The organism is Kribbella sp. NPDC054772 (assembly GCF_053611945.1).
This window is the reverse complement of the sequence record NZ_JBSHBJ010000029.1, coordinates 64,022-109,744: the sequence shown is the minus strand read 5'-3', so window position 1 is coordinate 109,744 and position 45,723 is coordinate 64,022. Positions and strand designations below refer to the sequence as shown.

43 protein-coding genes are annotated in these 45,723 nt (G+C 68.8%); 21 read left to right on the top strand and 22 right to left on the bottom strand.

What is annotated here, in order from left to right; all coding sequences use genetic code 11:
* Positions 1-103: 103 nt before the first annotated feature.
* A complete protein-coding gene (locus tag ACWGID_RS32510; protein ID WP_452203132.1) occupies positions 104-844 on the bottom strand; it encodes a hypothetical protein in 741 nt (246 codons plus the stop codon).
* Between the two features lie 96 nt (positions 845-940).
* Here ACWGID_RS32510 and truA point away from each other — a divergent pair, with 96 nt between their 5' ends.
* A complete protein-coding gene (truA, locus tag ACWGID_RS32505) occupies positions 941-1,753 on the top strand; it encodes a tRNA pseudouridine(38-40) synthase TruA (protein ID WP_452203130.1) in 813 nt (270 codons plus the stop codon).
* A complete protein-coding gene (locus ACWGID_RS32500) occupies positions 1,746-2,342 on the top strand; it encodes a class I SAM-dependent methyltransferase (RefSeq protein ID WP_452203128.1) in 597 nt (198 codons plus the stop codon). The genes truA and ACWGID_RS32500 overlap by 8 nt, the downstream gene beginning before the upstream one ends.
* 13 nt (positions 2,343-2,355) lie before the next feature.
* On the opposite strand, the gene ACWGID_RS32495 is transcribed toward ACWGID_RS32500, so the two are convergent.
* Positions 2,356-4,176 (bottom strand): hypothetical protein, encoded by a 1,821-nt coding sequence (locus tag ACWGID_RS32495; RefSeq protein ID WP_452203126.1) that lies wholly within the window; start codon positions 4,174-4,176, stop codon positions 2,356-2,358.
* Between the two features lie 119 nt (positions 4,177-4,295).
* Here ACWGID_RS32495 and ACWGID_RS32490 point away from each other — a divergent pair, with 119 nt between their 5' ends.
* Positions 4,296-4,847 (top strand): SigE family RNA polymerase sigma factor, encoded by a 552-nt coding sequence (locus tag ACWGID_RS32490; protein ID WP_452203124.1) that lies wholly within the window; start codon positions 4,296-4,298, stop codon positions 4,845-4,847.
* Positions 4,840-5,610, top strand: coding sequence for a hypothetical protein (locus ACWGID_RS32485; RefSeq protein ID WP_452203122.1), 771 nt, complete (start codon positions 4,840-4,842; stop codon positions 5,608-5,610). Before ACWGID_RS32490 ends, ACWGID_RS32485 begins: the two co-directional genes overlap by 8 nt.
* 144 nt (positions 5,611-5,754) lie before the next feature.
* Here ACWGID_RS32485 and ACWGID_RS32480 read toward each other — a convergent pair whose 3' ends face one another.
* Entirely contained in the window at positions 5,755-6,477 is a 723-nt protein-coding gene (locus ACWGID_RS32480; protein WP_452203120.1) for a hypothetical protein, read from the bottom strand.
* Between the two features lie 53 nt (positions 6,478-6,530).
* Between ACWGID_RS32480 and ACWGID_RS32475 the strand changes: the two genes are divergently transcribed.
* The 3 genes from ACWGID_RS32475 to ACWGID_RS32465 are packed head-to-tail and all read left to right on the top strand — an operon-like array spanning position 6,531 to position 9,624.
* Entirely contained in the window at positions 6,531-8,213 is a 1,683-nt protein-coding gene (locus ACWGID_RS32475) for an ABC-F family ATP-binding cassette domain-containing protein (RefSeq protein ID WP_452203118.1), read from the top strand.
* Between the two features lie 38 nt (positions 8,214-8,251).
* Positions 8,252-8,878, top strand: a complete 627-nt coding sequence (locus ACWGID_RS32470; protein WP_452203116.1) for a hypothetical protein — start codon at positions 8,252-8,254, stop codon at positions 8,876-8,878.
* Positions 8,800-9,624, top strand: a complete 825-nt coding sequence (locus ACWGID_RS32465) for a hypothetical protein (protein ID WP_452203114.1) — start codon at positions 8,800-8,802, stop codon at positions 9,622-9,624. Before ACWGID_RS32470 ends, ACWGID_RS32465 begins: the two co-directional genes overlap by 79 nt.
* Here ACWGID_RS32465 and ACWGID_RS32460 read toward each other — a convergent pair.
* Positions 9,621-10,598, bottom strand: a complete 978-nt coding sequence (locus ACWGID_RS32460) for a hypothetical protein (RefSeq protein WP_452203112.1) — start codon at positions 10,596-10,598, stop codon at positions 9,621-9,623. The two genes, ACWGID_RS32465 and ACWGID_RS32460, sit on opposite strands and share 4 nt — an antisense overlap.
* Positions 10,595-11,143, bottom strand: coding sequence for a TetR/AcrR family transcriptional regulator (locus tag ACWGID_RS32455; protein ID WP_452203110.1), 549 nt, complete (start codon positions 11,141-11,143; stop codon positions 10,595-10,597). The genes ACWGID_RS32460 and ACWGID_RS32455 overlap by 4 nt, the downstream gene beginning before the upstream one ends.
* Positions 11,144-11,268: 125 nt before the next feature.
* Between ACWGID_RS32455 and ACWGID_RS32450 the strand changes: the two genes are divergently transcribed.
* On the top strand, positions 11,269-11,724 hold the full coding sequence (locus ACWGID_RS32450; RefSeq protein ID WP_452203108.1) for a nuclear transport factor 2 family protein: 456 nt from the start codon (positions 11,269-11,271) through the stop codon (positions 11,722-11,724).
* 66 nt (positions 11,725-11,790) lie between these two features.
* On the opposite strand, the gene ACWGID_RS32445 is transcribed toward ACWGID_RS32450, so the two are convergent.
* Both ACWGID_RS32445 and ACWGID_RS32440 read right to left on the bottom strand, forming a co-directional pair.
* Positions 11,791-13,062, bottom strand: coding sequence for a phospholipase D-like domain-containing protein (locus ACWGID_RS32445; RefSeq protein ID WP_452203107.1), 1,272 nt, complete (start codon positions 13,060-13,062; stop codon positions 11,791-11,793).
* Positions 13,063-13,182: 120 nt separating this feature from the next.
* On the bottom strand, positions 13,183-14,496 hold the full coding sequence (locus tag ACWGID_RS32440) for a citrate synthase (RefSeq protein WP_452203105.1): 1,314 nt from the start codon (positions 14,494-14,496) through the stop codon (positions 13,183-13,185).
* A gap of 248 nt (positions 14,497-14,744) precedes the next feature.
* Between ACWGID_RS32440 and rplM the strand changes: the two genes are divergently transcribed.
* Genes rplM through glmM form a run of 3 tightly spaced genes read left to right on the top strand, consistent with a single transcriptional unit; the run spans position 14,745 to position 17,099 of the window.
* Positions 14,745-15,188 (top strand): 50S ribosomal protein L13, encoded by a 444-nt coding sequence (gene rplM / locus ACWGID_RS32435; protein WP_131286311.1) that lies wholly within the window; start codon positions 14,745-14,747, stop codon positions 15,186-15,188.
* A gap of 35 nt (positions 15,189-15,223) precedes the next feature.
* On the top strand, positions 15,224-15,745 hold the full coding sequence (rpsI, locus tag ACWGID_RS32430; RefSeq protein ID WP_452203103.1) for a 30S ribosomal protein S9: 522 nt from the start codon (positions 15,224-15,226) through the stop codon (positions 15,743-15,745).
* A 7-nt stretch (positions 15,746-15,752) separates the two neighbouring features.
* Complete coding sequence (gene glmM / locus ACWGID_RS32425) at positions 15,753-17,099, top strand: phosphoglucosamine mutase (RefSeq protein ID WP_452203101.1); 1,347 nt, start codon at positions 15,753-15,755, stop codon at positions 17,097-17,099.
* A gap of 51 nt (positions 17,100-17,150) precedes the next feature.
* Here the strand turns inward: glmM and ACWGID_RS32420 are convergent, their stop codons facing one another.
* The 6 genes from ACWGID_RS32420 to ACWGID_RS32395 form a co-directional block, all read right to left on the bottom strand.
* A complete protein-coding gene (locus ACWGID_RS32420; RefSeq protein WP_452203099.1) occupies positions 17,151-17,951 on the bottom strand; it encodes an ABC transporter ATP-binding protein in 801 nt (266 codons plus the stop codon).
* Positions 17,948-18,832, bottom strand: a complete 885-nt coding sequence (locus ACWGID_RS32415; RefSeq protein WP_452203097.1) for an ABC transporter ATP-binding protein — start codon at positions 18,830-18,832, stop codon at positions 17,948-17,950. The genes ACWGID_RS32420 and ACWGID_RS32415 overlap by 4 nt, the downstream gene beginning before the upstream one ends.
* Positions 18,829-19,761, bottom strand: coding sequence for an ABC transporter permease (locus ACWGID_RS32410; RefSeq protein WP_452203095.1), 933 nt, complete (start codon positions 19,759-19,761; stop codon positions 18,829-18,831). Before ACWGID_RS32410 ends, ACWGID_RS32415 begins: the two co-directional genes overlap by 4 nt.
* Before the next feature lie 15 nt (positions 19,762-19,776).
* Positions 19,777-20,766, bottom strand: a complete 990-nt coding sequence (locus ACWGID_RS32405; protein ID WP_452203093.1) for an ABC transporter permease — start codon at positions 20,764-20,766, stop codon at positions 19,777-19,779.
* 13 nt (positions 20,767-20,779) lie between these two features.
* Positions 20,780-22,447, bottom strand: a complete 1,668-nt coding sequence (locus tag ACWGID_RS32400; RefSeq protein ID WP_452203091.1) for an ABC transporter substrate-binding protein — start codon at positions 22,445-22,447, stop codon at positions 20,780-20,782.
* A gap of 197 nt (positions 22,448-22,644) precedes the next feature.
* Positions 22,645-23,853: an ROK family transcriptional regulator gene (locus tag ACWGID_RS32395; RefSeq protein ID WP_452203089.1), complete on the bottom strand. Its 1,209-nt coding sequence runs from the start codon at positions 23,851-23,853 to the stop codon at positions 22,645-22,647.
* A gap of 73 nt (positions 23,854-23,926) precedes the next feature.
* On the opposite strand from ACWGID_RS32395, the gene ACWGID_RS32390 reads away from it, so the two are divergent.
* A complete protein-coding gene (locus ACWGID_RS32390) occupies positions 23,927-24,778 on the top strand; it encodes a LacI family DNA-binding transcriptional regulator (protein ID WP_452203088.1) in 852 nt (283 codons plus the stop codon).
* Positions 24,779-24,786: 8 nt separating this feature from the next.
* A complete protein-coding gene (gene ilvY, locus ACWGID_RS32385; RefSeq protein WP_452203086.1) occupies positions 24,787-25,635 on the top strand; it encodes an HTH-type transcriptional activator IlvY in 849 nt (282 codons plus the stop codon).
* On the opposite strand, the gene ACWGID_RS32380 is transcribed toward ilvY, so the two are convergent.
* Positions 25,547-26,623 (bottom strand): LacI family DNA-binding transcriptional regulator, encoded by a 1,077-nt coding sequence (locus ACWGID_RS32380; protein ID WP_452203084.1) that lies wholly within the window; start codon positions 26,621-26,623, stop codon positions 25,547-25,549. The genes ilvY and ACWGID_RS32380 overlap by 89 nt on opposite strands.
* A gap of 159 nt (positions 26,624-26,782) precedes the next feature.
* Here ACWGID_RS32380 and ACWGID_RS32375 point away from each other — a divergent pair, with 159 nt between their 5' ends.
* Positions 26,783-28,015, top strand: coding sequence for a sugar ABC transporter substrate-binding protein (locus tag ACWGID_RS32375; protein WP_452203082.1), 1,233 nt, complete (start codon positions 26,783-26,785; stop codon positions 28,013-28,015).
* Between the two features lie 5 nt (positions 28,016-28,020).
* Positions 28,021-28,959 (top strand): carbohydrate ABC transporter permease, encoded by a 939-nt coding sequence (locus ACWGID_RS32370; RefSeq protein WP_452203081.1) that lies wholly within the window; start codon positions 28,021-28,023, stop codon positions 28,957-28,959.
* A gap of 46 nt (positions 28,960-29,005) precedes the next feature.
* On the opposite strand, the gene ACWGID_RS32365 is transcribed toward ACWGID_RS32370, so the two are convergent.
* The gene (locus ACWGID_RS32365; protein ID WP_452203079.1) at positions 29,006-29,164 is read right to left on the bottom strand and encodes a hypothetical protein; all 159 of its coding nucleotides are present in this window, start codon (positions 29,162-29,164) and stop codon (positions 29,006-29,008) included.
* Between the two features lie 167 nt (positions 29,165-29,331).
* Between ACWGID_RS32365 and ACWGID_RS32360 the strand changes: the two genes are divergently transcribed.
* The 5 genes from ACWGID_RS32360 to ACWGID_RS32340 all read left to right on the top strand — a co-directional run bounded on the left by ACWGID_RS32360 (position 29,332) and on the right by ACWGID_RS32340 (position 34,840).
* A complete protein-coding gene (locus ACWGID_RS32360; protein ID WP_452203077.1) occupies positions 29,332-30,132 on the top strand; it encodes a carbohydrate ABC transporter permease in 801 nt (266 codons plus the stop codon).
* A gap of 22 nt (positions 30,133-30,154) precedes the next feature.
* Complete coding sequence (locus ACWGID_RS32355; protein ID WP_452203075.1) at positions 30,155-30,928, top strand: ThuA domain-containing protein; 774 nt, start codon at positions 30,155-30,157, stop codon at positions 30,926-30,928.
* The gene (locus ACWGID_RS32350) at positions 30,921-32,012 is read left to right on the top strand and encodes a Gfo/Idh/MocA family protein (RefSeq protein ID WP_452203073.1); all 1,092 of its coding nucleotides are present in this window, start codon (positions 30,921-30,923) and stop codon (positions 32,010-32,012) included. Before ACWGID_RS32355 ends, ACWGID_RS32350 begins: the two co-directional genes overlap by 8 nt.
* 76 nt (positions 32,013-32,088) lie before the next feature.
* On the top strand, positions 32,089-33,540 hold the full coding sequence (locus tag ACWGID_RS32345; RefSeq protein ID WP_452203071.1) for a ketol-acid reductoisomerase: 1,452 nt from the start codon (positions 32,089-32,091) through the stop codon (positions 33,538-33,540).
* 139 nt (positions 33,541-33,679) lie between these two features.
* On the top strand, positions 33,680-34,840 hold the full coding sequence (locus ACWGID_RS32340; RefSeq protein ID WP_452203069.1) for a low temperature requirement protein A: 1,161 nt from the start codon (positions 33,680-33,682) through the stop codon (positions 34,838-34,840).
* Here the strand turns inward: ACWGID_RS32340 and murQ are convergent.
* The 6 genes from murQ to ACWGID_RS32310 form a co-directional block, all read right to left on the bottom strand.
* Entirely contained in the window at positions 34,837-35,727 is an 891-nt protein-coding gene (gene murQ, locus ACWGID_RS32335) for an N-acetylmuramic acid 6-phosphate etherase (RefSeq protein ID WP_452203067.1), read from the bottom strand. The two genes, ACWGID_RS32340 and murQ, sit on opposite strands and share 4 nt — an antisense overlap.
* A gap of 66 nt (positions 35,728-35,793) precedes the next feature.
* A complete protein-coding gene (locus ACWGID_RS32330; protein WP_452203065.1) occupies positions 35,794-36,681 on the bottom strand; it encodes a MurR/RpiR family transcriptional regulator in 888 nt (295 codons plus the stop codon).
* 36 nt (positions 36,682-36,717) lie between these two features.
* Positions 36,718-38,442, bottom strand: a complete 1,725-nt coding sequence (locus ACWGID_RS32325) for a serine hydrolase (protein WP_452203063.1) — start codon at positions 38,440-38,442, stop codon at positions 36,718-36,720.
* Complete coding sequence (locus ACWGID_RS32320) at positions 38,439-39,731, bottom strand: exo-beta-N-acetylmuramidase NamZ family protein (RefSeq protein WP_452203061.1); 1,293 nt, start codon at positions 39,729-39,731, stop codon at positions 38,439-38,441. The genes ACWGID_RS32325 and ACWGID_RS32320 overlap by 4 nt, the downstream gene beginning before the upstream one ends.
* Positions 39,732-39,774: 43 nt before the next feature.
* Positions 39,775-42,357, bottom strand: a complete 2,583-nt coding sequence (locus ACWGID_RS32315) for a glycoside hydrolase family 3 N-terminal domain-containing protein (protein WP_452203059.1) — start codon at positions 42,355-42,357, stop codon at positions 39,775-39,777.
* Between the two features lie 103 nt (positions 42,358-42,460).
* Positions 42,461-42,988 (bottom strand): 4'-phosphopantetheinyl transferase family protein, encoded by a 528-nt coding sequence (locus tag ACWGID_RS32310; RefSeq protein WP_452203058.1) that lies wholly within the window; start codon positions 42,986-42,988, stop codon positions 42,461-42,463.
* Positions 42,989-43,114: 126 nt separating this feature from the next.
* Between ACWGID_RS32310 and ACWGID_RS32305 the strand changes: the two genes are divergently transcribed.
* Positions 43,115-44,275 (top strand): MFS transporter, encoded by a 1,161-nt coding sequence (locus ACWGID_RS32305; RefSeq protein ID WP_452203056.1) that lies wholly within the window; start codon positions 43,115-43,117, stop codon positions 44,273-44,275.
* Between the two features lie 9 nt (positions 44,276-44,284).
* Here the strand turns inward: ACWGID_RS32305 and coaA are convergent, their stop codons facing one another.
* Positions 44,285-45,238: a type I pantothenate kinase gene (gene coaA / locus ACWGID_RS32300; RefSeq protein ID WP_452203054.1), complete on the bottom strand. Its 954-nt coding sequence runs from the start codon at positions 45,236-45,238 to the stop codon at positions 44,285-44,287.
* Positions 45,239-45,723: the final 485 nt, after the last annotated feature.

Here is a 45,723-nt window from a genome sequence, read left to right as displayed (position 1 = left end):
GCGGGGGGGGGTCCCCCCCGGCGGGCCCCGCGCCCCCCGTCTACAAGACACCCCCCCAGGTGGCCGCCCCCAACCCCGGGGGGGGGGGGGGCCTCGCTGCATTTCAGCGCCCGGCCGAGGGCGACTGTTTCCGGTTCTGCGCCGCCGTCGAGTGGGCGCCGTACGTCCGCTCACCGGCGTCGGTCTGGGTGCTCTGGCCGGCCGGACCGGAGACGCCCTGGGCGGTGGCGGTTTCGTCGATCGCCGGTTGCTCGACACCAGGCACGAGAACCAGACCGTCGTCGCCCTGCGCCACCGTGAACTCGAGATCATCGCCGTCACGTTGACGTACGACGATGCTCTGCTCTCCGGGCTGGAACGGTGCCCCGGGGACCTCGACCGAGATCCCGCCCTGGAACTCCGCATGCCAGCGTTCCGCGCCGGCGTTGTCGGTTCCGTGGTACGAGAAAACCCCGCGGTCGTTGGTGGCCACCTTGTCGCCGGAGCGCAGCCGGAACGGCTCCGCGCCGGCGAGGTCGAGCGGCTCCGGCGCCGGCAAGGGCTCCTCGATCCGGAGCTCGCCGGACTCGTCGCGCACGATGGCCCATTCCTTGGCGTCCGGGCCCTCATCGCCATGCTCGAACAGGTACTGCCGGTCGGGCTGCATCCGTTCGGACGGCTCGCCGCCGTGGGCATTCACCCAGGTCAGCACCGGCCCGCCGTCAGTCTCGAACGCGATGGTGTGCTGCCAGGTGCCCGGCCGCTCCTCATCGCGGCCGAACTGCCAGTACTCCGAGTTCTCCCGGATTTCGATCAGATCGCCCGGGCGCGGAACAAAAGCCTCGGGTTCGCCCACTGGGGCCATGCTTGATCTCCTTAATCTTCACGTCCCCCGTGCTTTCCCGACCGTTCTCACCGTAGTCACGGCGGGGTCCACCGGGTTCCTGCGTTAGATTGCCGTGTGCGTTGGCGGATTGATCTCAGGTACGACGGGGCGGGCTTTCACGGCTGGGCCCGGCAGGACGGTCTCCGCACCGTGCAAGGTGAGCTGGAAGAAGCAGTCCGGGTCGTACTGCGGCTCTCGGAGCCCGTCACCGTCACTTGTGCCGGCCGGACCGACACGGGGGTACACGCCCGTGGTCAGGTCACTCACGTGGACGTGGAAGGCGCTGTGGACCCGCTGAGGCTCCTCAGAGGGCTGAACGGCGTGCTGCCCGAGGACGTGGCTGTCACGGCCGTCACGGCGGCTCCAGACGGTTTTGACGCCCGGTTCTCCGCGCTGGCCCGCCGGTACGTGTACCGCCTGTGCGACGACCCCGCCGGCTGGGACCCGCTGACGCGCGGACATGTCCTCCGCGTCGGCCGGCCGATGGATGTGGACCGGATGAACGCCGCAGCGGCCGGACTGCTCGGTGAGCACGACTTCGCGGCGTTCTGCAAGAAGCGGGAAGGCGCCAGCACAGTGCGGGCGCTTCTGGAGTTCTCCTGGCAGCGGACCGGTGTCGGGCGGTTGGAGGGCACTGTGATCGCAGATGCCTTCTGTCACTCGATGGTGCGGGCTCTGGTGGGATCGATGATCCCGGTGGGCGACGGACGGCGTGATGTCGAGTGGCCGACCGCCGTACTGGCTGGGAAGGTGCGGCACTCGGCGGTGTCGGTGCTGCCGGCGCACGGCCTCACACTGGAGGAAGTGCGGTACCCCGCGGACGATGAGCTGGCCGCACGGGCGTTGCAGGCCCGTCAGGTCAGGGGAGAGGTGCACCAGCGTGGCTGACCACTACTTCTCCGCGGAGCCCGGCTCTGCGGACGTACGCCGTACCGTGGAAGCCCGGATCTGGGGACGCGAGTACACGTTCATTACAGCGACCGGCGTCTTCTCCCGAGACCGCCTGGACATCGGTACGGCGGTGTTCCTGCGCTCGATCGACCCGCCCAAGAGCTCCGGGACCTTCCTCGACCTGGGCACCGGCTACGGCCCGATCGCGTGTGCGCTGGCCGTCGAGGCACCGGACGCGACCGTCTGGGCGGTCGACGTGAACACGCGGGCGCTGGAGCTCACCGCCGAGAACGCCAAGGCGGCCGGTGTCGCGGACCGCGTGCACCCGGCGCTGCCGGACGACGTACCCGACGATCTGCGGTTCGACGCGATCTGGTCGAACCCGGCCATCCACATCGGCAAACCCGAACTGCACAAGATGCTGCTCCGCTGGCTGCAACGCCTCGCTCCCGATGGCGTGGCCTGGTTCGTCGTCGGCAAGAACCTCGGCGGCGACTCCCTCCAGCGCTGGATGACCGAACAGGGCTACCCCTGCGAACGCGTCGCCAGCGCCAAGGGCTTCCGGGTACTCCGCGCCACCAGGTGAGCTAGCTGTACAGCTAGCCGCGGCCGCCGAGGCCGTTGCGGGAGTTCCCGTTGTCGGGCTGGTGCGTCCGTGCGTCGGTCGAGGTCTGGCCAACGGCCTGGCCTGGCCGCAGTGGCGTCTGGCCCGAGGTTGCCGCGGCGAACTGCCGTCGCGTGACGTCGTCGGCCGCACCCTTTCCGCTGAAGGGTTTCCGGGCCTTGTCGACGCTCGCAACGGTCTTCCCGCTCAGCGATTCCCCGCTCGTCTTCAGGCTCCACGCGTGCAGCTTGCCGGCGCCTTTGGCATCGGCCTCGGCGGCGGTACCGACGATGCCGTGCAGGTCGTCGGCGAGGGCTCGGGTGGCGGTGCCGGTCGGGAGACCGTCGGTGTTGGCGAGCGCGAGGGCGGCCGCCTTGTCGAAGCGCTCGGCGGGCGGTGTGGTCAGCAGCCGGGAGGTGACCTCGTGCGGTTCCAGACCGGCGTGCTGTCCGGCGGTCTGCGTGAGGGTTGCCGTCACCTCCGCTACCGCGGAGTGCTGCGGTTCGCCGCCGAGTTGCGGTTCGGAGAACCCGAGCGCCGCGAACAGTTCGCCTTCGTGCTGTCGTACGAAGTCCTGCCGGAGCTGTTCGTCGAAGGCCCGGTCGGCGGCGTTGTCCGGTACCGAACCGGGCGCCTCCGGGTTGCAGAGCTGAGCGGCGTGGGACGCGACGATCCCGACGGCCTCGCGGACCTCGGGAGTCGGCGGCGCGGTGCGGTCCGCGGTCGCGAGGACGTCGATCACCTTCGCCCGGTCGAAGGTCAGCGAGCGATCCGTCCCGGCGTACCCGACCACACCGGCGGCGGGCGGGGCGGTCGATTCCCGCAGTTCGCCGCTCCAGTAGTCCGTCTTGACCTTGAGTTGGAGTGCCATCGCTCCGGCATCGCGGCCTAGGGACGGCGTGGCCCTGCCCTGCGACAGCCCAGACTGTACGGCGGCGACGAGGTCGGCCACCTCCGCGTACCCACGCTGGTTCGTGTGGATCTCGTCCCGGAACCGGCCGACTTGCTCGAACGCGTTGGCGCACCCCTGAGCGACCAGGTTTTGGCCGGTCTCCCGAGTGTTGCGCCCGTCGTCGAGGCTCGCGACGTCGCACCGGTCGAAGGCCAGCCGGAACTCGTGGGCGAGCTCTGTCTTCAACTGCGCCGTATGGTCGGCCGGAGGCTTGCGCGCCGAACCGTCCGGAAGCCGCCGCTGCAGCGGGTCGTGCTCGATCAGCTGATCGGCCAGTACGTCGAAGCGTTGCGCGGGATCGGTGCGGCGCAGCAGCTTGTCGAGCTCGTCCGGCTTCATCCCGAGCCGTTGGCCGAGTCGGCTCGTCAGCTCGCTCGCAGCGCCCTGGAACAACGGATACGGCTCGGGGTCCACCAGCCGCCCGATGCCTGGGGCCATCTGCTCCATCCGCTGCGGATCGAGGATCCGTTCGGTGCTGACCAGGTTCGCGCGGATGCCTGTGTCCAGAGCTTCCGGGGCGAAGTCCAGCGTCGGGTCGCGCGGCAGCACCTTGTCCACGTACGCGTTGCCGAAGTCGATCACAGCGTTGCGCACGGCCTGCGGGTCCGGCCGGACGATATCGCTGGGGTAGTGGGCGTCGTACTGGTTGCCGCCGAGATGCGACATCAGATCGGCTGTCCGGACGTTCAAGGTGATCGAACCGTCGGCGGACGCCTCGGTCGCGCGGCTCGGGTCGTCCCACCTGTACAGCGGTAGGCCGGAGTACCGCTCCCCGAGGATGCCGTCCAGGGCACGGGCCCAGTCCCCAGCCAGGTTGCCGGCCCGGTCGAACCTGCTGTCGATGACCCTGCGCTCGTTCACCATCTGGTGCCGCCTTCGTCCGGTTAGGAGTCTCGAAGCGGTCAGGCTAGTCATCGGCGGGTCGACTGGCGGTCACCCATAATTGGCCCGGTGTTCCGATTGGCTGCAACGGATCGGATCTGATGGGCGTCCTGAGGGGTATGGAGGCAGCCTTGGCGGCAGCGGAGGCACGGTTGGGGCAGGTGGACTTCGAGGTCTGGGTGACCGAGAAGGCCGATGCCCTGTTGCGGTTCGCCTATGTGCTGACCGGGGACGCCAACCTTGCGGAGGACGCCGTACAGGATGCGTTGACGACGGCGTGTGCACGCTGGTCGCGGGTGAGTCGTGCCGATGATCCCGAGGCCTATGTGAAGCGCATGGTGGTGAACGCGCACATCTCCTGGTGGCGGAGGTTCCGGCGACGCGAGGCGCCGGTGGACGACCCGGTCCGCACGGCGAACGCGGTTGGGGACGGTACGGCGTCCCGCGCCGAGGCCGACGCCATCTGGGCGCTCTGCGCGACGCTGCCGGACAAACAGCGAGCAGCCGTCGTACTGCGCTTCTACGAGGAGCTCTCGTACGCCGAGATCGCGCAGCTGCTGCACTGCGCGGAGGCGACCGCCCGGTCGCACGTGCACCGCGCACTGGCGGCTTTGAAGACCACACTGAGCACGGAAGGAGCCGAGGATGCCTGAGCACGACCCTGAGCAGGAGCTCGGCCCGAAGCTCACGTCAGCCCTTCACAATCAGGCCGACACCCAGACCGGCCTCCAGAAGACCCGACTGGCCAGTGAGGCCCGCCGCCGCGTCCACCGGCGCCGGCAAGCCTGGTCAATGGCCGCAGGGGCTGTGCTGGTGGTTGCAGCTGTCGGTGGCGTCTGGGGTCTGCTCGGCGGCGAGTCGCCGGTCGCGACGAGCAAGAGCGACTCCGCCGGTCAGGGTGAGGGCGTGGCTGGTCCCAACCGATCCACACAAGGCGTTGTGTCGCCGAAGGCCGCGGCCGGTTGCCCGGTCGACCACCCGATCCTCAAGGCCAGCGGGCCGCACGACCTACCGGCCGGCACGGGACTCGACCTGAACACACCAGTGACCGGCCTCCGCGCGTGCCGCTACGGCTTCGCCGAAGGTGGCACGGGTCTGCTCGGCCAGGAGTCGTACGACGCCACCGTCGCGCAGCAGATCGTCGACGCGATCAAGGTGCTCCCGGAGCGGAACTCGGCACTGCCCGTCTTCAAGTGCGCACCGCAGACCGCGAAGCCCTCGGAAGCCATCGTGCTCCGCTTCAGCACCGCCTCCGGCGTCCGCGAGATCTGGGTCGAGTACGACGGCTGTGCGGACTCCGGCTTCTTCTCCGGCACCCACCCGTACGGCCTGTTCGCCGCACCGCTGAAACTGTTCATGACCGGCTCGGTCCGCCCCTCCGGCGGTACCTACCTGAACGCGCTGAAGGGCTGGTAGCTCACTCGACTCCGTGGCGTCCTGCTCGTAGAGCTCACCGATCCGCTGCAGTGTCTGCTCCAGTCGCTGTTCCGGGCCTGACCCGATGCAGTCGACAGCATTGCCTCGGCGTACAGCCGTTGCGCCTCCTTGGCCGAGGGTCGTCTACCGAGCCGCTCCACCGGTGTCGCGCGGCGAGGCCGCACGCCAGGGCTGTGTCGGCTGGGTTGCCGCCGCTCCGGCCCCGGCCCCACCACTCCCTCGCCCGGACTGGGCGCCGGTGTCCAGGAACTGCCGCAGGTGTGCTGTCTCCAGATCGATGGACGGCCTGCCGTAGAACGCCTCGATGCGCTGCACCTGCGCGCGCTGCTGCGCCGACATCGGCATCCGCGGCGGGTTGGCGTACGGCATCTGTACCCCCACGGTGTCGGACCCCGGCACCGCCTTGTCCATGCCGATGTCGCGGATGATCGGGTCGGTGAGCCGGGCGGCGTTGCTGTCCGAGAGCCCTTCCCGCACCGCCACGCACTCCTCGGAGAACCTGCCGACGGCGTCGGGTGCGTCTTCGTCGCCTGCCTCGTGCTGGTGGTGGTCGGTCTCGTGGACCACCACCATGGCGCCGATGTGGGCCGCACCTCTCGTCTGGAGGTCCGGGGGCCCGCTCGCGTCGTACGCCTCCATCACGGGGTCGAGCACCTGGTACCGGCTGATCGTCATCGGGCCGTTGTACTCCGCCGACGCCGCGATGCCCGAGTGCTCGTCGTACGGCCGCCTGTTCCAGGTCGATGCTCTGCCGGTCCGGTGCTCGACCGCGGCCACGACCCTCGCGACCCACTGGTACTCGCGGGTGTCCGGCCTGATCTCGAGTCCTCGCAGGCTGGTCGGCACCGGTTGACGATAACGGTTCGCACGGGTCGGGGGAGTGTTGTCAGACTGGGGGGATGGGTCACGTGGATGTCGCCGGTGTCGGGTTCGAGCTGCCGGACGGGCGGGTGTTGCTGGACGACGTCACGTTCCGGGTCGGTGACGGGGCGAAGGTCGCGCTGGTGGGGGCGAACGGATCCGGCAAGACAACGCTGACCAGGATCATCGCGGGTGACCTGAAGCCGCACAGCGGGAGCATCTCGCGGTCCGGTGGGCTCGGGGTGATGCGGCAGTTCGTCGGCTCCGTGCGGGACTCGTCGACCGTGCGGGACCTGCTGCTGGGGGTGGCGCCGGTGGCGATCCAGGAGGCCGCGGCGAAGCTCGACAAGGCCGAGCTGGCGATGATGGAGGCCGACGACGAGAAGACCCAGCTCAAGTACGCGCAGGCGGTGGCGGACTGGGGCGAGGTCGGTGGGTACGACGCCGAGGTGCTCTGGGACGTCTGTACGACGGCCGCGCTCGGCGTACCGTTCGACCGCTGTCGCTGGCGTGAGGTGAAGACGCTGTCCGGTGGTGAGCAGAAGCGTCTCGTGCTGGAGGCGCTGCTGCGGGGACCGGACGAGGTACTGATGCTGGACGAGCCGGACAACTACCTCGACGTACCGGGGAAGCGGTGGCTCGAGGAGCAGTTGCGCGCCACCGACAAGACCGTGCTGTACATCAGTCACGACCGGGAGTTGCTGGCCAACACCGCGACCCGGATCGTCACCGTCGAGCTGGGTGCCGCGGGTAATACCGCGTGGACGCACGGTGGCGGGTTCGCGACCTACCACGAGGCTCGGCGTGACCGGTTCGAGCGGTTCGAGGAGCTGCGCAAGCGCTGGGACGAGGAGCACGCGAAGCTCCGGGCCCAGATGCTGATGTACAAGCAGAAGGCGGCGTACAACTCCGACATGGCGTCGCGCTACCGGGCCGCGCAGACCCGGCTGCGCAAGTTCGAGGAGGCCGGCCCGCCGCAGGCGATCCCGCGCGAGCAGAAGGTCAAGATGCGGCTCACCGGCGGCCGCACCGGCAAGCGGGCCGTCGTCTGCACGGAGCTCGAGCTGACCGGCCTGATGAAGCCGTTCGACCTGGAGGTCTGGTACGGCGAGCGCGTCGCCGTACTGGGGTCCAACGGGTCCGGGAAGTCGCACTTCCTGCGACTGCTCGCCAACGGTGGCTCGGATCCCGATGTGGAGCATCAGCCCGTCGGTGACGTCCAGATCGCGCCGGTGGCGCACACCGGCAACGTGAAGCTCGGTGCGCGGGTGCGGCCCGGTTGGTTCGCGCAGACGCACGAGCACCCGGAGCTGGTCGGCCGGACGCTGCTCGAAATCCTGCACCGCGGTGACGACCACCGGGAGGGCATGGGGCGCGAGCTGGCGTCGCGGAAGCTGGACCGGTACGAGCTGGCGCATGCGGCCGAGCAGACGTTCGACAGCCTGTCGGGTGGTCAGCAGGCCCGTTTCCAGATCCTCCTGCTGGAGCTGTCCGGTGCGACCCTGCTGCTCCTCGACGAGCCCACTGACAACCTGGACGTCGAGTCGGCGGAGGCGCTGGAGGAGGGGCTCGACTCCTTCGACGGCACGGTGCTCGCGGTGACCCACGACCGCTGGTTCGCCCGGGGCTTCGACCGTTTCCTGGTCTTCGGCTCCGACGGCTCGGTCTACGAGCCCGACGAACCGGTCTGGGACGAAGGTCGCGTCGAACGCGCTCGCTGACCTTAGAGTTCTCCCACACCGTGGAGGGGGGAACTCCAATGACAGACGACCTGGCTGCCCGCTGGGCGAACACCGTCGTACCGAGCTGGATCTACCGCTGGCTGATGCCGGCGGCCTGGATCGGCGCGATTGTGGTGTCGATCGTGTCCGACACCGGGGGCGTCCTGTGTTCGCCTGACGACCCGTCGATCTGCGGGCCGGATCCGAGCTTCGCGATCGCGATGGTCGCCTGTTTCGGGTCGCTCCTGCTGCTCTGGTGGCAGCCGGCGGTCGCGGCGGCGTTGGGCGTGCTGTTCCTCCTCCTCGAGCTCCAGTACGACGACGTAGCGGGCGCACGCCTCGCGTGGACCGTGTACGGCGCTCTCTGCGTCGCCCTGCTGGTCGCCATGGTCATCAGTCGCCAAGGGCAACGCAGTCTGACGGAGGACCTGCTGCGCCGTCCGGTCACGCTTCCCGCAGCCGCACCGGTCCGCGTGTCGATCCGGCTGCTCCTTGCCGGTGCTCTGGTGCTGGTTGGTGCTGCTCCACGGCCTTCGCGATCTGGTCCGTCGACGATGCGGTCCTGCTCGGCTTTCTCGTCGCCGAGGTGGACGACGAGGAGACCGACGCCCGGTTGTACGACGCCTTCGACGTACTCGACGAGGACCACGCACCGGCCGCGCTGAAACGGCAGTGGGTGCAGACGTTGCGGCGCTACCGTGGCGACGCGCTGCTGGTCGGTGACTTGGTCGAGGGGAGCTGGCCGTCGATCGTGGTCGGCGATCAGGTGCTCCGCCCGGTCGCTCCGTTCCGCGCGCCGCGCAGGTTGCCGTGGCGAGTGGAGTCGGTGTCCAGCCAGCTCCGTCAGGTCGACGCCGAGGTACCTCGCTACTCGGCTCCTGCCGTGACGGTCGAGCCGGCGCTGGCGATGCCGACGCTGCCCTGGGAAGTCCCGCTGCGGGCCCGCCCGTGGTGGGAACGACCCGCGTTGGTCGCCCTCCCGATCGTCGCGCCGATCGTGGTCGGAGCAGTGGCGATCTTCGGCGACTGGGTCACCGCCGCCGCGATCGCTGTGATCGGGGGCCACGCGCTCCACGCGCTGGGTACCCGGACCTTCTACCGGGTGATCGCGACCGCCGGCGAGGTCCGGATCCGGCACGGCTGGCACGAGCACGCGACGCCTTGGCGATCCGTCGGTTCCGTCGCGATCGACCAGGACCGGCTGAACCTCGAGACCGGTGACGACTGGCACGTCATCGCCGGCATCGAGCCGAACCACCTGATGACGACGGCCTCGGTGTTCGAGACCCTGCGCCTGCGGGGCCGCACCGGCTTACCGCCGGCTGACGTCAACCGTCGGCTTGCGCCCAGCGCGCTGCTCGTCGGCGCCTACGTGCTCGTCTGCGCGCTGATCCTCGTGCTGACCTTCTAGGGCGCCACGCACCAGCCGTCACGGTACGCCGCCCAGTGCTCAGGAGTCGCGGCGAAGTCGACGTACAGCGCCAGACCGAAGTTCTGGCGCTTGGAGTCGCCCAGACCGAGCCGTGCGCCGCGGACCGCCGCGCTGACGGTTTCAGCATCCCCCCAGTGCGCCGCGTTGTTCTCCCAGTACGCCGGAAGCCCCATCAGCAGGTCCGTCGTCGGGGGAGTGACCTCCAGCGCGAGCTTGGTCTGCTTGGCGACGTAACCGCCGTACAAGGACTCCAGCGGCATGGCGGTGTCGTAGGACATGATCGCGATCTGGTTGACACGTTCGGCGACCTGGCGGAAGTAGTCCTGTGACCACCACTTCTCGACCGGGATGAGGTGCAGGTACCAGAGCGGGTCGATCTGCGCCGACGCGACCGACAGCGTCGTACCCAGTGCCCGGGTCTCGTCCAGGACCGCGAGATAGCCCTTGGAGCCCGACTGCACCGGCTCGAAGTCGTAGTGGATGCCCTGGAATCCCTGCTGCAGTACGGCGGACGCCGACGCCACCACACGCTGCCGAACTTGAGCGTCGTCGAGATTCATACCCGGGTTCTTACCCGGCTGTACGACGTCACCGAGCCAGGCCTGCACCCGGACAGCGGGCGCCGCGGCGTGGACCGCGTCGACGAACCACTTGGCCTTCGGTGACACCTTTGCCAGCGGCAACGACCCGTCGTGCTCCAGCGGGCCGGTGTGGACGTACAGGTCGCGGATGCCGGTGCCCTGCAACTGCTTGGCGAGTGCCGTGACGTCGGCCTGCGTCTTCCGGCCGTCGACCCACGCGTGGCCGAGCCACAATGCGTCCTGGTTCCGCGTGCGGGCTGTCGCGGACGGATCACCGGCGTACTGCAGACGCAGGGAGATCGCGTAGGCCGTGACCGGAGCCACCAGGAGCAGCACCACGACCAGGGCGGCGATCGTGAGGCGCCGCTTCACGATCGCGGCTTCAAACCGTCGTAGATCAGGGCGAGCATCCGGTCCCGTAGTTCCGGCTCCAGGTTGGCCGCGGTCGCGCCGCGGGACGCGCCGATCAGCAGCGCGTACACCTCGGGCATCCCAGCGTCCGCCCGGACCGCACCGGACTGCTGCGCCGCGGTGAGGAGGCCGGCGATCGCCTCCCGCATGCCACGCCCCGCCTCGCGTGCGCTCTCGCCGGCCGCCACGCCCGCCGCGGTCAGTGCCTCGCCGATCGCCAGCTTCGACGCGGACTCCGACACCACCTGGGTGAAGAACGCGTAGAACGCCGCCCCCGGATCGGCGCTGCCGGTCAGCTCCAGCGCACGGTCGCGCAGCCGCTCCAGCCGTAGCGTCAGGACCGCCTCGAGCAGGTCGGTCTTGGTCGGGAAGTGCCGGAACACCGTCGCGATCCCGACCCCCGCCAGCTTCGCCACGTCGTCGGTGGACGCCAACGGCGACCGCCCGAAGACGTCATCCGCCGCGGTCATGATCCTGGCCCGGTTGTCCCGTGCGTCGGCTCGCACCCCAACTCCCCTCCGTCGATCTCAGCCTAGAAGACGCCCGGACCGGCCAACCAGTTGTAAACGAAGTCAAGACTCCATATATTCGATAGTCATCACTCCGTTTAACTCCGAGGTGGGGAATCGTCATGACTCCTGAAGAGGTCTTCCGCAAGCTCGTCCACGGTGTCGCCGACCGGGACTTCGCGCTGCTGCCGGAGCTGTACGCCGAGCAGACCGACGTACGGCACCCGATGAACCCGTACGGCGACCATCCGCTGCTCAGCCGGGACGCGCTCCGCGAGCACTTCGGCGGCGTCGGGCCGCAGGTCACCGAGGTGGTGAAGTTCCAGCCGGACAACATCCGGGTCCACCGGACGGCCGACCCGGAGGTGATCGTCGCCGAGTTCGAGTACGCCGGCACGACCCTGGCGACCGGTGAGCCGTTCCGGACCCCGGCAATCTTCGTCCTCCGGGTCCGCGACGGGCTGATCGTCGAGTCGCGCGACTACATCGACCACCTGGCGATGATCCGGGCCCGCGGACAGGTCGACCAGCTCGTCGCGCACCTGACGGAACCGGCAGGCACCCCGGCCGCGTCGTAGTCGGCAGAGGCGCCGAACGGCCCCGGACCGCGACCCAGATCGTCCGCCCGGGGCCGTTTCCAATCCTCAGGTGATCACGCCGCCCTTGGCGCGGCAGGTGTCGCGGATGTGCCAGAAGTTCGCGAGGTACTCGTCGTGCACGGTGCGGCCCATCACCCGGACCATCGACTCGTCAGCCTGCCGAAGTGCGGAGTACGAGAAGTTGTGGCTGCCGGTGAAGACTCGCGGCACGATGTCGTCGTCGTACCCGCCGTCGATCAGCAGGTACTTCGAATGCACGCGGATGTCGATGCCCGGGGCAAGGTTGTAGTTGCACTTGGTGATCTGCACCGGGGCGGACTTCAACGCCGACATCACCGCGTCGTTGGCGTTCGTGAGGACGACGTCCACCCAGCACCCGTCCTTGCGCAGTTGGGCCAGTCGTTGCGCGATCGCCGGCCGGTTGAAGTCCCACATCGCGACCCGGACGTCGGTCTGGTGGTGTGAGCCGTCGGGTTCGGTGTACGTGCAGCGCACCGAGCCGAGCGAGTTGTAGACGGTGTCCGTCGCCGGGTCGTCGAACGGCTGGCCGGCCCGTTCCTGCCGCGGGAAGAAGAAGACGCGGTAGTCCGTCCCGCTGCCGGAATCCTTGTAATAGTTGTTGTTCCCGGCCGGCACGGAACGGTAGGAACGCAGGTCGGCGAAGTACGTCCGGTAGGCGCCGTACGTCTTCGGGTCCGAGTAGGTGAGGGCGTTGTTGTACGCCTCGTTCTGGTCCCAGATGCCGAGGTTCGCCGACGCCTGGTAGACCACCGAGCCCACCTCGGTCCCGTTGCTCTGCTTGATCTTCGAGAACGTGAAGAACTTGTTGTGGTTGTACGGCGTGACGGGCCCGTCCGACCACTGCTTCACCCGGGTGGCGATGCAGCCGCGGATCGTCCCGGCCGGTGACTTGTCCGCACAGTCCACGACGTACGACGGCTTGTCGTCGGCCGATCCCAGTGCGGTGCGGAGCCGTTTCGTGGCGGCCGTCGTGGCGGACTTCTGGTCGACGATCAGTTTGATCAGCACGCCGCGGTCGTGGGCGGCGATCAACCGGTCGACGATGTCCGGATCGGTCGCGGTGTCGGCGGTATCCGGTGGATCGAAACCGAAGAACGATCCCTGGATCTCTTCACCGGCCGGGACCCGGTCGATGAGTCCGGCCAGCTGGACCTGGATGGTGTTCTGCTGCGTGGTCGACCCGGCCGGATCGTTGAACACCGCGTGCCCGATGACCGGATCCGGTACGCCGGCCGCGGCCGGAGCAACCGTCGACGCGGCCAGCAGCACGAGCGGCGCGAGCAGGGCATGAAGCATCAGGACCTCCTGTGGGGCGATCAGAAGGATGTTCACTACTCAAGCCATACTGCCGGAAATTTTCCTCCGAGAACAGCAACGGCCCCCGGCCGGATGGTCGGGGGCCGTTCGCGGATCAGGTCAGCGGTCGCCCATCGGGACGTACTGGACGCCGCGCTCGCCGGTGTAGATCTGCTTCGGCCGGGCGATCTTCTGGTCGCCGTCGCCGAGCATCTCCAGCCACTGCGCCAGCCAGCCGGAGGTCCGCGGGATCGCGAACAGCACGGTGAACATCTCCGGCGGGAACTGCAGCGCCTCGTAGATCAGGCCCGAGTAGAAGTCGACGTTCGGGTAGAGCTTGCGGGAGACGAAGTACTCGTCCTCCAGCGCGATCTTCTCCAGCTCGACGGCGATCTTCAGCAGCGGGTTGATCCCGGTCACCTCGAAGACGTCGTCGGCGGCCTTCTTGATGATCTTCGCCCGCGGATCGTAGTTCTTGTAGACCCGGTGGCCGAAGCCCATCAGCCGCTCTTCGCCGTTCTTCACGCCCTCGATGAACGACGGCACGTTCTCGATGCCGCCGATCCGGCGGAGCATCTTCAGCACCGCCTCGTTGGCGCCGCCGTGCAGCGGGCCGTAGAGGGCACCGATCCCGCCGGCCACCGCGGTGTACGGGTCGACCTGGGTCGAGCCGATCGCGCGGACCGCGTTCGTGGACGCGTTCTGCTCGTGGTCGGCGTGCAGGATGAACAGGATCTCCAGCGCGCGCACCAGCCGGTCGTCGGCGGCGTACTTCGGCTCGCTCATCTTGAACAGCATCGACAGGAAGTTCGCCGTGTAGCTGAGCTCGTTGTCCGGGTACACGTACGGCTTGCCCTGGGCGTGGCGGAACGCGAACGCGCCGAGCGTCGGCATCTTCGCGATCAGCCGCCGGATCTGCAGCGCCCGGGACTCCTCGTCGAAGATGTCGCGGGACTCCGGGTAGAACGTGGACAGCCCACCGACCGAGGCGAGCAGCATGCCCATCGGGTGCGCGTCGTACCGGAAGCCCTGCATGAACGTCTTCAGGTTCTCGTGCACGAACGTGTGATACGTCACGTCGTGCGCCCAGGCCTCGTACTCGGCCTTGTTCGGCAGCTTGCCGTTCACCAGGAGGTAGGCCACCTCGAGGTAGTTCGACTGCTCGGCGAGCTGCTCGATCGGGTAGCCGCGGTACTCCAGGATGCCCTTGTCGCCGTCGATGAAGGTGACGGAGGAGCGGCAGGACGCGGTGTTGACGAAGCCGGGGTCGTAGGTGGCCAGGCCACCGTCGCCGTCGGATGCGCTGATCTGCTTGAGGTCTGCGGCACGGATGGTGCCATCGGTGATGGCAAGGTCGAAGTCCTTGCCGGTCCGGTTGTCCCGGACGGTGAGCGACTGTTCGGTCACGATGCCCTCTTCGGAAGCTGGCGTCATCGCCTGGATGAATGAGGGTAGATCAGCCGGCGGGACGCGGGTCTGGACTGCAATCTTCACCGCTAAACTAGTGCGGTCCCCAGCTGCTTCCAAGCCGGGGTCCCCTCGGCGTGTGGGCTCACTTTGACCCGTACGTGCTACCGCCGGTATTCTGGGCTGCTGTTGTGCGTTCCAGGTCGATGCCGTGTCGGCTGACCGCTCGCCGACGTCCAGTTTGTTCAATCTCTGAGAAACGAAGGTCAACGACCGTGCGCACGTACAGCCCGAAGCCTGCTGACGTCACTCGTGAGTGGCACGTGATCGACGCCACCGACGTCACGCTCGGTCGGCTCGCCGTCCAGATCGCCACGCTGCTGCGTGGCAAGCACAAGCCGACGTTCGCGCCGCATGTCGACGGCGGAGACTTCGTCGTCGTCGTGAACGCCTCCAAGGTGGCCCTGTCCGGCACCAAGCGCACCGACAAGCTGGCGTACCGCCACTCGGGTCACCCGGGCGGTCTGACCGCGACGCCGATCGGTGAGATTCTCGACAAGGACCCGCGCAAGGCCGTCGAGAAGGCCGTCTGGGGCATGCTGCCGAAGAACCGCCTGAGCCGGAAGCTGCTCACCAAGCTGAAGGTGTACGCCGGTCCGGAGCACCCGCACACGGCACAGCAGCCGAAGCCGTTCGAGATCACCCAGATCGCTCAGTAAGCGATCGACGAGCCAGGTAAACGAGGATTCACAGCGTGAGCGACATCACCACCGAGACCGAGACGATCGACTCCGAGGTCCCTATCGACACCGAGGGCCCGGTCGCCTACACCTCCGAGACCAACCCGGCTCCGGAGCAGCGCGCCGAGACGGGGCGGGTCGCGGTCATCAACCCGGCCGGCGCCACTGGTCGCCGCAAGGAGGCCGTCGCCCGCGTGCGGATCGTCCCGGGCACCGGCAAGTGGAAGATCAACGGGAAGGACCTCGACGTCTACTTCCCGAACAAGGTCCACCAGCAGCACGTGAACGAGCCGTTCGTCGTCGCGGGCCTCGAGGGCTCGTACGACGTGATCGCCCGGATCAACGGTGGCGGCATCACCGGCCAGGCCGGTGCGCTGCAGCTCGGTGTGGCCCGCTGCCTGAACGCGGCGGACCTCGAGGCCAACCGCCCGGGTCTGAAGAAGGCCGGTCTGCTCACCCGCGACGCGCGGATCAAGGAGCGTAAGAAGGCCGGTCTCAAGAAGGCCCGTAAGGCGCCTCAGTACAGCAAGCGCTGATCACCTGATGGGGCGTTTGTTCGGCACGGACGGAGTCCGTGGCCTGGCGAACGTGGACCTGACCGCGGAGCTGGCGCTCGACCTCTCGGTCGCGGCAGCTCACGTACTCGGCGAGGCCGGTGCCTTCGAAGGGCACCGGCCACGCGCCGTTGTGGGCCGGGATCCTCGTGCCAGTGGTGAGTTCCTGGAAGCCGCCGTCGTGGCCGGTCTGGCCAGCGCCGGCGTCGACGTCGTCCGGCTCGGCGTACTGCCGACCCCGGCCGTCGCGTACCTGACCGGCTCGACCGGCGCCGACCTCGGCGTGATGCTGTCCGCCAGCCACAACCCGATGCCGGACAACGGCATCAAGTTCCTGGCCCGCGGCGGGATCAAGCTCGACGACGTGATCGAGGACGCCATCGAGGCCCGGATGGGCGAGGAGTGGCAGCGCCCGACCGGCGCGGCCGTCGGGCGGGTGACCGACGACGGGCAGGGGTTCGAGACCTACGTCTCGCACCTGGTCCGCTCCGCGCCGAACCGGTTCGACGGGTTGAAGGTCGTCATCGACTGCGCGAACGGTGCCGCCTCGCAGACCGCTCCGGAGGCGTTGCGCCGGCTCGGTGCCGAGGTGATCACGGTCGCCGCCGCACCCGACGGCCTGAACATCAACCTGAACTGCGGTTCGACCCACATCGAGGGTCTGCAGCGTGAGGTGATCGGCCACCGCGCCGACGTCGGCATCGCGCTCGACGGTGACGCGGACCGCTGCCTGGCGGTGGACGCGAACGGCGAGCTCGTCGACGGCGACCAGATCCTCGCGGTGCTGGCGCTGGCGATGCGGGACAGCGGCCGGTTGTCCAACGACACCGTGGTCGCGACCGTGATGAGCAACCTGGGCTTCGTGCAGGCGATGGTCCGCGAGCGGATCGCGGTCGAGCAGACCAAGGTCGGCGACCGGTACGTGCTGGAGGCCATGAAGGCCGGCGGCCACAAGCTCGGCGGTGAGCAGTCCGGGCACGTGATCCTGTCCGACCACGCCACCACCGGCGACGGCACGCTGACCGCGGTCAACCTGCTGGCCCGGGTGGCCCAGACGGGCAAGAGCCTGGCCGACCTGGCCGGTGCGATGACCCGCCTGCCGCAGGTCCTGGTCAACGTGAAGAACGTGGACAAGAACCGCGCGGGCACCGACCCGACGGTCCAGTCCGCGGTCGCCGAAGCCACCAACCGCCTCGGCGACACCGGCCGCGTGTTGCTGCGCCCGTCCGGCACCGAGCCGCTCGTCCGCGTGATGGTCGAAGCCGAGTCCTCGGACACGGCCGACGAGATCGCCCACTCGCTGGCCGACGTGGTTGCTTCCTCACTGAAGCTCTGACACCAACAAGTACGCCGGAGACCCACCAGGGCTCTCCGGCGTACTCGCGTCTCAGGGTCTGAGTTGCGCCAAGCGGCGTTCCGGGGCCGGCGCGGCCTCGGCGAGGAGCTGGGTGTATTCGTGCTGGGGGTTGAGGATCACGTCGTCGGCGGGGCCGTGTTCTACGACGGCGCCGTGGTAGAGCACCATGATCTCGTCGCTGAAGTGGCGGGCGGTGGCCAGGTCGTGGGTGATGTAGAGGACTCCGAGGTTCTCCTCGCGCTGCAGGGTCGCGAGCAGGTTGAGGACGCCGAGACGGATCGAGACGTCGAGCATCGAGACCGGTTCGTCGGCGACCAGGATCGCGGGCTCGGGCGCCAGCGCGCGGGCGATCGCGACGCGCTGCCGCTGACCACCTGACAGCTCGTGCGGCTTGCGGTGCACGAAGTCCTCGTCCAGCCGGACGCGCCGCAGCAGCTCCTGGACGCGGTCCGCGACCTGCGCGCGGGTGAACCCCGGGTGGTGCAGCTGCACCGGCCGGGCCAGGTGATGACCGATCGAGTGGTACGGGTTCAACGACGCGAACGGGTCCTGGAACACCATCTGCACGGCCTTCCGGTACGCCGCGGCGCGCGCACCGTGATACCGCATCGGCTCGCCGTCCACCAGGATCGCACCGGAGGTCGGCCGCTCGAGCTGCATCAGCAACTTGGCGATCGTCGACTTGCCCGACCCGGACTGGCCGACGAGCGCGATGGTGCGGCCCGGCGTCAGTTCGAAGCTGACCCGGTCGACGGCACGCAGCCGCGTACTGCGGAGCCCGTTGCGCAGGCGGTACTCCTTGACCACGTCGCGCATCTCCAGGACGCTCATCCGGCCTCCCTCTCCACGGCCTCGACGGTCTGTTCGGTCTCGTCCAGCGCGATGCCGCCGCTGCGCACGAAGCTTCCCCGATCGCCGGTCAGACTGGGGAACGACGACAGCAGGCGCCGGGTGTACGGGTGCTGCGGCTTCGTGTAGAGCGTCAGCGCGTCGTCCAGCTCGACGATCAGGCCGGCCCGCATGACCGCGATCCGGTCGCTGATCTCGAGCAGCAGCGGCAGGTCGTGGGTGATGAAGACGACGGCGAATCCCAGCTCCGACCGGAGCCGGGTGATCTCCCGGAGGATCTCCCGCTGGACGACGACGTCCAGCGCGGTGGTCGGCTCGTCCATGATCAGCACCTGCGGCTCGAGTGCGAGCGCCATCGCGATCATCACCCGTTGCCGCATCCCGCCGGACAGTTCGTGCGGGTAGGCGCGGAGCCGGTCGCGGTCGACGCCGACGCGTTCGAGCAGTCCGGCGCAGCGTTCGCGGCGCTCGGCCTTACCCAGTTCGGGCCGGTGCGTGAGGAACACGTCGTCGAGCTGCTCGGAGATCCGCAGTACCGGATTGAGGGAGTTCATCGCGCCCTGGAAGACCATCGCGATCTTGTCCCAGCGGAACGCGCGCAGGTCTTCTCCGGTCAGGCTCGACAGGTCGACGTCGTACCCCTCGCGGGACGAGAAGACGACGCGGCCGCCGGTGATCCGGGCCGGTGGTTTGAGCAGCTGGGTGATGCCGTACGCGAGGGTCGACTTCCCGCAGCCGCTCTCCCCGGCCAGGCCGAGGATCTCGCCGCGTTGCAGGGTGAGCGTGACGTCGCGGACGGCATGCACGGTCGTCTCGGCGAGGTAGTCGATACTCAGGTTCTCGATACTCAGCACAGGATTCACGACTGCACGCTCCACTTGTTGCGTTCGGCACGGGTCTGCGAGCGCAGCTTGGGGTTGATGATCTCGTCGATCGAGAAGTTGATCAGCGACAGTGCCGCGCCGAACAGCGCGATCGCCAGGCCCGGCGGTGCGAACCACCACCAGGCGCCGAGCCGGAGCGCGAGCCCGTTCTGGGCGTAGAACAGCATCGTGCCCCAGGTGAACGACCCGGACGCTCCGAGACCGAGGAACGACAGCCCCGCCTCGCCGAGGATCGCGAAGATCACCGCGAACACCACCTGGGAGGCGAGCAGCGGGATCAGGTTCGGCAGGATCTCGACGAGCAGGATCCGCCAGCGCTTCTCGCCGCTGATCCGGGCGGCGAGCACGTAGTCGCGACCGCGCACGCTGAGGGTGAACCCGCGCAGCACGCGGGCGGACCCGGCCCAGCTGGTGATCGCCAGTACGGCGGCCACCAGCCAGATCGACTTGTTCGGTACGTAGCTGGAGATCACGATCACCAGCGGCAGACCGGGGATGACCAGCATGATGTTGGTGAGCAGCGAGAACGCCTCGTCCACCCAGCCGCCGACGAACGCGCCGACGACACCGAAGAACGCGGACAGCAGCAGCGTGATCGCGCCGACCACGACGCCGATGATCAGTGAGCCGCGGGTCGCGTAGGCGAGCTGGGCGAAGACGTCCTGACCGCTCTGTGTGGTGCCGAGCACGAAGCCGTGGCCCGGCCCGGCCAGCCCGATGTCCCGGACCGTCGACGGGTTGCCGACGAGCAGCGGACCGAGCACACCGAACAGCACGATCAGTCCGGCGAGGGCCAGACCGACGGCGAGCTTGAGGGTCATCGGCGGCAGCTTGCGCCGCGCCGGTGCGATCGGCGACGGGCCGTCCGCGGTGGCTGCTTGCGCGGCCCCTTCAGTGGTGATTGCCATTCAGGTTCACCTCTCCTAGGACCGCGCGCGGGTGCGGGGATCGATGACGCCGTACAGGAGGTCGACGAGCAGGTTGGCGCCGAGGACGGCCAGGGTGATGATCAGGAAGACGCCCTGCATCAGCGCGTAGTCGTTGTTGCCGACGGCAAGCAACAGTGCGGAGCCGATCCCGGGATAGGTGAAGACGGCCTCGGTCACGATCGAACCGGCGACCACGAAACCGAGCGAGATCGCGAACCCCGAGATCGACGGCAGTACGGCGTTCCGGGCCACGTAGCGGGAGCGGATCCGGCGCGGGGTGAGACCCTTCGCCTCGGCGGTGACGACGAAGTCCTCGGACAGCGTCGACACCATCATGTTGCGCATCCCGAGCATCCAGCCGCCGATCGACGAGACCACGATGGTCAGCGCCGGCAGCGTGCCGTGATAGACGACCGACCGCGCGAACGGCAGGTTCCACCCGGGCGTCACCGAGTAGACGTCGTACCCGCCGTTGAGCGGGAAGACCGGCCAGCTGCTGCCGAGCAGGAAGAGCAGCAGCAGCGCGCCCATAATGTCGGCCCCCGCCGGATCCTGGGTGGGGTGGGGATACGGGGTGTCCACCCCCTCCGGCGCCCCCCCCCGGGGGGCGCGGCCCATCAGGACCCCGACCGCGAACGAGATCACGGTCGCGATGCCGATCAGGCCGACGGTCCAGGGCAGGGTCTGACCGATGACTTGCGACACCGGCATCGGGAAGTACGCGATCGACGTACCGAGGTTGCCGGAGGCGAGTTGGTGCAGGTACGTCGTGTACTGGTGCCACAGCGACGCGTCGGTGTCCGTCCCGAGTAGCGCCTGGATCGCCGCCCGGGTCGTCGGTGTGACCGGGCCCTTGGTCGCCAGCTTCGACAGCATCAGGTCGACCGGGTTCCCCGGCATCAGCCGGGGAATCAGGAAGTTCAGGGTCAGCGCCGCCCAGAGGGCGGCGACGTAGAAGGCGAGCTTCCGCAGCAGATAGCGCACGGCCGGCCCGCGCTCAGTTGGCGGGCTTGATCGTCTTGAGCACGATCCCGGCGTCCCACGCCTTCCAGGCCGCGGGCAGCACGTAGGTGTCGTCCTTGGTCGGCCAGCCGGTCGCGCGCGAGGTGTTGAACTCGGTCAGCATCGAGTTCACGTAGACCGGGATGTAGGGCAGCTGCTCCGCGATCACGGTCTGGATCTTGGCGTACTGCGCCTTCTGTACGGCCTTGTCCGTCGTACCGGCCGCGGTCGTGAGGGCCGCGTCGACCGTCGGGTCGGAGAACCGGGACTGGTTGCCGGCGCTGGCGGACTTGCCGACCGGCGCCGTGTTCGCGGTCGCAAGCTTGCTGTCGTAGGTGAAGTACGGGTTCGTCGACGCGCCCAGGCCGACGGAGTCGAGCGACAGCTGGAACTTGCCGTTGGTCTGCGCAGCGTTCCACTCGTTCCACGAGACCTGGCTCGGCTTGAGCTCGATGCCGACCGCAGACAGCTGCTGCTTCAGGGTGTCGTTGATCAGGATGTAGTCGCTCCAGCCGGTGACGGTCTGAACCGTCAGCGAGAGGCGCTTGCCGGCCTTGGCCCGGACGCCGTCACTGCCCTTCGTCCAGCCCGCCGCGTCGAGGAGCTTGTTCGCCTCGTCGGCGTCGGCGCTCTGCGGAAGCTTTCCGGAGCCGGCGTCGGCCATCCAGTCGTCGTCACGGCCGGGCAGCAGCAGGGTCGGCGAGCCGACACCCGCGACACCGCCACCGGCCAGCTTGCCGAGCTGTTCGCGGTTCATCGCCAGGTAGATCGCCTTGCGGACCGCCGGGTCGGTCTGCGGCCCGGTGCAGCCGAGGCCCGAGTTGGAGCACGTCACGATCACGGTCGTCATCGCGGGGGTGTTGACGTACGTCAGGTCCTTGTTGGTCTTCATGATGTTGTCGATCCCGGGCAGGTACGCGCTCGCCCAGTCGACCTTGCCCGCGACCAGGGCCGCACTGGCGGCGTCCGCCGACTGGACCGGCAGGTAGCGGACCTCCTTGATGGCCGGCTTGCCCGTCTCCCAGTACTGGTCGTTCTTCGTCAGCACGTAGCTCTGCGGCGTGAACGACTTCAGCTTGAACGGGCCGGTGCCGACCGGGTTCTCGTTCAGGTTCGTCGTCGGGTCCTTGATGTCCTTCCAGATGTGCTCCGGCACGATCGCCTGGTTGGCGAGTACGGCGGGCTCCTGCATCAGGGACTTGGACTTGAAGGTGAGCACGGCGGTGTCGTCCGCGGTGGCCTTGGCCGTGGCGGCGAGACCCGACGGGTTCAGGGCGGGCGTCGTCGCGACCAGGTTGAACGTGTAGGCCACGTCCTTGGCGGTGAACGGCTGGCCGTCGTTCCACTTCACGCCCTGGCGGAGCTTGATGGTGAGCTCGGTGCCGGCCGGGTTCCAGGAGTACCCGGTGGCCAGCACCGGCGTCGGCTCGGACTGCTTCGCGAAGTTGTACCAGTACAGCGGCTCGTAGATGACGCCCAGCGTCGGCTGCAGCGCCGTCGAGCTGAACGGGTTGAAGTTCTTGGCGGTGATGTCGCCGGCCGCGACCGTGATGGAGGCGTCCTTCGCGGCGGCCTGGGTGCCGCCGGTGGCGGCGCCGGAGCAGGCGCCGAGCAGCAGGGCGGTCGTGGTCGCCGCGGCCGCGGCGCTCACCAGGCGCCGCACCCTCGTACGGTTCGTGGGATTCCGGAGCATAGATCGGTCCTTTCCGGGATGGTCCGCACCAACGCGGTCCTTGGAACGCGTCACCCGGCACCCGGCCAGGGAAGCTGGCGGTAACTTAGTTGGACTAATAAACTGGGCGCAAGGGCTGACGAGGGTAACGATTCGACAGCGGAGGGTGCGAAGTCCTCCGCGGAGTCCTACGCCGAGACGGCGCGGTCGGAGCGCAACATCAGCAGTGCGGCGCCGATCGCGGCGGCGTCGTGACCGCGTTCGTCGAGGACCACCTCGGGGGCCACGCTGCGCCCGAAGGCGGAGCTCATGATCCGTTCCTGCAGGATCGGCAGGTAGATCGTCCCGGCGACGGCGAAGGCCGGTCCGGTCAGCACGAGCAGCTGGACGTCGTACATGTTGGTGATCGTCTGGGCGCCGAGCGCCAGCCACGCGGCGGAGTCGCGGATGATCGCCTCGGCGCGGGAGTCCCCGGTCAGCGCGAGCCGCGCGATCGCGGCGAACGCCGCCACCCCGGTACGCCGGTCCGCGCCGAGGTCGAGCCCCGCCGCACGGGCCTTGGCGACGACCGTGGCGGGACCGGCGACCGCCTCCAGGCAGCCGGTGCTGCCGCACCAGCATTGCGGACCGCCGATCTGGACGCAGATGTGCCCGACCTCGCCGGCGTTGCCGTGCGCGCCCTGGTAGACGTTGCCGTTCAGCCGCAGGCCCGAGCCGATCCCCTCGCTCATGAACAGCGCGGCCATCACCGACACGTCGTGGCTGGTGGTGAGCCGGGTGCCCGCGGCGGCCGCGGTCGCGTCGTTCTCCAGCAGTGTCGGCAGGCCGAGGCACTCCTCGAGGCGGCGGTGGATCGGGAAGCCGACCCACTGCGTCATCGACGGCGGCGCCGAGGTCACTCCGCGGTTGCGGATCAGTGGTCCGGGGCAGACGAAGCCGACGCCGAGGACCAACGAGGAGTCGACGCCGGAACGCTCGATCAGCTCGGTGGTCTCGGCCGCGATCCGTCGCACGACCGTCTCCGGGTCGCTCTCCTCACCCGGACCGTGCCGGCGCCAGCGGGCCACCACGCTGCCGGCGTAGTCGACCAGCACGTAGGTCAGGCTGTCGTTGCTGAGATGGACGCCGACGACGTACCGGGCCGCGGCCCTGATCTGCAGCATCGTGCGCGGCTTGCCGCCGGTGGACGTGCCGCGGCCGGCCTCGGCGACCAGGCCGTCGTCGATCAGCCGGCGGACGAGCGCGGTCACCGACGGCGCGGTGAGGCCGGTGATCTGGGTCAGCTCGACCCGGCTGAGTGTCCCTGCCGAGCGGATGCTGTCCACAATGAGGGCGCGACTGTTCGTCGGCGCCGGGTCGTACCCCGGGGACGGCGACGGGTCGCTGACCTGCTGCATCGGGACATCCGCAATCTGTCGGGTTAGTTAGGTCTGTGAATATAGTGGGCACGGTGGCCTTGGAGGGCAGTGTATGCGGGAGCGAATCGCCGGTCTGGTGCTGGCACGGCCCGGACGGTTGCTCGGGATGGAACCCTTCATGGCCGATGTCGTGCAGGGCATCGAGGAGGTCTTCGCCGGACGGCACTGCAGCCTGCTGATCGAGTTCGCGGCCGATATCGCCGGAGAGATCGAGATCTGGCGGCGCTGGGTGGCCAACGACCACGTCGACGGCATCGTGCTGGTGGACCTCCGGACCACGGATCCGCGGCTGGCCGAGGCTGAGCGCCTGAAGGTGCCGACCGTGCTGCTGGGCGGACCGGAGCTGCAGGCGCCGATCACCAACGTGCTGGTCGACAACGCCGAGGGCGCCCGCGCGGCCGTCCGGGCGCTCGCGGACCTCGGGCACCACGACATCGCCCGGATCAGCGGTCCGCGCGACATGCTGCACTGCCAGGCGCGCGACGACGCGTTCCTGCGGACGTGTGCCGAGCGCGAGGTGCACGGCCGGGTCATCGAGGGCGACTACTCCGAGGACGCCGGGCGGGAGGCGACGCGGCAGTTGCTCACCGGCGGCCAGGTGCCGACCGCGATCGTCTACGACAACGACCTGATGGCGATCGGCGGCCTCGCCGTGGCGAAGGAGCTCGGGGTCGAGATCCCGGAACGGCTGTCGGTCATCGCCTGGGACGACACGGCAGTGGCCCGGCTCGCCCATCCGCCGCTGAGCGTGGTGACCGTCGACGTGCACGGTCTCGGTACGGTCGTCGGCGAGGCGATCCTCGCGGTCATGGACGGCGGCGACGTGACGACGTACCACGTGCCGAAGCCGACGATCCGGCTCGCGCAGTCGACTGCGGTGAACCTGCAGCAGAACGGAAGGTAGCGCCGGAGGTGAGCACCGAGCATCGGGAGCTGGAGCTCTTCCTGCATCTGGCGCGCACCTTGAACTACGGGCGCACCAGTTTGGAGTGTCATGTGAGCGCGGCGACGCTGACCCGGACCATCCAGCGGTTGGAGACCCGGGTCGGCGGACAGCTGCTCGATCGTGGGCCGCGGGGCGTCGTGCTGACGGCTGAGGGGCGGCGGTTCACGACGTACGCCGAGCAGGCGCTGGAGTTGTGGGCGGACTATCGCGCCGGGTCCGCCGAGCCGGGTGGGCTGAGCGGGGAGCTGCGGATCTTCGCGACCGTCACCGCGTGCCAGACCTTGGTGCCCGAGCTGCTCGCGCCGTTGCGGGCGGCGCATCCGCAGATCCGGCTGGACATCCGCACGGGTGATGCCGCCGCCGCGCTGGCGCGTCTCGACGAGGGTGAGGTGGACGCGGCGGTCGCCGGCATCCCACGTCGCCTGCCGCAGAGCATGGTCACGCGCACCGTCGCCGTCACGGATCTCGTCCTGGTGCGAGCCCGCTCGGGCGATGCCGAGATGCCGTACGTCGTACCCGCCCGCGGGCTCGTCCGCGAGGCGGCGTACCGCTGGTTCCGGAAGACCGGGGTGAAGCCGGCGATCGCCGCGGAACCCACCGGTCACGAGGCGCTGCTCGCCCTGGTGGCGTTGGGATGTGGGACCGGTGTCGTGCCGCGGCTGGTTCTCGAATCGTCGGCGGTGCGCGATCAGCTCGTCGAGGTGCCGGCCGATCTGGACCCGCTGACTATCGGTCTTTGCGTGCGCCGCGCCGACTTGCACCGCCCGCTGGTCGCCGCTTTGTGGAACCTGACGAGCGGGGCGGACCGACAGTAGCGCCCGGGAAGAGCTTGGCGGGGACCAGTTGCGGCGGCAGCGGGTCGTCGCCCTCGAGTTGGCGCAGCAATGCCTCGGTACCCAGCTGGCCGAGTTCGGGGCCGGGGGTGCGCATCATGGTGAGCTCGGGTTCGGTCATGGCCGCGGTCTCGGGGACCATCAGCAGGGACAGGACCGACAGGTCGCCCGGAACGTCGTGGCCGGCGCGCTTGAGGCCTGAGACGACACCGAGCGCGGCGTACTCGTTCAGGACCAGGACCGCTGTCGTCTCGGGATGCTCGGCCAGCAACTGATCCGCGGCGGCCTTGCCGGCCTGGGTGGTGTCGGAGCAGGGCAGGATCACCACCGGAAGCCCGTACGACGCGGCGACGCGGCGGTACGCATCCTCGGTCCGGACCCAGGGGCCGTACGCGTGGAACCGCGGATCGTTCAGATCCCCGGAGATCAACGCGAGCTGACGATGCCCGTGGTCGTACAGGTGCTTGACCGCGTCCTCGACCGTCGTGTCGAAGTCGATGTCCACATGCGACAACCCGTCGAGCTCCGTCGTCCGGCCGATCAACGCGAACGGTGTGCCCGACTCCCGCAGTACGTCGACGCGCGGGTCGTCCAGCTGCACCTCCATCAGGACGACGCCGTCGACCAGGCCCTGTCCGAGCAGCTCACGCAGCTCGACTCCGTCGTTCCCGACCGGCCAGAGCACCAGGTGGTAGTCCTGTTTGCGGGCCGCTTCGGCCGCGCTGGTGAAGAACTCCGCGGTCGACATCCCGAACCGGTGCTCGAGCGCCGGGTACGCCATCGCGACGATGTGGGTACGCCGGCTCGCCAGCGCCCGGGCGACGACGTTCCGCCGGTACCCGAGCTCGGCCATCGCCTGCTCGATCCGCGCTCTGGTGCCGGCCGTCACGGGTTTCGTGTCGTTCAGCAGGAACGAGACGGTCGCGATCGAAACCCCCGCGCGCTGAGCGACGTCACGCATCGTGACCATCGATCGACCCCCTCTTGACGACGCTGAACTCTTGACAGCGATGTGACCTAGGGAACATAGTCCTTCAACGCCTCAGTTAAGCGGTTTACCGCCCCAATCACAAGTGCAGCCCACTTCTCTTCGTCCATCGGTTAAACGCTTTAAAAGGAGTCCGATGTCATGATCAGCAAGCGGATCGCCGCCGCGCTGGCGGGTGCGACGACGGTGTCGCTCCTGCTGGTTGCCTGCGGCAACAACGGCGGCGGTCAGTCGTCCTCGTCGTCCGGCGACAGCGTCAAGAGCCTCACGGTCCTCGACTACTACAACAACGACCCGGACAAGTCCCTGGTGCAGAAGGGTCTCGACTCCTGCGCGTCGAAGCTCGGCATCACCATCCAGCGGGAGACGGTGCCTGGTGACACCTTGATCCAGAAGGTGCTGCAGCAGGCCTCGTCGAAGACGCTGCCCGACGTCCTGATGCTCGACAACCCCGACGTCCAGCAGATCGCCGCGACCGGTGCGCTCGCGCCGCTGAACGACCTGGGCCTGAGCAGCGACGGCGTCATCAAGGGCATGACCGACGCGACGTCGTACGACGGCAAACTCTACGGGCTGGCGCCGGTGACGAACACGATCGCGTTGTTCTACAACACCCAGATGCTCAAGGAGGCCGGCGTCCAGCCGCCGAAGACCTGGGACGAGCTGAAGGCCGCGGCCAAGAAGCTGACCAAGCCCGGCCGGTACGGGATGGCGTTCAACGCGAACGCGACGTACGAGGGGTCGTGGCAGTTCCTGCCGGCGATGTGGACCAACGGTGGTGACGAGACCGACCTGAACAGCCCGCAGGTCTCCGAAGCCCTGCAGCTGTGGGTGGATCTGGTGAAGTCGGGGTCCGCGTCGAAGAGCGTCATCAACTGGACGCAGGGCGATGTGAAGGACCAGTTCGTGGCCGGCAAGGCCGCGATGATGATCAACGGCCCGTGGCAGATCCCGGCGCTGCAGAAGACGCCGAACGTGAAGTGGGACGTGGTCACGTTCCCGCTGAACAAGCCGGACCAGACGCCGGTCGCGCCGCTCGGCGGCGAGGCCTGGACGGTGCCGCTGAACAAGGACCAGGCCAAACAGCAGAAGGCCGCGGACTTCGTGAAGTGCCTGAACTCGGACGAGAACGAGCTGGCCTGGGCGAAGGCCCGGTTCACGATCCCGACCAAGACCGCCCTGCTCGACGAGTACGTCAAGGAGGTGCCGTCGATGAAGGCGTTCACCGAGCAGGTGAAGACCGCCCGGGCCCGGACCGGCAAGCTCGGCGACAAGTGGCCGGACGCCGCGAAGGTGATCTACCAGGCCATCCAGCTGGCGCTGACCGGTAAGGCCTCGGCCCAGGACGCCTTCAAGCAGGCCTCCGGCGGCTGATCGGCATGGTGACGCTCACACGAACGACGGTGGCCGGCCGCGCGCGGGTGCGCGGCCGGTACCACCGGGGTGAAAACCTCACCAAGGTGCTGTTCGTCCTGCCGGCCGCGGTGGCGATGATCGCGCTGTTCGGCTACCCGGTGGTGAAGAACCTGCTGATGAGCCTGCAGGACTACGGGCTGCGGACGTTCTTCACGGGGGACGCACCGTGGGTCGGACTGAAGAACTACAGCACGGTGGTGACCGACAACCTGTTCTCGGACGCGATGCTGAACACGGCGCTGTTCACGGTCGGGTCGATCGCGTTCCAGTTCGCCATCGGACTCGGGCTCGCGCTGTTTTTCCGAAACCGTTTTCCGCTCAGCGGCGTGCTGCGTTCGCTGCTCCTGCTGCCGTGGCTGCTGCCGCTGATCGTGTCCAGCGCGACCTGGCGGTCGATCCTCGAGCAGGACAGCGGCATCCTGAACCGGACGCTGATGGGCCTGCACCTGATCGGTGATCCGGTGCCGTGGCTGAACTCGCCGTCGGTGGCGCTGATCGCGGTGATCGGCGTGAACATCTGGATCGGAATCCCGTTCAACGTGACCCTGCTGTACGCCGGGCTCGCGGAGATCCCCGAAGAGCTCTACGAAGCCGGGCAGCTGGACGGCGCCACCGGCTGGCGGGCCTTCCGGTACATCACCTGGCCGAACCTGCGCTCGGTCGCGAGCGTGCTGCTGATGCTCGGGGTCGTCTACACGATCAAGGTGCTGGATATCATCCTCGGCCTCACCGGCGGAGGGCCGGCGAACGCGACCCAGACGCTGGCGACCCAGTCGTACGAGAAGTCGTTCGTGGACTTCCGGTTCGGCCAGGGCGCGGCCCTCAGCAACATCCTGATCGCGATCTCGTTCGTGTTCGCGATCTTCTACCTGCGCGGCACCCGGCGTGCCGTCGACGAGTAGGGCGGTTGCGGCCATGCACGTGCTCAGGCGACTTCCGCGACAAGTTCTAACGGCGTCTACGGATCAGGACAAAGGTGAACAGCGCCAGCGTGACAACGAACGCGAGCAGGCCGAACGGGAACACCGCCATCGAGTCGTAAAACTCCGCATCGGGCTCACCGTCGCAGTCGCAGGGTGTGAAGTGGTCGACGACGACCCAGGTCACAAAACCCACGATGGCGGCGCCGATCGGAACGAAACAGCCGAAGAGGAGACACGCATCGGCTCTGGACCGGGGTTCATCAGCCGTCCAATCGCTTCCCATCGGACGAGGTTACGTGACCTCGCCCGGTGCCGCTGGACTCGTCGGCAGAGCAGAGAAGGGAGGACACGATGCGACGTACGGCGTACACCGTGATCGGTGTGCTGATCCTGTGCGTGATGCTGTTCCCGGTCTACTGGATGGTGAACGCGTCGCTGCAGCCGTCCGGAAACACGCTGACGGCGGGTTTCCTGCCACTGCATCCAACGTTTTCCGGCTACCGCCGCGCGCTCGACGAGCAGGGCGGGAATCTCGTCACCAGCATGATCATCGCGGCCGGAACGGTCGTGCTCAGTCTGGCGATCGCGACCCCGGCCGCGTACGCGCTCTCGCAGTTCCGGTCCCGGTGGGTGTCGGTCGGGCTGCTGGCGATCCTGATCTCGCAGATGATCCCGGGGATCGTGATCGCGAACGCGCTCTACACGGCGTACGAACGGATCGGGTTGCTGAACTCGGTCCCGGGGCTGATCCTGGCGAACTGCAGCAGCGGCATCCCGTTCGCGATCCTGATCCTGCGGTCGTTCATGCTCTCGCTGCCGCCGTCGCTGGTGGAGGCGGCGCGGGTGGACGGCGCCGGGTTGTTCCGGGCGTTCATCGCGATCGTGCTGCCGATCAGCAAGAACTCGCTGATCACCGCGGGGCTGTTCAGTTTCCTGTTCTCCTGGAGCGACTTCCTGTTCGCGCTGACGCTGACCACCAAGGGCGGCGTCCGGCCGGTGACGCTGGGGATCTACCAGTACCTCGGCACGCAGGTGCAGAACTGGAACGCGGTGATGGCGACCGCGGTGCTCTCGGCGGTCCCGGCCATCGTGCTGCTGATCGCCGCACAGAAGTACATCGCCGCCGGTGCCATCGGCGGAGCCGTCAAATAACCCTTCCAGCTAAGGAAAAACTATGACGATTCGTGTACTCGTCTGGGGCGAGAACCGCCACGAGCAGGTCGAGCCGCACGTCCGGGAGATCTACCCCGACGGCATGCACGCCACGATCGCGGCCGGCATCGCCGAGAACCTTCCCGACGCCAAGGTGTCCACCACGACCCTCGACGAACCCGAGCACGGCCTGACCGAGGACGTGCTCACGAACACCGACGTACTGGTCTGGTGGGGCCACGCCGCGCATGGCGAGGTCGACGACAAGGTGGTCGAGCGCGTGTACCAGCACGTGCTGTCGGGTATGGGGCTGGTCGTGCTGCACTCCGGACACTGGTCGAAGATCTTCGGCAAGTTGATGGGTACGTCGTGCACCCTGCGCTGGCGCAGCGAGCGGGACCGCGAGCTGGTCTGGACGGTGAACCCGACGCACCCGATCGCCCAGGGTGTCCCGCACCCGATCGAGATCGAGCAGCAGGAGATGTACGGCGAGTTCTTCGACATCCCGGTGCCGGACGAACTGATCTTCGTGTCCTCGTTCTCCGGCGGGGAGGTATTCCGTTCCGGCTGCACGTTCCGCCGTGGGCACGGAAAGATCTTCTACTTCTCGCCGGGCGACCAGGACTTCCCGGTCTACCACCACAAGGACGTCCGTAAGGTGATCGCGAACGGGGTCGCGTGGGTGCGCACCGACCTGCCCGAGCGAAAGGTACCGACGTTGCTGCGTTACGAGACCGACGACTTCTTCAACGGACACGGGTACACCGGACCTATCGAGGAGCCTGCCGATGCCTGAACCCTTGCGACTGCTGCAGGCCGGAGCCGGTGGCATGGGCCGCGCCTGGTTGCGCACCATCGCCGCCAACCCCGACGTCGTCCTGGCCGGGCTCGTCGACCTGGACGTCGACGTGGCCCGGGCCGCGGCCGACGAGCACGGGTTCACCGACGTCCCGGTCGCCGCGTCGATCGACGAGCTGGCCGGCCAGGCCGACGCGCTGATCGACGTGACCGTCCCGCAGGCGCACCCGACGGTCAGCGTGCGGGCGCTGCAGCTCGGGCTCCCGGTGCTGTGCGAGAAGCCGCTGGCCGAGACGGTCCGGGAATGCCTCGGGATGGTCGCGGCCTCCGAGGTCACCGGCAAGCTGCTGATGGTCTCGCAGTCCCGCCGGTACTTCCGGGCGATCGCGGCGCTCGAGCGGCAGCTCGCCGAGCTCGGACCGATCGGGACGCTGACGTGTGAGTTCTACAAGGCGCCGCACTTCAGCGGGTTCCGCGAGCGGATGGCGGAGCCGCTGCTGGTGGACATGGCGATCCACCAGTTCGACCTGTCCCGCAAGCTGATCGGCTCCGAGCCGGTGTCGGTGTACTGCGATTCGTACAACCCGTCCTGGAGCTGGTTCGACGGCAACGCGGCCGCGTCCGCGGTCTTCACGTACGTCGACGGCACCCGCTTCGCCTTCACCGGCAGCTGGTGCGCGGACGGCCTGGAGACGTCCTGGAACGGCCGCTGGCGGGCCAGCACTCCCGGCGGTACGGCGACCTGGGACGGCGACAACGCACCGGTCGCGGAGTCGGCGTCCGGCGAGTCCCTGGCTTCGGTCCTCGGCGATGAACCGGAGGAGATCGCCGGCTCGCTGGTCGAGTTCGTCGACGCGGTCCGGTCGTCGACGGTGCCGCAGTCCGAGGTGCACTCCAACGTGATCAGCATCGCGATGGTGGAGGCCGCCGTACGCTCCGCGAACACCGGCGTACCGGTGCGGATCGCCGATGTGATCACCGACGCGTACGACGAGGCGCTGGCGACGATCGAGGACCCGGCGCTGCACGCGGCGCTGAAGGCCTGGCCCACTCCCCTGAAGGCGGTCGGTCTGCAGGACTGAGTCTTTCAGCTCCTGCAACGGGGCGGTGCGTACATTGCGCTTGCTGCAATGTGGGTACCGCCCTTTGACTTGAGGCATGGAGAGTTCGGTGTTTCGGGTCGAGAGCATGAGTGTGCCGGGTGGCACGGAGTCGATCGTGCGGGGTGGGCGGGACCTGTTCCCGTCGCTGCCGGCGGCGCTGCACGGGGTGGAGCGCATCGGCGTCCTCGGATGGGGGCCGCAAGGACGGGCGCAGGCGCTGAACCTGCGCGACTCGCTGGCTGGCAGTGGCATCACCGTCGCGGTGGGCCTGCGGCCGGGGTCGAAGTCCGCGGCGGACGCACGGGCCAAGGGGTTCAGCGAGGCGGACGGGACGCTGGGGGACTGGCTCGAGGTCGCGGCCGCGTCCGACCTGGTCATCCTGCTGATCGCCGACGCCGCGCTGGCCGCGCACCACGAGGAGATCTTCGCGCGGCTCAAGCCCGGCGCGACCATTGGCCTGTCCCACGGTTTCCTGCTCGGTCACCTGACTGCGACCGGCGGTGACTTCCCGGCCGGGCATCCGGTGATCGCCGTGTGCCCGAAGGGGATGGGCGATTCGGTACGGCGCCTGTACCAGCAGGGCGCGACGGTCAACGGGGCCGGGATCAACGCGAGTATCGCGGTGCACGCCGATCCGGACGGGCACGCCACGGATCGCGCGCTGGCGTGGTCGATCGGCCTCGGCTCGCCGTACACGTTCGCGACCACGCTGGGCGACGAGTACCGCTCGGACATCGTCGGTGAACGGGCGATCCTGCTCGGTGCCGTGCACGGTCTGGTGGAGGCGCTCTACCGGCACTTCCGGATCGACGGTGCGGACCCGGTGACGGCGTACGAGCGGTCGACCGAGGCGATCACCGGGCCGATCGCGCGGACGATCTCGGACGACGGGATCGTGGCGGTGCGGGCGGCGACCGGTGACGTGGACCTGTTCGACCGCGCGTACTCCGCGGCGTACGGACCGGCCCGGGACCTGGTCGCGGAGATCTACGACGAGGTTGCCGACGGCACCGAACTGCGGAGCGTGATCCTGGCCGAGCAGCGGCTCGCGACCCGCCCGATGACCGAGATCGGCGGCAGTGAGATGTGGTCGCACAGCGCGGAGGTGCGGGCCCGTCGCGGTACGGCGCCGGCGGTGCTCGATCCGGTGACCGCGGGGCTGTTCGTGGCCACGATGATGGCGCAGGTCGACGAGTTCGCCGAGCGCGGGCACGCGTGGTCGGAGATCGTCAACGAGTCGGTCATCGAGGCGGTCGACTCGCTGCTCCCGTACATGCACGCCCGCGACGTCGCCTACATGGTCGACAACTGCTCCCGCACCGCGCGCCTCGGCACCCGTCGCTGGGGCCCGCGGTTCCAGGCGGCGTACGAGCAGATCGCCCTGCCGCACCTCGACAGCCCGGCCGATCCCGAACTGCTGAAGAGCTTCCTGGAGAACCCCGCCCACGAAGCACTCGCCGCCGCAGCCGAGCTCCGCCCCTCGGTCGACATCTCCGTCACCTCGTGAGGATCGGCAGCTCGACAGGACATGTCGGCGGATCCGGTGGGTGGTGAGAACCGGCTGAGCGTGGCGACGACGGGTAGTAGACGTATACGTACTGTCGAGATGCCGGACTTGCGGGAGTTGTCCGTCTAGCCTGGCGGGCATGAATTCTCAGATGACGCGGTCGCGGTTGGTGCCGATGCTGCCGCGGGACCCGCACGAGCCCGGCCGGACCGCGTCGTCGCTGGAGTTGTTCTTCGACCTGGTGTTCGTGGTGGCGGTGAGCGTCGCCGCGGCGCAGTTGCATCACGCGCTGTCCGAGGGGCACGTCGTCGAGGGCCTGCGGTCCTTCGCGATGGTGTTCTTCGCGATCTGGTGGGCGTGGATGAACTTCACCTGGTTCGCCACGTCCTTCGCGACCGACGACTGGCTCTACCGGCTGCTCACGATCGTCCAGATGAGCGGCGTCCTGGTGCTGGCGGCCGGCATCGAGAAGGTGTTCACCGAGCACGACTTCACCGTCGCCATCCTCGCGTACGTCGTCATGCGGGTGGCGATGATCGCGCAATGGTTGCGGGCGTCCCACTCGGCCGGGTCGAGCCGGCGGGCCACGCAGTTCTACGCCGGCGGGATCGCGATCGTCCAGGTGTTGTGGCTGGTGCTGCTGCTCCTGCCCGAGGCGATCCAGACACCTGTGCTGGTGCTGCTCGTGGCCGCCGAGCTCGCCGTACCGGTGATCGCCGAGCAGCGCGGGATGACGCCGTGGCACCCGCACCACATCACCGAGCGGTACAGCCTGTTCACGCTGATCCTGCTCGGTGAGAGCCTGCTCGCGTCCGCGAACGCGATCATCGAGGCGGTCCACGAGCACGAGGAGCTCGGCCCGTTGATCTCGCTCTCGGTGCTGACGCTGGTCGTCACGGCCGCGCTGTGGTGGATCTACTTCTGGCCGCCGCACCACACCGCGATCACGTCACTGTGGCGCTCGCTGCGGTACGGGTACGTGCACTACTTCGTGTTCGCCGCGGCCGGTGCGTTCTCGGCCGGGATCGAGGTGCAGATCGACCGGATCACCCATCACACCGAGCTGAGCGAGGTCGCCGCGTCCTTCACGGTGACGATCCCGATCGCGGTCTTCGTGCTCGGCATCTGGTGGATCGCGTTGCGCGACAACGCCGATCGCGTGGTGAACGCCGTCGTACCCGTGGGCGCGGTGCTGGTGTTGCTGGATCCGCTGATCCCGGTGCCGTTCGCGCTCACCGCCGTCTTCATGGCGGGGATCGTCGTCACGCTGGTCCTGCGTCCGCCGGTGCCGCGCGGCTAGGGGTTGCCGAGCTCCGCGAGGGCGGTGGCGACGCGGCCGTGGGCGGCGTCCAGGGCGGCGCGGGCCTCGGCGATCGGGGTTCCGGTGAGGAGATGGACCAGGGCGGGCTTCAGCTCGCCGTCGGAGGCGGCCAGCGCGGTCTCGCAGGCGGCCTCGTCGGCGCCGGTGGCCTCGCCGAGGATCCGGAGCATCCGGCCGCGGAGCTTCTTGTTGGTGGCGACCAGGTCGACCATCAGGTTGGACCAGGTGCGGCCGAGCTTGATCATCAGCGTCGTGGAGAACGCGTTCAGGATCATCTTCTGCGCGCTGCCGGCCTTCAGCCGGGTCGAGCCCGCGATCACCTCCGGGCCGGTGTCGGCGGCGATCACGATGTCGGCCAGCGGCGCCAGTGGGGCGTCGGGGTTCGACGTGACCAGAACGGTGGTCGCGCCGGCCGCGCGGGCGGCCTTCAAGGCGCCGGCGACGTACGGCGTGCTTCCGGAAGCGGCGAGGCCGACGACGAGATCCTGATCGGTCACGGCGGCCGCATCCGTGGCGCCGCCCTGCTCGGAGTCCTCGACGTTCTCGACCGCGCGCAGCAGCGCCTCCATGCCGCCGGCGTGGTGGGCGACCACCAGCCCCTCCGGCACGTGGAACGTGGGCAGCAGCTCGGCGGCGTCCAGCACCGCCAGGCGCCCTGATGTCCCGGCGCCGAAGTAATGCACCCGGCCGCCGCCACGGACCGCCTCGACGGCGGCGTCGACGGCCTTGGTCAGCTCCGGGATCACGGCTCCGACGGCGCCCGCGACCCGGGCGTCCTCGTTGTTGACCATCTGGAGGATCTCGGACGTGCCCACCGCATCGATGGCGAGCGTCCTCGGGTTGCGCTGCTCGGTCGGTGAGGTCACAGGATTGATGTTAGTTTTCTACTGAAGGATTTTCAATTCCGTTCATCCTTGACTAAACGGTTGACGTCACTCGGATCCTTTGAGCCGGTGCCCGCGGACCGAGGTAGCGGTCTCCTCGAGCGCCTTCCGGGCGTCCGGCAGCACCTGCTGCGCGACTCCGATGAAGAGGCAGTCGATCACCGTCAGTTGCGCGATCCGGCTGGACATCGCCCCGGAGCGGTACGTCGTCTCGCGGGCGGCCGTTGTGAGCACCAGGTCGGCCGTCTTGGCCAGCGGCGAGCGCGGGAAGTTGGTCACCGCGACCGTGGTGGCGCCGTGCTTGGCGGCCTCCTCGAGCGCTTCGACGACCTCGACCGTCGTGCCGGTGTGCGAGATGCCGATCGCCACGTCGCCGTCGCCGAGGAGGGCCGCGCTGGGCAGCGCGACGTGCACGTCGTTCCAGGCGAACGCGACGCGGCGGATCCGGTGCAGCTTCTGCTGCAGGTCCATCGCGACAAACGCGCTGGCGCCGAAGCCGTACAGGTCGACCCGCGGCGCCTTCACGACCGCTTCGACGACCTTGGCCAGCGTCGCCACGTCGACCTGCTGCGCGGTCTCGCGGACCGCCCGCTCGTCGGCGAACGCGACCTTGCCGACCACGTCGGCCAGCGAGTCACCGGGCTCGATGTCGCCGCCGACCTCCGGACGGACACTCTCCTGCGCCGACTGGGCCGCCAGCTGCAGGCGGAGCTGCGGATAGCCGGGGACGCCGATCTGCTTGCAGAACCGGATGACCGTGGTCTCCGAGGTGGACGCCACCTCGGCCAGTTCGGAGATCGTCATCGCCGCCACTCCGCCCGGGTCCGCGAGGACCGCGTTCGCCACCCGCTGCTCGGCCGGCGCCAGCGCGGGCATCACCGCGCGGACCCGGACCAGCAGCGGCCCCGTGGGTTCTGGAGAGGTTGTTGAATTCATGACAGCCACGGTACGGCGCCCATGCACGAGATGGGATCACCGACGCGAAAGTCTCCAACCTGTTGCGGTAAATGATTCCGGAGTGTGTTCACCGTCGAGAAGAACACCGTTCGCACTCGTGATCTTCACACCGTCGACGTACACGCCCCTGCCCTGGTAGAGCGGGTCGCTCGTGTACCGCCAGCGGACGATCCGCTGGCCGGCGCCCAGTTCCGCGGTCACCTGGTGCCAGTGCCGGTCACCCGAACCGCTGATCGAACCGTCGGTGTCGACCATCGATCCCCGGTCCCGCACCGTGAACGGCACCTTGGTCCACGTCGATCCGTCCGTGGAGGTCTCCAGGTACAGCAGGTCCGTGTCCTCGGTGTCGACGAACAGGTCGAACGCGAGCTTCGCGCCGCCCAGCGGTACGACGACCTTCGTGGACAGCGTGCTGGTCGCGTTGTCCGTCGTACCGGAGAACCAGGAGTCCTTGCCGTGTCGTGGGCCGACGCCGAGGGCCAGCGCGAGGCCTTGGGCGACCGCGCGGCGGGCCGGGTTGTTGCTGCCCCAGTTCCTGCTCGGGTGCACGCGGTTGGTGAGCAGGATCGCGAACGAGCGGGAATCGAAGTCGATCACGATCGACGTGCCGGTGTAGCCGGTGTGGCCGGCGGTGCGGGGGCCGGACAGGCCGCCCATGTACCAGCGCTGGTTGAGCTCGAAGCCCAGTCCGTGGTCGTTGCCCGGGAAACCCTGGTTGAAGTTCGTGATCATCGCGGTGACCGAGGATTCCTTGAGGATCCGGGCGCCGCGGTAGCTGCCGCCGTTCAGGAAGGTCTGCGCCAGCACCGCCATGTCGTCGGCCGTGCTGAACACGCCCGCGTGTCCGGCGACGCCACCGAGTGACCAGGCGTTCTCGTCGTGGACCGAGCCCCACACCATCCCGCGCGGGGGCGAGCTCTGGAACTCCGTGGCGGCGATCCGCGGCTTCTTCTTCGGGTCCGGGTTGTAGCCGGTGTCGCGCATCTGCAGCGGTTTGGTGATCCCGTCGGCGACCAGCTTGTCGAGCGGCTTGCCGGTCACCCGGTGCGCGAGCTCGCCGAGCGCGATCAGGTTCAGGTCGCTGTAGAGGTACTTCGTTCCCGGCGGGTCCTGCAGTTTCGCGGTCAGCGCGAGGTGCAGCCGTTCCTCGGGGGTCTTGCCGGTGCTCCACAACGGGAGCCAGGACGGAAATCCACTGGTGTGCGTGAGGGCCTGCCGGACGGTGACGGTTTCCTTGCCGTTTTCCGCGAACTCCGGGATGTACGTCGCGATCGGCGCGTCCAGGTCGACCTTGCTCTTCTCGACCAGCTGCAGCACGACGATCGACGTGAACAGCTTGGACACCGAGGCCATGTCGAAGATCGTGTCGGTGCGCATCGGGATCTGCTCGTTCGCCGGCAGCTCGGTGCCCTGACCGTCGGCGTACTTGACCGCCTGGCCGGTGGCCGTCCGGGTGACGATGTTCCCGTCGTGACCGAGCAGCGTGACGGCACCGGCGTACAGCGGTTTCGCCGTACCGCTCGGTTGCGTCCAGGCGGCGACCTGGGACAGCGCGGCGTCGATCGGCGCCGGGTCCAGGCCGGCCTTCGCCGGGGTCGCGTCGCGCAGCAGCGTGGTCTTCGGCGCGTACCCGGCGTACGGGTGGTCGAACCGGCCGGAATTGTTGCTGCCAGCAACGGCAGGGGTTGCCATCGTGAGTATCACCGCTGAAGTCGTCGTGATCGCGGCCCACCGTTTCATCGGTGAGCTCCCTTGTAGAGCAGGTACTTCGCCCGCCGGGCCGTCCAGGCGTCCGTCTCGGACTTCCAGGCTGCCACGATCTCTTCGGCGGTCGCATCGGCCGAAAGCAGGGTCCGGAACCGATCGGATCCGGTCAGCAGATCGATCCACCGGCCGGGTGGGGTCTCCGCCCGCCAGGTGAACTCCGGGTAGAGCTTACGGGCCTCGACGATCATGTGCGTCGCGGCCGTGATCGCCTCGACCCGGTGCGGGTCGGTGATCTGGACCTGGACGCCGCCGCACAGCACGTTGGCGTTCTTGCTGATGGTCGGCGTGAAGTACGCCTCGCGGAACGCGATTCCGGGGATTTCCTTGGCCTGCAGCGCCTCCGTCCACCGGTAGTCGACGTACGGCGCTCCGATCAGCTCGAACGGTCGTGTCGTACCGCGGCCCTCGGACATGTTGGTCGCCTCGAACAGACACAGGCCCGGGTACAGCAGCGCGGTGTCCGGGGTGGGCATGTTCGGGCTCGGCATCACCCAGGAAACCCCGGTGTCGGCGGCCAGCTGGTCGCGCTTCCAGTTCTTCGCCTCGATCACGGTCAGTTGCTTCAGCCGGCCGCCGTTCGGCTCCAGCGGCAGGTACTCCGCGTCGAACATCCGGGCCAGCTCACCGACGGTCATGCCGTGCTGCTGGAGGATCTCCTTCTTGCCGACGCCGGAGGTGAAACCGGGTTTGAGCATCGGGCCGCGGGCGTAGCCGCCGACCGGGTTCGGCCGGTCCAGGACGACGAACCGCGCGCCGGTGCGGACCGCGGCGAGCATCGCCTCGAACATCGTCCAGATGTAGGTGTAGAACCGTGCGCCGACGTCCTGGATGTCGAAGACAACGGTTTCCACCCCGGACTTCGCGTACAGGGCGGCGAGCTTGTCCGCGTTCGCGCCGTACGCGTCGTACACCATGATCCCGGTGCGCGGATCGACGTGGTCGCCCTCCGAGCCACCGGCCTGCGCGCTGCCGCGGAAACCGTGTTCGGGACCGAACACGGCGACGATGTCCACCTTCCCGGACGCGTGCATGGTGTCCACGACGTGCTGGAAGTCGGACAGGATGCCGGTCGGGTTGCTGATCACGCCGACCTTCTGACCGGCCAGCGCCCGCCAGCCGTCGGCGGCCAGCACCTCGGCTCCGGTCAGGACCGGTCGGCTGGACACCGCCGTACCGTCGGGCACCGCCTGCGCGGCGGGTACGTCGAGCAGTGGGGCGGCGGCGAGGGCGCCGGCGCCGGCGAGCAGATTGCGTCGCTTCATGAGGTCTCCTCGGGGCAGGGGCTTGGAGGCGTGACAGGACGGGTCACGGGCGGAAAGAGAGATGGGCGATCATCGGCCGGTGGTCGCTGGCGGCCTGCGCGACCGGGACCTCGGCGGGCACCTCGGCGTGCAGGACGTGCAAACCGGAGCCGACGGTCACGAAGTCGATCCGCTTGTCGGCGGCGACCGCGGGGTAGGTGTCCGGACCGCCGGTCGTCGAACCGGCCGCCGTCCAGGAGTCCGAGAGCTTGCGCCACAGGCCCGCGAGCTCGGGTGCGCCGGCCTCCGCGTTGAAGTCGCCGACGAGGATCTGTAGGTCCTGCCTACGGTCGGCGGCGAGCATCTTCACGGTGTCGGCGACCTGAGCCTGGCGGACCGACGGATCGGCACGGTAGTCCAGGTGCGTGCAGTACACGTGCAGCCGCCGCCCGCGGACGTCCAGCTCCGCCTCGAGGAACCCGGGCGCCGGAGCCGGTACCGGGTTCGGGTCCTGCGTCGAGAGCCGCGTGATCGAGTGGTTCTCGGTGCGGACCAGCGGGAAGCGGGAGAGCAGGCCGACGCCGTACTGGCGCCGCGGCTGACCGGCCGCCGGCGGGTCGAAATCGTAGATCGGGGCGAACGCCGGGTGCATGCCGAGTTTGGCGCCGAGTTCGGCGAGGGTGTCCAGCCACTGGCTGCGGTCGCCCCAATGCACGTCGACTTCCTGCAGGCCGATGATGTCCGCGTCCAGCGCCTTCAGCGCCTGCGCGGTGCGGTCGAGGTCGAAGACGTTGTCTTCCCCGGCGCCGGCGTGAATGTTGTACGACGCAACGGTCAGCGAGGTCTGCCGGGCGTCGAAGGTCAGGCCGTGGCCGAACGGGTACAGGACCGGAGCCGGGTCCGGACTGTTCGGGTCCGGCTTGGCCGGGATCTCCACCGGGAGCTTGCCGGTCGGGGCGATCTCGCCGTACAGCACCTTCGCGAGGGCCGCCATCGACGGTGCGGTGGAGCCGTACGTGACGAGCGTGGTCGGCGCCGGCCCGAAGTACGCGACGTCGTACGGGTCGCGGACCGGGACGACGATCACCGGGCGACCGGTGCCGAGTAGTCCGTTGACGAGCTTCTGCTGTTTGGCCAGCTTGTCGGTGACCTCGGTGTCCCAGGCTTTGTTGGTGAGGACAACGGTGAGGTCGGCCTGGGCGGTCGCGGCGAGGGCGTCGGCGATCTTGGCGTCGGTCGGCGTGGTGCCGGTGTCCTTCACGATCGTCGTCGCGCCATGGGTCTGCAGGGCGGTCGCGAGCGCGGCCGGGCCGTACCCGGTGACCAGGATCGTGCGTGGCGCGGGGGAGAGCGGCAGCAGTCCGGCATCGTTGCGCAGCAGCGTCGTACTGCGGTCCGCGATCAGCTGGGCCTCGGCGTAGTTGGCCGGCGTACCGACGATCTGCGCGACCCGGGACACGTCGACGTACGGCCGGTCGACCAGGCCGCCCGCGTGCTTCAGCGCGAGGATGCGGGTGACGCTCTCGTCGATCCGGGCTTCGCTGATCCGGCCGCCGCGGACCGCGGCGAGGACCGAGTTGTAGGCGAGCCCGGGATCGACCGGCATCAGCAGCTGGTCGACGCCGGCCTCGATCGCGCGCAGCGGGATCTCCGCGTCGCCGTACTTGTCCCGGACGCCCTGCATGCCGAGTGAGTCGGTGATCACGACGCCGTCGAACCGGAGCTGCTCGCGCAGGATCCCGGTCAGGATCGGCCGGCTCAACGTCGCCGGGTCGCCGGACGGATCGAGCGCGGGTACGACGATGTGCGCGGTCATGATCGACTGGATGCCGGCCCGGATCGCGGCCTGGAACGGGGGCAGGTCGATGCGGGTCCACTCGTCGCGGGTGTGCCCGATGACCGGGATGCCGGTGTGGCTGTCGGTGGCGGTGTCGCCGTGTCCGGGGAAGTGTTTCGCGGTCGACACGATCCCGCCGTCGCGCTGGTAGCCCTTCACCTGCCCGGCGACGAGTTCGGCGACCAGCGCCGGGTCGGACGAGACCGAGCGGACCCCGATCACTGGGTTCAGCGGATTCACGTTGACGTCGGCGTCCGGGGCGAAGTCGGTGGTGATACCAAGGGACTTCAGCTCCCGTCCGGCGATCGCACCGGCCGCGCGGGCGAACGCCGCCGACCGGGTCGCGCCGAGCGCCATGCCACCCGGGAACTGCGTCGCGGGCGGTCCGACCCGGACGACCGAGCCGTACTCCTGGTCGGTGCCGATCTGCAGCGGGATCCCGTTGTTCGCGATCGCGGCGGCCTGCAGACCGTTGGACAGGCCCGCGATCTGCTGCGGGTTGCGGACCGAGTCGGTCCAGGTGAAGTAGATGACGCCGCCGAGGTTGTACTTGCGCACCACTTCGGCCGGCGTCGCGACGCCGTACAGGCTGGTGTTGCGGGCGTCGGCGGTGTCGGCGGCGGGGCCGTAGGCGTAGCAGACGAACAGCTGGCCGACCTTCTGTTCCAGCGTCATCCGCCGCAGGGTCTCGCGGACCCAGCGGTCGGTGCCGGCCTGGGTCTGGGCGTTCGCGGTCGTCGTCGTGGCAACCGTCGATCCTGCGACGGCGGCCGCCGCGAGTCCGAGGGTCTGGCGTCGGGTCAGTTCCATGGGTGTCACCAACTCCTTGCGGGCGGGCAGGGGCGAGCGCCAAAGTAAGTGAATTACAGATACTTCCCCGAGACGCGAAAGTTACCCACGCGCGCACGGTGGGTCAAGAGTCGATGACACGTAGTGGACCGCCCTGCTCGATCCGCGCTCCGACCGGCGCCGCAAGGGCGACAAGGCCACCCGTGCACGGCAGGTAGGTCACCTCGAGCTCGGGCGCGGATGCTACGACTCCGCCGCCGATCGGAACCTCCCGCCGAAGCCCTCGCAACCCGACCCCGAGCGCCTTCCCGACTGCTTCCTTGGCCGTCCAGAGGTGTAGGAAGGCGTCCAGCTGATCGGGCCGGCTGTTCATCCATGCCGACTCGGACGCGGTGAACCAGCGGTTCGCGAGCGGGACGATGTCCCGGGGCTCACGTTCTTCGAGGTCGATCCCGAGCGGACCGTCGTACGACGCGGCGACGGCGATCAGGTGGTGGGTCCGGGACACGCTCACCGCCAGCCCGGGGATCTCCGGCCGACCGCTCTCGTCATGGTCGAGAGTCGGGTCGTCGACCATCGTTCCCGCCAGTTCGAGCAACAGCTCGTGGGCGTTTCCAGCCGGCGCGAGCCACACATGCACGGAAACACCCACCGCATGAAGGTAGCCCAGGTCCCGTCACGGGGAGTCTTGTCGACAAATTGCCTCAGGGAACTGGTCCTCTCGATGGAGCCGGAACTGGATCTGTAGGGCGTACCGGTATGTCTCTAACTTCGAAGTATGACCACCGCGTGCGAAGTCCAGGTAGCTGCTGCCGAGCGTTTGCTGACCGGCCAGTTCGGCCGGCTGCTGGTGATGGTTTTCGGATCCGGGCTGAGCATGTACCTGCTCACCTCCGTGGTCCCGCTCTACCTGGCCGCCAACGGATCCGGCGGGGTCGGCGTCGGTCTGTCGACCGCCGCGATGATGTTCTCCGCGGTCGCCGTCGAACTGCTGGTACCGCGGATGCTCGCCCGCTGGGGCTACCAGGTCGTCCTGGGTCTCGGTCTGATCCTCCTCGGTGCACCGTCGCTGGTCCTGCTCGCCACCGCGAGCCTCCCGGTCGTGCTGGCCGTCTGCATCGTCCGGGGCGCCGGCCTGGCGATCCTCGTCGTCGGCGCGGTCGCCCTGGTCGCCGACCTGACCCCGGCCGCCCGCCGCGGCGAGGCGCTCGGCGTGTACGGCGTGGCGGTCGGCGTGCCCGCGGTGATCGGTCTCCCGCTCGGCGTCTATCTGACTCACGTGATCGGCTTCGGCGCGCTGTTCGTCCTGGCCGCCGTCGCCTCGCTCGCCGGTCTCGTCACGCTGATCGGGCTGCCCGCCGCGGTGCGCACCGAGGGGCAGCACGTCCAGGTACTCGGCGGCGTCCGGCGCAGTGGTCTGCTGATGCCGACTCTGGTGTTCGCCGCGGTGACCGTCGCGGCTGGGATCAGCGTGACTTTCCTGCCGCTCGGGGTTGCCGGGGGCAAGCAGTCGATGGTCGCGACAGCCCTGCTGCTGCAGGCGATCGCTGCACCCGCCGCGCGCTGGCTCGCCGGTCGGTACGCCGACCGCATCGGCCCCGCGAAACTGCTCGCACCCGCGCTGCTCTTCGCCGTCGTCGGCGCCGGCTCGCTGGTTTTCCTGCCTAGCGCCGTCGCGATCCTGATCGGCTCGACCTGCTTCGGTATCGGGTTCGGCGCCGCGCAGAACCTCACGCTGACGCTGATGTACAACCGCGTCGACCGCTCCCGCTACGGCCAGGTCAGCGCGCTCTGGAACCTCGCGTACGACGGCGGTTGGGGAGCCGGCGCGCTGATCTTCGGGGCGGTCGTCGGCGGGGTCGGCTTCCCGGTGGCGTTCGCGCTGACCGCGGCGGTCGTGGCCGTGGCCGTCGTACCGGCGATCAGGGCGTCCCGCTGAGCGGCGTGGTCAGAGCTTGCGCAGCCTGACCCAGCGGACGGCGTGGTCGGCGCCCTTGCGGAGCACGAGCGTGGCGCGGGAGCGGGTGGGCAGGATGTTCTCGCGGAGGTTCGGGCCGTTGATGCCGTCCCAGAGCGATTCGGCCTTCGAGATCGCCTGCTCGCGGCTCAGCTCGCCGTACCGGACGAAGTACGACTCCGGGTTCCGGAAGGCCGTCTCCCAGAGTTTGAGGAAGCGGGCGACGTACCAGGAGCGGATGTCGTCGGCGGCGGCGTCGACGTACACCGAGAAGTCGAAGAAGTCGCTGACCGCGAGGCCGCTCTTGCCGTCCGCGTGCCGGGGCGCCGGCTGCAGGACGTTCAGCCCCTCGAGCAGCAGGATGTCGGGCTGCTCGACGGTCGTCCGGACGTCGGCCATCCGGTCGTAGTGCAGGTGCGAGTAGACCGGCGCCTCGACGGTGTCCATCCCGGACTTCACCTCGACCACGAAGCGCAGCAGGGACTTGCGGTCGTACGACTCCGGGAACCCTTTGCGCTGCATCAGGCTCCGGCGCTCGAGCTCGGCGTTCGGCCAGAGGAAGCCGTCGGTGGTGACCAGCGCGACCCGCGGGTGCTCGGGCCAGCGGGCCAGCAGTTCGCGGAGCAGGCGCGCGGTCGTGGACTTGCCGACGGCAACCGATCCGCCGATGCCGATCACGAACGGCGTGCGGGTGGCGGCCGGTTTGCCGAGGAAACTCTCGGTGTCGGCGTGCAGGGCGCGGGCGTGCCGGACGTACAGCGACAGGATCCGGGACAGCGGGAGGTAGACCTCGCGGACCTCGTCCATGTCGATCTCGTCCCCGAGACCGCGCAACCGCTCCACCTCGTCCGCCGTCAGCGGGGAGACGGTGGTCTCGGCCAGTTGGGCCCAGGTGGCCCGGTCGAGCTCGGTATAGGGAGTCACCTCCCGCGACGGCTGCAGCATGTGGCCCATTCTTCCCACCGGCGCGGGAAGCACCCACATCAGGCGGACGTGGGCTTCGTCTCAGCTACGGTACGGTCTCGAAACTTTCGGTCACCGTCCGGTGACCGAGCGGGTGTGCGAGGATCACGACCCGATGATCGATTCCGCCTGGCTCGGTACTCAACGGCTGCCCGAAGTGACCGTGCACGCGTCGGGGGCGCTGGCCCAAACGATCCGGGCCGAGCTCCGGCAGACGCGCCGCTTCCGCACCGACGTACAAGTTGCCGTGTGCACCTTGACCCGGGTCCGCGAGACCCCGCTGTGGCGGGAAGTCGAGGCCGCCGTCCCCGAGCACGGGCTCGGCGTCGAGGGGTTCGTGGTGGTGCGACGGGGCAACGATCTCGTGGTGGGGGGGGGGGGGGGGGGGGGCGGGGGGGGGGGGGAGCGGTAAGTGAATCGGGTCAATGAGGGGATAGTAGGGGGCGGGAGCCGCAGCAAACGCACCG

Coding starts and splice junctions, on each gene's coding strand:
- ACWGID_RS32320 (WP_452203061.1), bottom strand. CDS start 39,731: ATGAAGCGACGCAATCTGCTCGCCGGCGCCGGCGCCCTCGCCGCCGCC.
- ACWGID_RS32445 (WP_452203107.1), bottom strand. CDS start 13,062: ATGCTTCATGCCCTGCTCGCGCCGCTCGTGCTGCTGGCCGCGTCGACG.
- ACWGID_RS32495 (WP_452203126.1), bottom strand. CDS start 4,176: ATGGTGAACGAGCGCAGGGTCATCGACAGCAGGTTCGACCGGGCCGGC.
- ACWGID_RS32440 (WP_452203105.1), bottom strand. CDS start 14,496: ATGACGCCAGCTTCCGAAGAGGGCATCGTGACCGAACAGTCGCTCACC.
- ACWGID_RS32325 (WP_452203063.1), bottom strand. CDS start 38,442: ATGAAACGGTGGGCCGCGATCACGACGACTTCAGCGGTGATACTCACG.
- glmM (WP_452203101.1), top strand. CDS start 15,753: ATGGGGCGTTTGTTCGGCACGGACGGAGTCCGTGGCCTGGCGAACGTG.
- ACWGID_RS32355 (WP_452203075.1), top strand. CDS start 30,155: ATGACGATTCGTGTACTCGTCTGGGGCGAGAACCGCCACGAGCAGGTC.
- ACWGID_RS32390 (WP_452203088.1), top strand. CDS start 23,927: ATGCGGGAGCGAATCGCCGGTCTGGTGCTGGCACGGCCCGGACGGTTG.
- ACWGID_RS32475 (WP_452203118.1), top strand. CDS start 6,531: ATGGGTCACGTGGATGTCGCCGGTGTCGGGTTCGAGCTGCCGGACGGG.
- ACWGID_RS32485 (WP_452203122.1), top strand. CDS start 4,840: ATGCCTGAGCACGACCCTGAGCAGGAGCTCGGCCCGAAGCTCACGTCA.
- ACWGID_RS32340 (WP_452203069.1), top strand. CDS start 33,680: ATGAATTCTCAGATGACGCGGTCGCGGTTGGTGCCGATGCTGCCGCGG.
- ACWGID_RS32345 (WP_452203071.1), top strand. CDS start 32,089: ATGGAGAGTTCGGTGTTTCGGGTCGAGAGCATGAGTGTGCCGGGTGGC.
- ACWGID_RS32490 (WP_452203124.1), top strand. CDS start 4,296: ATGGGCGTCCTGAGGGGTATGGAGGCAGCCTTGGCGGCAGCGGAGGCA.
- ACWGID_RS32350 (WP_452203073.1), top strand. CDS start 30,921: ATGCCTGAACCCTTGCGACTGCTGCAGGCCGGAGCCGGTGGCATGGGC.
- ACWGID_RS32410 (WP_452203095.1), bottom strand. CDS start 19,761: ATGGCAATCACCACTGAAGGGGCCGCGCAAGCAGCCACCGCGGACGGC.
- ACWGID_RS32395 (WP_452203089.1), bottom strand. CDS start 23,853: ATGCAGCAGGTCAGCGACCCGTCGCCGTCCCCGGGGTACGACCCGGCG.
- ACWGID_RS32315 (WP_452203059.1), bottom strand. CDS start 42,357: ATGGAACTGACCCGACGCCAGACCCTCGGACTCGCGGCGGCCGCCGTC.
- ACWGID_RS32380 (WP_452203084.1), bottom strand. CDS start 26,623: ATGGTCACGATGCGTGACGTCGCTCAGCGCGCGGGGGTTTCGATCGCG.
- ACWGID_RS32450 (WP_452203108.1), top strand. CDS start 11,269: ATGACTCCTGAAGAGGTCTTCCGCAAGCTCGTCCACGGTGTCGCCGAC.
- ACWGID_RS32370 (WP_452203081.1), top strand. CDS start 28,021: ATGGTGACGCTCACACGAACGACGGTGGCCGGCCGCGCGCGGGTGCGC.
- coaA (WP_452203054.1), bottom strand. CDS start 45,238: ATGCTGCAGCCGTCGCGGGAGGTGACTCCCTATACCGAGCTCGACCGG.
- ACWGID_RS32470 (WP_452203116.1), top strand. CDS start 8,252: ATGACAGACGACCTGGCTGCCCGCTGGGCGAACACCGTCGTACCGAGC.
- ACWGID_RS32330 (WP_452203065.1), bottom strand. CDS start 36,681: ATGAATTCAACAACCTCTCCAGAACCCACGGGGCCGCTGCTGGTCCGG.
- ACWGID_RS32510 (WP_452203132.1), bottom strand. CDS start 844: ATGGCCCCAGTGGGCGAACCCGAGGCTTTTGTTCCGCGCCCGGGCGAT.
- ACWGID_RS32375 (WP_452203082.1), top strand. CDS start 26,783: ATGATCAGCAAGCGGATCGCCGCCGCGCTGGCGGGTGCGACGACGGTG.
- ACWGID_RS32420 (WP_452203099.1), bottom strand. CDS start 17,951: ATGAGCGTCCTGGAGATGCGCGACGTGGTCAAGGAGTACCGCCTGCGC.
- ACWGID_RS32305 (WP_452203056.1), top strand. CDS start 43,115: ATGACCACCGCGTGCGAAGTCCAGGTAGCTGCTGCCGAGCGTTTGCTG.
- ACWGID_RS32360 (WP_452203077.1), top strand. CDS start 29,332: ATGCGACGTACGGCGTACACCGTGATCGGTGTGCTGATCCTGTGCGTG.